Consider the following 55,115-nt stretch of genomic DNA (forward strand, 5'->3'; position numbering starts at 1 on the left):
CGAAACTCACCAGAACGTGGAAAGGTCGCGCACGCGCAACGCGCTTCTCGCCGCCAATCTCGTTGCCATCATCTCGATCCTCTCCGACCAGTTGTCGCATGCGCACGTGCCGGAGGAGAAGGCGGGTCACGTCGGGCTCTATTTGCGCTTCCGCGAGGCGCTCGAGGCGAGCTACGGCAGCCGTCAGAGCATTGCCGACTACGCCGCCAGGCTGTTCGTGACCGAGCAGAGCCTGTACCGGGCCTGCAAGGCCGTCTCGGGCGTTAGCCCCTCCAAGCTGGTGCAGCAGCGGCTGGTCCTGGAAGGTCAGCGATTGCTGCTTTACTCGGATATGACCGTGTCCGAGATCGCCTATGCGCTCGGGTTCACCGAACCTTCCACCTTCAGCCGATTTTTTACCGAGCGAACCGGACAAAGCCCGGTAAAGTTCCGGGCCAAGCGCTTGGGCTGAGCCGGCTTCCGGCAGCGGTACGCGCCAGGACGACAACGGGCGCCGGCGTTGGACTTTCTTATAAGATTCATCTACGATCCATCATATATCCGATGCTGGGGAAATCCGATGTTGTTAGCTGTCGTCCACCGTGCCGCCCGCGTCGGCCTGCAAGGGTTTATCGAGGCGTCGAAAACAAGCCCGGACATTGCCATCTCAACGCGGCGCGTGCGGGTGTCGCTGCGATGCCGCGCCGGAGCCAGGTAGAGCACCATGCGTTTGACGACATTTTCTGACTATGCGCTTCGCGTGCTGATGTATGCGGGCGCCGCCGAGGGCCGCCTGATCACCATTGAGGAGACATCGCGCGTCTACGGCGTCTCGCGGGCGCATCTGATGAAGGTGGTCAACATCCTTACCAAGACCGGATATCTGAAAGGCGTCCGCGGACGCTCCGGCGGCTTCACGCTGGCCAAGCGGCCGGCGGAGATCAATCTGGGGGCGGTGGTGCGGGCGACCGAGCCCGATTTCGCCCTGGTGGAGTGTTTTGCCACCGGCAACCAGTGTGTCATCACGGGGTGTTGCCGCCTGCCCAACGTCCTGAACGAGGCGCTGACCTCTTTCGTCAAGACGCTCGACCGCTACACGCTCGCCGACATCATGCTCGAGGAGCGCGACTTCAGGATGCCGGGCCGTCCGGCCGACGAGACCCGGGGTCCGGACTTCGCGGCTGCGGCCCTGCGCGGCTGACCGGGTGCCTGCCAAATGACGGACGGCTCATCGCCAACCTGCCCGCACGGCCGCATTCCCGCGCCGCCGCTGCTGTTCCGCCGTTTTAACGATCTTTACCGGATGAGGCTTGCCATAAAAGATATATCTAATATATATCTTTTATGCGACAATCCGAACGGAGTTTGGCATGACGTATGTGGTCACCGACAATTGCATCAAGTGCAAGTTCACCGACTGCGTGGAGGTCTGTCCGGTCGACTGCTTCTACGAAGGCGAGAACATGCTCGTCATCCATCCCGACGAATGCATCGATTGCGGCGTGTGCGTGCCCGAATGCCCGGCCGAGGCGATCTTTCCCGACAGCGACCCGGCAGCTGAGCCACAATGGTTGCGGCTGAACCGTGACTATGCCGACCAATGGCCCAATATCACTTGCAAGAAAGAACCGATGCCCGATGCCGATGCGCTCAACGGCCTGCCCGGCAAGCTGGCCGATTTCAGTACCAAGCCCGGCGAGGGGGATTAGGATTCCGCGCCGTCGAGCTGCTCGATGGCGATATCCGCGGCCGGGTCCTGGCGCATCGTCCGGTAGGCATGCCATGTCGCATGGCCGAGAACGGGAAAGACGACGATCAAACCGAGTAGGCCGATCGCAACGCTCAACGTCACCAGCGTGAGCACGATGCCGCCCCATACGACCATCACGGCGAGATTGTTCCACACCAGCGCCATGCTGGTGCCCATCGCCGTCAGCGAATCGGTTCTTTCGTCGAGCAGCATCGGCAGCGAGAACACGCTGATCGCGAACGAGAAGGCGGCAAACAGCCCGCCGACCAGCGTACCCACGATCAAGAGCGCCCAGCCGCTCGGCGTGTGCATCAGCACCGGCAGGATGTCGGCGAAGCCCGAAAACGGCAAAAGCCCGAAAAACAGCGCGTAGAGGATGACAGCCGCGCGCATCCAAAGCAGCATCAACAACATCAGCAGGACGCCGGTGAAGATCACCTGGCCGCCCGAGCGAGGCCTGACCAAGATCATCGCGCTCAACCCCACCGGTTCGCCGCGCTGCAGCCGCCGGCTCTTTTCGTAAAGTCCGAGCGCGATCACCGGCCCGGTAAGCATAAAGCCGGCAAGGGCCGGAAACAGCACATAGTCGAGATCGAGCCGGAACAGCCCGGCCACGATTGCAATCGAGACCAGAAACACCGCCAGCCCGTAGGCGAGGCTGAGGCCTGGACGGTTGCGGAAGTCCGCCCAGCCGGCCGCGAGCCATTTGAACGCCACCGTTACCGGCAGGTTGCGGCTCCAGCCGAAATCGCGGCGCAGCGGCGGTGCTGTCGGGGGGAGAGTAATCATGGACCCTTTGCCTTTCGTATGCCGTTGCCCGTCCGTCAGCAGGCCGACTTCGCCGCACGGTAAGTGCCGGGTGCCGTGCCCGGGGATTTGGCGTGCTCGACGCAGGCCGGCTGCGAACTGACTGCCACATAGACGAGATGGAGGTTGGCCAGCGCCAGTCCCCCTAGCCCGGCCGCGATCGCGACGCCGATAAGAAGGCGCTGACCCGTGCGCCGCGCAGTCGCGAACGCGACAGATCCGTTCGCCGGGCCCGTCATTGTTTCGCTCCGAGGTCGAGCACATAAACGGTCAGCAGCTTTCTCTGCACCGGCGTCAGGCGCGCCTCCCACGCGGGCATTTCGCCCTGCCGGCCGCGATCGACGGAAGCGAAGATCGACGGCCGGTCGCCGCCATAGATCCAGGAGCCGTCGGTCAGGTCCGGCGCGCCGACATCGGTGCTGCCACGTCCGTCCTCGCCATGGCAGGCGGCGCAGTTGTCGGCGAAGATCGTCGCGCCGGCCGCCGCGCCCGTCTTCTCAGCCGGGGCGAGCGGCGCGTCGGACAACGAGCGCACAAAGCTGACCACGTCGGAAATCGCTTGGCGCTCCAAAATGCCGTCACGACCGAAGGCGAGCATCTGCCCGACGCGGCTTTCGGCGTGGTCGGAATTGATCCCGACACGGATCGTCTCGGCGACCGTCTTCGCGTCGCCGCCCCACAGCCACGCACCGTCGACAAGGCTTGGATAGCCCGGTCCGCCGCCGCCGGTGGCGCCGTGGCACACGCCGCAATTGTCGGCGAACAGGGTCCGTCCGCTCTCGCGCGCAAGCCGCATCAACGCCGGGTCGGCGCGGATCGCCTCGACCGGCTTGGCCTCGATCTCCGCCATCCAGTCGGCGCGCCGTGCCGCCGCGACGGCGAGATCGTCGGCCAGGCGCGCGCGCTGGTCGACGCCGAGCAGGCCGCGCGTGTAGGTCGCACCCAGCGGCCAGGCCGGCATCAGCACCCACCACAGGAACGCAAACGCAAACGTGGACAGAAGGAACAGCCAGATTATCTTCGGCACCGGGCGATTGAGTTCGGTGATGCCGTTCCATTCGTGGCCGGTGGTCAGATAGCCCGTATGGGCGTCGCGTTCTTCTACCGCCACGGTCCCTCCTCGTCCTTCAGGACGCTTTTGGCGGCGCGTTCAAACTTCTTGCCGTTGGCGGGCCACAAGGCATAGACGCCGACGGCGATCGACAGCGCGATAAGATAGAACAGGCCGTAGGATTTGGAGATGCCGACCAGCGTATCGTGGCTGATGTCGATCATGGCTTTGCCTCCATTGCCGACGTTTGCGCCGTTGCCGCGTCGGTCAGCTTGCCGAGTATCTGCAGATAGGCAACCAGCGCGTCCATTTCGGTGAGACGACCTGGGTCGCCGTCGAAGGCGCGGATAGTGGTTGCCTCGCCGTAGCGCTCGCCCACGCCCGTGGTGCCGGCACCGTCGGGATTGGCCTGGTTGACGGCGTCGGCCGCCGCGCTGTCGATCATGGCGTCGGTGTAGGGCACGCCGACCCGCCGCAGCGCGCGGAGTTGGTTGCCGAGATCGTCGGTCCTAAGCTCCGTGTCGAGCAGCCACGTATAGGCCGGCATCACCGATTCGGGCACGACCGCGCGCGGATCGTCGAGATGCGCGACATGCCATTGGTCGGAATATTTGCCGCCGACGCGCGCCAGATCCGGGCCGGTGCGTTTCGAGCCCCAGAGCATCGGGTGGTCGTATTGGGACTCGGCGGCCAGCGAGTAGGGGCCGTAGCGGTCGACCTCGTCCTGCAGTGTCCGGATCATCTGCGAATGGCAGGCATAGCAGCCCTCGCGGATATAGACGTTGCGCCCGGCCAGTTCGAGCGGGGTGTAGACGCGCATGTCGGGCGCCGCTTCGACCGTTTCGTCGATGGTGAACAGCGGGGCGATCTCGACCAGCCCGCCGATGCTCGCCACCGCGATGATCGCGAGCGCGAAGCCGATGCTGTTGCGCTCAAGCTTGTAGTGGGTTTTGAACATGGGCCTACTCCGCCGGTTCCGCCGCCGGGGCGCCGGCGACGGGCCGGTCTCCGGTAGGTTCGCGCGCGGCGCTGGCGGTCGACCGGATCGTCATCCAGATATTGTAGCAGCCGGCGACCGCCCCGATCAGGAACAGCAGCCCGCCGAAGGCCCGCGCGACATAATAGGGATGCATGGCCACCAGCGAATCGACGAAGGAATAGGCGAGCGTCCCGCTCTCATTGTAGGTGCGCCACATCAGGCCCTGGATAATGCCCGAATTCCACATCGCGAAGACGTAGATGACGGTTCCGGCGAGCGCGAGCCAGAAATGGAGCTCGACCAGCGCGGGCGAATACATGCGTTCACGTTTCCACAGCATCGGTACCAGCGAATAGATCGCGCCGAAGGTGATCAGCGCCACCCAGCCGAGCGCGCCGGCATGGACGTGGCCGACGGTCCAGTCGGTGTAGTGCGACAGCGCGTTGACCGGGCGGATCGCCATGAACGAGCCCTCGAAGGTCGACAGGCCGTAAAACACCGCCGCCACCATCATGAAGCGCAGCGTGGCGTCGTCGCGCACCTTGTGCCAGGCGCCGTTGAGGGTCAAAAGCGCGTTGCCGGCCGACGACCAGGACGGCACAAGCAGCATGACGGAAAAGGTCATGCCCAGTGTCTGCACCCAGTGGGGTAGGGCGGTGTAATGCAGGTGGTGGGACCCTGCCCACATGTAGAAGAAGGTGATGCCCCAGAAACTGATGATCGACAGCCGGTAGGAAAAGATCGGCCGTCCGGCCCGCGTCGGCAGGTAATAATACATCATCCCCAGGAAACCGGCGGTCAGAAAGAAGGCGACGGCGTTGTGGCCGTACCACCATTGCGTCATTGCGTCCTGGACGCCGGAAAAGACCGGAAAACTCTTGGCGCCGCCGAGCGAGGCCGGGATCGCAAGATTGTTGACGATGTGCAGCACCGCCACGACCAGGATGAAGGCCAGATAATACCAGTTGGCGACATAGATGTGCGGCTCCTGCCGCCGCGCCAGCGTGCGCAGGTAGAGCACCAGATAGGTCACCCACACGATCACCAGCCAGATGTCGGCATACCATTCCGGCTCGGCATATTCCTTCGACTGGGTGATGCCGATCAGATAGCCGCTGACCGCCAGAAGGCAGAACAGATTGTAGCCGACGAGCACGAACCAGGGCGAAAGCTGGCCGGGCATGCGCGCGCGCGACGTGCGCTGCATGACGTGGAAGGAGGTGGCGATCAGCGCGTTGCCGCCGAAGCCGAAGATTACCCCGGTGGTGTGAACGGGCCGCAGCCGTCCGAAACTCGCCCAGGCCTGGTCGAAAGTGAACTCGGGATAGGCAAGCAGCGTGGCCACCCACACGCCGACGAACATGCCGACCACCGCCCAGGCCATGGCGATCAGAAGTCCCGCCTTGATCGGCTCGTCGTAATAGCGCGAAAGCCGCTCGGAATCGGGCTCGGGGCTGTAATAGCCGCGCGCGACCACGGTCGCGCAGCCGAGCCCGTAGACGAGGATCAGGAAGCCATGCACGCCGAGCGGATCGTGCCGTCCGGCCGCCGCCAGCGCCAGGCCGGTGAGTGCGACCAGCGCCGAAAGCAGGAGCGCGACCTGGCGCTCGGTTGTGGTCAATGTCGAAACCATGCCGTTCTTTTCGCTCGCGCTTGCCAGTCCGGGACCAGGCTCTGGTCGAAACGATGCCGCCGGCGCCGTCTCGTTCGCAGTTCAATAATATGCATTTCTCGCATATCTTAAAGGCGAGGACGATGAAAGGGTTCGTTTTGTCGCTGCCTTCCTGCCGGCGCGCCGGCAATTCCAAGTCGAGGCACGCGCTCGGCTTCGAGTGCCGGCCGCAGGCGCGGATCGCCTTGTTGGAGCAGATGGGCCCGGCCTTGAGCCCGCCTCAGTCGATGCCGCGCAGGAAGGTGAGGCTGCGCGCGAACGCCCGTTGAGCGGCGGGCGCGTCATGCGTGGGGCGGCGCCAATTGTTGAAACCGTGCCCGGCGCCCTCGTAGCAAAATAGCTCGGCGCCGGCCGGCAATTGCCGGCCGAGCGCGACGACCGCCTCCGGCGGCGTTGCCGGATCGTCGGCACCGAAATGCAGCAACACCGGGCATTTGACGCCGCCGGCGATGCCGAGCTTCTCGATCCCGACACCGTAATAGCCGACCGCGCCGTCGAAGCCGGGCCGGGTCGCCGTCGCCACGGCGAGCTTGCCGCCGAGGCAATAACCGACCGTGAAGACGCGCCTTGCGCCGTGTGCGCGCAAATAGTCCGCGCAGGCGAGCGCGTCGTCGATCGCCGCCTCCAGATCGAATGCGGCCCGCATGGCGCGCGCCCGGTCGAGATCGGCGCCGTCGTAGCCGAGCTGCAGGCCCGGCGCGCTGCGCCAGAACAGGTCGGGCACGATGACGACGAAACCCGCGTCGGCCCACTGGTCGGCGAGTTCGCGGATATGCAGGTTGGTGCCGAAAATTTCCTGCAGCAGCACGATGCCGGCGTTCACCTCGCCCTCAGGCCGGCTGAGATAGCACCCGAAGCTGCCGTGTGGAGCCTCGAGCGCGATGTCGGTGCCGCGCGGCGGTTTCATCGTGGCGGTCTCCTCTCGTCGGTTGTCCGGCGCCTGCGGGCGCTGCTCAGTCGGTCTCCGTCTTACGCGGCGTCAGGCCTTCAAGATAGGCCGCGACCTCGTCGACCGGGATGACGTCGGCATATTTGCAGTTGAGGTCGAACAGGCTCATCGCGTGACTTGCCTCGAACCGGTCGAAGGCGGTTTCTTCCGGGATGATCGTCTTGAAGTTGAACGAATAGGCGTCGACGGCGGTCGCGCGCAGGCAGCCTGACGAGGTGCAACCGGTCAAGATCAGCGTGTCGACGTCGAGAAAGTTCAGATGGCTCATGAACATCGTGCCGAAAAAGGCCGAGGGCTTGCGCTTGCCGATCAGGATGTCCTGCGGACGCGGTGCCAGCGGCGCCACGGTCTGAGTGGCGTGCGTGCCTTCCATCGAGGTCTTTTCCGTGCCGCGATGGTTCTTGCCGACCTGGACGCCGCTGTCGACCATGTCCGGGCGCCGCTCCGACTGCGTATAGAAGATCGGGATGTTCTTGGCGCGCGCCAGATGCATCAGCCGCTCGGTATGCGGCACGGTCTTCCAGCCGGCCTCGCCGCAATGGGTGCGGTATTTCTTCACGCCATCGGCGTGGCTCTCGCCCGGCGTGTCGCCGCAGAAATTATATTGCACGTCGATGATGAACAGCGCCGGCCGCTTGCCGAAGCCGCCGCGTTTGCCGTAGCCGGCGAGCTGGTAGATTGTCTTGTCGTGCTCGGTCAGAAACCGATCCCAGATACGTTCTGCCATGGTGGGTCCTCTCAGGGCTCGCGGTGGAGGTAACGCCCGCTCGCGCCTCGCGCGCCGGCAAGGACGCCGTCCTCCACGAGAATTTCGCCGCGCCGGATAGTGTGGGTCACACGGCCGCGGAGGCGCATGCCCTCATAGGGCGAATAGTCGGAATGGGACGGATAGTCGGCCGCGCGCACCGTGGTGGTGGCGTCCGGGTCGACGATGGCGAAGTCCGCGTCGTATCCCGGCGCGATCATCCCCTTGCCGGGCAGCGAATAGAGCGTGGCCACATTGCGCGAAACCGCCGCCGCCAGGCGCTCGATCGCAATGCCGCGCTTGTGGTGGCCCTCCTCGATCAGCACCGGCAGGATCTGCGCCAGGCCGGGAAAGCCGGCGCTCGCCGACCAGATGTCAGGCCCCTTTGTGGCGCGCTTGCGCGGAACGTGGTCGGAGCCGATGGTCGCGATCTCGCCGGTGCGCACGCCTTCCCACAACCCGTCGACATCGGCCTGCGGGCGCAGCGGCGGATTGACCTTGCCGATCGGACCTAGCGGGCTGTCGCGCGTCAACGACAGATAATGGATGCAGGTCTCGACATGGATCGGCGGTCGCCCCGGACGGCGCAACCGGCGCACGATCTCCAGGCTCTCGGCCGACGACATATGGACGATGTTGACCGGACAGCCGGCCTTCTCGCCGAAAAAGGCGACGCGAAAGACGTTTTCGGCCTCCAGGAAGCCCGGCGACTGCTCGTCCCACGCCGCCAGGTCGTCGCGCCCCGCCGCTTTCAGCGGTTCGCGGAACAGCGGGATCACCTCGGTGTTTTCGCAATGGACGCCGACGACGCCGCCTTTGATGCGCGCACCCGCCTGCAGCGCTGCATAAAGCAGCGCGTCGTCGACCTCGGTAAAACCCTTGGCCGCGCCGGTGGCGCCCTTGTACATCAGATAGACCTTGACCGAGGTGACGCCGAAGCGCTTGGCAAGCGCCGGCAACTCGGCCACGTGGCGGCGCGAGGTGACGCCGAAATGCAGCCCGAAATCGATCGCCGAGCGCGCCTCGGCGGCCGCCCGCCACGGCCCGGTCGAACTGCCCAGATCGTCGTGTCGCCAGAAGCTCAGCAGCCCCGTGACCCCACCGAGCGCGGCTGTCGCGGTTTCGCTCGACCAGTCGTTTTCCTTGTCGCCGAAGCCGATATGGGTGTGCGGATCGATCACGCCGGGCAGGATCCAGCGACCTTTGCAATCGATCACCCGCCGGCCTTGGGCCTTTTCCGCGGCGTCGAGGATGGCGCAGATCCGCCCGTCGCGTACACCGATGCTGCCGGTGCGGACGCCTTCGCCCGGAAAGACGATCTCACCGCCCTTCAAAACCAGGTCGAATGTCAAGATACGGCCTCTTTCTGCATCGACAAGATCCGTTCCCCGGCATCGTTCCACACCTCCTGGCGCACGATCTTTCCGTCGCGGATGTCGAAACGGTCGATGAAGCGGATGTCCTTGAAGGCGCTTCCGTCGAGCCATTCGCCGTAGAGCGTGCCGGTCACCAGTGCCTGGATGGAGCCGTCCTGTTCCCAGGCGCAGCTTTCGCCGATCGTCTTGCGCACCACGCGATAGCGGCTGCCCGAATTGGCGACGATCTCGTCGATCGAGCCGAACCGGCGGTCGCCCGGAAACACCAATTGCGCGCCGTTTTGGGCGACGAGGCTGCGCGCGGTGTCGAGATCGCGTTCTTCCATCGCGGCAAGATAGGCAAGGGCGAGCTTGCGGCCGTCTTCAGGTGTCATCATGTCCTCCTTGGTCCGACGCGATGCGTCGCGATTCCAGTCCTGCCATCAGTGAGGCGAACAGACCGCCATTTTGCAACAGCGCGCGCTCGTGGCTGCTCGCCACGTCCACCCGTGCCGAAAACCTTGTTTCGCCACCGGCCGTCCGGGCCGTCACAGTGACCGGGCGATCCGTCTCGACTGCGGCCCGCAGACCGTCGAAATCGTAGGTTTCGAAACCCGACAGGCCGAGCGAGGACGCGCTTTCGCCGTCGGCGAAGGTCAGCGGCAGGATGCCCATGCCGATCAGGTTGGCGCGGTGAATACGTTCGAAACTTTCCGCCACGACCGCCCGCACCCCGAGTAGTTTCGGCCCCTTTGCCGCCCAGTCGCGGCTCGATCCCATGCCGTAATCGGTGCCGGCGAGCACGATCAGCGGCACGTTCTGCCGGCGCCAGCTTTCGGCCGCCTCGAAAATGGTCACCGGCTCGGCGTCCGGCGCCGTGCGTGTCATGCCGCCTTCGCGGCCGGGTGCGAGCAGGTTTTTCATGCGCTGGTTGGCAAAGGTGATGCGCGCCATGAAGTCGTGATTGCCGCGTCGCTGGGTAACGGCGTTGAAGTTGTCGGGCTCGACCCCGGCGGCGATCAGGAAGCGTCCGGCCGGGGTGTCGGCCAGGATCTCGCCGCTCGGCGTGATGTGGTCGGTCGTCAGCGAATCGCCCGCCCGTACCAGCACGCGCGCGCCCTCGATCCGGTCCGGCAGCGCCTCGTGCGGCCCGTCGAAGAAGGGCGGCCGCCGGATATAGGTCGAGGCCGGGTCCCAGGCAAAGCGCGGCCCGCTCGCCGTTTCCAGCTCGTGCCAAAGCGCGGCCCCGTCGAACAGCGTTGCGTAGCTGTCGCGGAATCGGCCCGGCTGCTGGCTGGTCGCCACCAGGCGCGCGAGTTCCTCGCCGTCGGGCCAGATGTCGCGCAGATAGACCGGCGCGCCGTCCTTGCCGGTGCCGAGAGGCTCGGTCTCGAAATCGACGTCGACGCGGCCGGCGAGCGCAAAGGCCACCACCAGCGGTGGCGAGGCGAGGTAGCTTGCCCGGCAGGTTTTGTGGATCCGGCCCTCGAAATTGCGGTTGCCCGACAGCACCGCCGCCGCCACCAGGTCGTTGCCCAGCACCGCCTCGGCAATGTCGGCGCGGATCGGTCCGGATTTGCCGGAACAGGTCGTGCAGCCGTAGCCGACAATGTGGAAGCCGAGCGCTTCGAGCGGCGTCATCAGCCCGGCCTCGGTGAGATAATCGCGCACCAGCCGCGAGCCGGGCGCGAGCGAGGTCTTGACCCAGTCGGGCACCTGCAAGCCGCGCGCGACCGCGTTGCGGGCCAGAAGCCCGGCGCCGATCATCACCGACGGGTTGGAGGTGTTGGTGCACGAGGTGATCGCGGCGATGGTGATCGTGCCGTGGCGCAGCGGCGCCTCGAGCCCGTCGATCGTGACGGTATCGTCGAGCCGTTCCGGCGCGAGGCCGAACCCGCCCGCGTCAACCGGCTTGGCGAGGACGTCGCGGAAGGCGGATTTGACTCCCGTCAGCGGCACGCGGTCCTGCGGTCGTTTCGGGCCTGCCACGCTGGGCGCGATCTGGCCGAGATCGATCGTGACGGTCTCGGTGAATTCGATCGCCTGGTCGTGCTCCTCCACGAACAGCCCGGATGCGCGCGCATAGGCCTCCACGCGCCGGACATGGTCAGGCTCGCGGCCCGACCGCGTGAGATAGTCGATCGTCATGGCGTCGATCGGGAAGAAGCCGATGGTCGCGCCATATTCGGGCGCCATGTTGGCCAGGGTGGCGCGCTCGGGCACGGTCAGCGTGGCGACGCCGAGGCCGAAGAATTCGACGAACGCGCCGACCACGCCGACTTTGCGCAGCCGCTCGGTGACCGTCAAAACCAGATCGGTGGTCGTCGCTCCGGCCGGTAGCCGGCCCGTCAGCCTGACGCCGATGACGCGCGGGATGCGCACCACATAGTCCTGACCGAGCACGGCCGCCTCGCCGTCGATGCCGCCCACGCCCCAGGCGAGCAGACCGAGCCCGTTGACCATCGGCGTGTGGCTGTCGCAGCCGAGCACGAATTCCGGTCCGGTGATCCGGCCGACACCGGGCACGTCCTGCTCCTCAACCACACGGGCGAGCTTTTCCAGATGCACCTGGTGGATGATGCCCGCGCCGGGCGGCACGACGCGCAGGCGCTGAAAGGCCCGCTGCGCCCATTTGAAGAAGGCGTAGCGTTCGCGGTTGCGCTGATATTCCTTTTCGATGTTGCGGGCCTCGGCGTCGGGCCGGCCGGCGACATCGACGATCAGCGAATGGTCGACCACCAGCGTGACGGGAACCATAGGTTCGATGACGGCGGGGTCTCCACCGGCCTCGGCAACCGCATCGCGCGCCGCGGCGAGGTCCATCAGCACCGGCAGTCCGCTGGAATCGGGCAGGATCACGCGCGACACCCTGAGCGGAACAGTCAGTTCCGCCGCGCCCGGTGTCCAGTCCAGTATCTTGCCTAGCGGCTCGGCAACGTCCGCGCCCCCGAGCGCCTGGCGCGCCACGTTTTCAAGGACTATGCTCAGGCTTGCCGGCAGGCGTCGCGGCCGATCTCCCGCAAGCGCGTCGAGCGCGACGCATTGCGCGGCCTCGCCGTGTGGTCCTTCGAAGCTTGCAAGTGGTATCTGGCGCACTGTCACGATCCGACCTTCCTGGGAAAAGGAATATGGATCGACCGAAAAAGTGTCAACACTTTTGCCGGAACGCTCTTGAAGAATTCACTAAGCTTAGCTATCCCTTGGATCAATCTGGGTTTCGGACCAAAAGTGTCGACAGGAGGAAGCGTCTTGCCGGAACGCGAACAGTCTACCCTGGTCGACCGGGTCACGAGCAAGATTTTCGAGATGCTTCTGTCTGGCGAGATACCGCTGGGCGGGCCGGTCAACGAGGCCGCGCTCGCCGAGCTTCTGTCGGTCAGTCGCGGCCCGGTGCGCGAGGCGGTCAAGCAGCTCCAGGGGCGCGGCCTGGTCGTCAAGGAACCTTATCTCAAGGCACGCGCGGTCGCGCTAACGATCCCCGACATGGTGGAGATTTTCCAGCTCCGCGAGGCGGTGGAGGGCATGTCCGTGCGCCTGGCCACGCAACGCATGAGCGATGCCGAGCTCGACGATTTGCTGGTGGCGTTCTCCGACGCCAAAAAAAGGAGTGACGGCGTTTCTCTCGACGTGCATGTGCGCATCGCCGAGGGCAGCGGCAATGCCCGCATCCGCGCGCTTTTGTGCGACGAGCTTTATTATTTGCTGCGTCTTTACCGCGCGCGCTCGGGCAACGCGCCGGGCCGGCGCGAGGATGCCTTCGCCGAGCACTGGCAGATATTGCGGGCGATGAAGGCGCGCGACGCGGACCTCGCCGAATCGCTGATGCGCGCGCATATCGGTCGGGCCACCCAATCGCTCCAGGCGCTGCTTGAAACCGAAGCGCCGCCCTCGAGCGGCACCGAAGAGAGGAAAACCGGATGAGCTCTGAGCGACAGCAGCAGGCAACGCACGTGCGTCGGATGCGCGAGTTGATCGCGGCGGACGGGATCATCGTGTCGCCAGGCGTGTTCGACGGCTACAGCGTGCGTGTGGTCGAGAAGATGGGCTTCAAGACCGCCTGTACGACGGGCGCCGGCCTGTCGAATTCGCGGCTCGGCGTGCCCGATGTCGGCATTATGGGGCTGACCGACAATGTCGAGGCTTGCCGGATGATCGCGCGCAGCGTCTCCATTCCCGTCATGGCCGACGCCGACACCGGCTATGGCAATCCGGTCACCGTCTATCACACCATCCAGCGCTTCGAGGAGGCCGGCGTCGCCGGCGTCAATATCGAGGACCAGGTCAGCCCGAAACGCTGCGGCCACATGACCGGCAAGGACGTGATCGACATGCGCGAGATGGCGCGCAAGATCGAGGCGGCCTGCGACGCGCGTAAGGATGATGATTTTGTCGTTCTGGCCAGGACCGATGCGATCGCCGTCGAGGGCATCGAAGGCGCGATCCGTCGCGCCAGGCTCTATGCCAAGGCCGGCGCCGACATGATCTTCGCCGATGCGATCGCCGGCGAGGAGCAGATCAAGCGCCTGGTCGACGCCGTCCCGGTACCGGTCTCGGTTAATATGGGCTTCGGTATCCGCAGCCGTCCGACGACGCCGCTGGTCCCGATCCGTCGGCTGGCCGAGCTCGGCGTTAAGCGCGTGACCCTGCCGCGCATGCTGCCCGCGGCCGCTTTGATGGCGATGGAGAACGCGCTTAATATCCTCAAGGCATCGATCGCCACCGGCGAGGTCGTCGACCGTCCCGACCTGCTGGTCGGTATCGACGACATCTGGGAGCTGATGGAGCAGCCCCGGATCAAGCAGATGGAAAGCCACTACAACGATCTCAGCGGCGTCGTCGTGCCCGAGGAGCGCGCCGCTTCCTGAGGCAATCGCCGTCCGTAGCGTCTTGCCCAGGCGGCCCGCAACCTCGGCAAAGCCCGTTTGCAATGGCGCCTCTCTGCGGCGCCATTGCCGTTTCGGGGGCTGCCGATCGCGCCCTTGCTGCCCGGTTTGCCGCGGCGGATGAAAGCCGGCCGCGCTCCGCCTGCTCGTGACCCGCCGATATCCGGCGCCGGCTTTATTCGGCGCTGGCGCTTTCCTGGCTCTTCTTCGCGGCGGCGCTCTTGCCGAACCGCGCCTTCAGCGACGGCAGCAGCATAGCTACGAACAGGATCGCCGCGGCAGCGAGGAAGGCCGCGCTGATCGGACGGTCGATAAAGGTGGTCAGGTCGCCGCGCGAGAAAAGCAGCGCGCGCCGGAAATGCTGCTCGATCATCGGTCCCAGGATGAAGCCCATCAGGAGCGGCGCAGTCGGGTACTGGAAGGCGTTCATCAGATAACCGACAATGCCGAAGACGATCACCATCAAGACGTCGAACGGGCTGTTGTTGACGCTGTAGACGCCGACGCAGATGAAGAAGGTGACGGCCGGAAACAGGATGCGCTTGGGGATCGTCAGGATGCGCACCCAAATCCCGATCAGCGGGATGTTGAGCACCAGAAGCATCAGATTGCCAACCCAGAAGCTGACGACCAGGCCCCAGAACAGATCGGCGTGCTCGGTGAAGAATTCCGGCCGCGGCTGGATGCCGTGGATCATCATCGCACCCAGCAGCACCGCCATCGCCGCGTCGCCGGGAATGCCGAGCGCCAGCGTGGGAATGAACGCGGCCTGGGTCGAGGCGTTGTTGGCGGCCTCCGGGGCGGAGATGCCTTCGATCGCGCCGCGGCCGAACCGGCTCGGGTCGCGCGCCACCCGCTTTTCCAGCGCGTAGGACAAAAACGCCGCCAGCGTCGGTCCGGCGCCCGGCAGCGTGCCGATGAAGGAGCCGATGCCGGCGCCGCGAATGGCGGGCTTCCAGCATTGGCTGAGATCTTTCCGCGTCGGCACCAGGTCGCGCATTCGAACCTTCTGCAATTGCGAGGCGTCGCGCTCCGGGGTTCCGGCGTTCTTGAGGATCTCGGCCACGCCGAACAGCCCCATCGCCATCGCGACGAGATTGAGCCCATCCTGCAATTCCAGGATGCCGAAAGTGTAGCGAAGCTGTCCGGAGGTCGTGTCCATGCCGACCATGGCCAGCATCAACCCGGCCACGACCGAGGCGACGCCCTTGAGTGGATTGCCGAGCGACATAGTCGCCGCTGCGATCAGGCCCAGTAGCATGATGGAAAAATATTCGGCCGAGGAGAATTTGAGCGCCATTGCGCCGAGCGCCGGGGCGAAGCTCATCAAAAGCACGATCGCAAAGCAGCCGCCGAAGAAAGAGGTGAGCGTCGTGATGAACAGCGCGACGCCCGCGCGTCCCTGCTTGGCCATCGGGTAACCGTCGATCGCGGTGACCGCGGTCGTCGAGGTGCCTGGCAGGTTGAGCAGGATCGACGCAGTCGAGCCGCCATATTGCGCGCCGTAGAAAATGCCGGCGAGCATGATCAGCGCCGCCATCGGTTCCAGGTGGTAGGTGATCGGCAGGATCATTGCTACCGCCGCGAGCGGGCCGATGCCCGGCAACACGCCGATGAACATGCCGATTGTCACGCCGAGGAAGCAGAACAGCAGCGCCTCGGCCGTTATCGCCGTTTCGATGCCGAGCGCCAGTCCGGAAATCAGGTCCATCGTTAGCCTCCCAGCATCGATAGCGGAATCTTGAGACCGACGATAAAGACCAGCCAGCCGAAAACGCACAGCCCCGCGGTGAGCAGAAGCGCGGAGCGCCATGTCGTTTCCCGCTCGACCATCGCGCACAACACAACCAGGATCGCCGTGGCCGGCAGGAAGCCGATCCGGTCGACCATGAGCGCCCAGGCCAAAATGCCGCCCAGGATCATCACGAAGGGCCGCAGCCGCAGTACCACCTCCGTCTTTTCGGCCGTGCGGCTTTGCCAGGCGAGCACCGCGCCGAGCCCGATCAGGAGAACGCTCAGCGCGACCGGGAAGAAGCCGGCGCCCATGCGTACCACCGTGCCCATCGGATAGCCGAGGGCGATGATCAGGCAGCCTATGCCGAGCCCGATCAGGACCAGTGCGGCCTGCAATTCGTTGCGGTTGAAATCAGACATGCGGCCGATCTCCGATGGGCGCGGCGGGGGCGGTGAGGCCGGCGAGTGACAGGCCGCCGCAATGATAAAGGGTTTGTCCGGTGATCGCGCCCGCTTCTTGCGATAGCAGGAAGCAGATCGTCGCCGCGATTTCATCGGGCGCGATCAGGCGGCCGAGCGGGGGCAGGGCGACGGGGGCGGCGGCGCGTGCCTTGTCCTTCAGTTGCGGCGTGTCGGTCGGGCCTGGCGCCACGGCGTTGACGGTGATGCCGCGCGCGACGCAGTCGAGCGCAAGCGCGCGCGCCAGACCTTCGGTTCCCGCCTTGGAGGCCGAATAGAGGCCGCGGCCGCTGCGTCCCTGCGAGGCGCGGCTCGACACCAGCACAATCCGGCCGCGCCGGTCGGGCATGCGCGGCAGCAGCGTTTCGGCCAGCCGTTGCGGCGCCGCCACATGCAGCCGCCACAGCCTCGCCCCGAGATCGCCACGGGTGTCCGGGTCGTCGTCCGCCCTTAGGATGCCGGCTGCGTGCACCAGCCCCTGATAGCGCTCGCCGGCGATCGTGGAAAGGGGCGCATCGAGCCCCGTCGCTGTGGCGAGATCGGCGCGCAAGTGCTGGTATCGGGGATGTGAGAGGGCGATATCGGCGGGCGCGATGTCGATGCCGTCGACGAACCAGCCCCGGTCGAGCAGCCGCAGGGCGACCGCGCGACCGATCCCCGAGGCCGCCCCGGTAACGAGAATGCGGTCGGTTCCCGGTGTCCTTGTAGTGTCGTTGTCGGGCATGATCGCCACATTTTCCAGATCGTTGCGGCGTCCGATCGCCTGCGGTGGCGACAAATTTGCGCGGTGGGCTTGTACTGTCAACAGTCTTGCCGGCCTATCAAATCCGCGCATTGGGTCGGCTCTGACCCAACTCTTGCGCTATCTATTTGTTTATACATTACTTTTATGAGAAGTGAATATGAAGGCACGGATTTTTCGATGAAATCAAAAACCGTTTCGTACCGCGAGGGGGGGCAAAACTGTTGACTTAATCATAGCTGCGCTCAATAGTGTCGACACTTTTACGGGGTGAGACCGATGGCGAACACGCTGACGAAGGCCGTTGTGGTGGCCAGGACGCGTTCGAATCGTCAACGGTCGGCACACGGTCAGTTCCGCGAAGGGAGTGCAATGGCGACCGACGTCGACGCCAGGGTGGATGTGTTGGTGATCGGTGCCGGGGGATGCGGGCTGGTGGCCGCGCTCGCGGCGGATCGGCTTGGCGCCAGCGTCGCCATCGTGGAAAAGGCTCCCGTCTGCCAGGGCAATACCGCGCTGTCGAGTGGCTCGATCCCGGCTGCGGGAACCAGGCTCCAGCGTGCCGCGGGCGTGGTTGACACGGCCGAAACCTTCGCACGCGATCTGGCAATGGTCGCCGGGCCGCATGACGCGTCGCATTTGGTCGGTGTGCTCGCGGCGGTCTCCGCCGAACTGATCGACTTCCTTATCGATGATACCGGTCTCGAGCTGGATCTCGTCACCAAATACAAACATGTCGGCCATGGCACCCATCGCCTGCACGCCCCGCCGTCGCGCCGCGGCGCCGATCTGATAGGCGGCCTCGAACGGGCGGTGGCGCGGCGGGATATCCCGCTGGCCTTCTCGCAACCGGCCACGGCGCTGATCGACGACGGCGCGCGGGTCTGCGGCGCCGTCGTCGGCACCCCCGCCGCGCCGTCGCGCATCGGTGCCGACGCCGTTATCCTCGCCTGCAACGGGTTTGCCGCGCGCGCCGACCTTCTGGCTCATCACTGCCCCGGGGCGACCGGCGCCATCTATGCCGGCTCGCCGCACAGCGCCGGCGAGGCGCTCGAATGGGGGCTCGCGCTTGATGCCGGGACCGGCAATCTCGGCGCCTATCAGGGCCATGCCGCCATCAGTGTTGAAACCGGCGCCTTGATGACCTGGACGCTGGTCGAGCGCGGCGCGATCGTCGTCGACGGTCGCGGTCGCCGCTTCGGCGACGAAACCCTCGGCTATTCGGCTTTCGCTGATCTCGAGCTTGCCGGCACCGGCCCGTTCCATCTGGTCTACGACGCCCGCATCGCCGAGGACGTGGCGGCCGGCCAACCCGACTTTGCCGCCGCCTGCGCCATGGGTGTCGCCCGGAGCGCCGGCTCTCCCGGCGAGATCGAGGTCGCGACGGGATTGCCTGCAGGGGCGCTGGCGCAAACGCTTGCAGCCGCGCGTGCGGCCGCGCGCGGCGAGGCGCCCGACGCGTTCGGGCGCCTCGCGTGGGGTTTTGGGCCGCTCGGTGCCGCACTGCGCTACAGCGCGATCCAACCAGCCTGTTTCCACACCCAGGGCGGTCTGATGGTCAACGGCCATGCCGAAGTGATCCGCAAGGACGGAACCGCCATCCCCGGGCTTTACGCCGGCGGCGGCGCGGCGGTCGGGATCAGCGGGCGCCGTGGCGGCGCCGGCTACGTGTCGGGCAACGGCCTCTTGTCGGCGCTCGGTCTCGGTTTCATCGCCGGGCGCGCAGCCGCTGCCCGCCTGGTGTCGCCGTCCGCCCCGCCGAGGCTGGCCGGCCGGTACGATGTCTCCAACCAATCCATTCACAACGGAGGATGATATGAAGACCATATTCAAGACCCTGTTGGCCGGGGCCGCGCTTGCCCTCGGCCTGGGCGCGGCGAGCGCCCAGAACTTTCCCGAGCGCGCCGTGACGATCGTCGTGCCCTATTCGCCAGGCTCGACCGACACCATGGCCCGCACGTTGGCCGAGGACATGTCGCAGGCGCTCGGCCAGCCGGTGGTGGTCGAGACCCGTCCCGGAGCGGGCGGCACGGTTGGCGCGTCGGAGGTGGTCAAGGCCGATCCGGACGGCTACACGCTGTTGATGGCGGTGAGCTCGGTCCAGACGGTTGCGCCGCACCAGCGCGAACTGCCCTACGGGTTCGGCGATCTGAAGCCGGTGGCCCGCGTCGCCGTCGGTCCAAATGTGATCGCAGCGCGTTCCGGCGCGCCGTTCAAGACGATCGAGGAGTTTATCGCCTATGCGCGCGATAATCCCGGCAAGGTCAGCTACGGCAGCGCCGGCACCGGCGGCGCCACCCATATCGCGGCCGAGGCGATCGCCCGGGCTGCCGACATCAAGCTGTTTCACATTCCCTTCGGCGGCGTGACGCCGGCGATCGCCGCGACGATCGCCGGTGATGTCGACGTCGTGCTCGGCTTCGCCTCGGCGATCCTGCCGCGCGGCGAATCGGGCCAGCTCGTGCCGTTGGCACAGCTCTCCGAAAAGCGCGCCTCGCTGGCGCCGGACCTGCCGACCCTGATGGATGCGGGGGTTGATCTGGCCCTGCCGCCGAATATCGGCCTGTGGGCGCCGGCAGAGACGCCCGACGACGTCGTTGCCGCGCTGGCGGACGCCGCCGAGAAGGCGGCCGGAGGCGAAACCTTTCAGAACTTCGCCAAGAAGGCGCTGGTCGAGATCGATTATGCCGGCCCGGCCGATTTCGGCGCCGTGCTGAAGAAGGAAGACGCCTTCTTCGCCGAATTGCTGCCGACGATCGATTTTTCGCAGCAGTAAAGCCGGCACCGATCTGACGTATCCGGCGGGGTCTCCTTCGGGAGGCCCCGTTTTCGTTCAGGCATCGTTTGCGTCCGCCCGTGCCGCACTGCCGGACGCACACCCGCCGGTTCCCTCGCCGCGGTCTTTTCAATCGTCGTTTCGATCGAGGCCGTCGAGTATCAGGTCGAGGCCGACCGTGAACTCGTCGCCATAGGCGTAGCCCGGCTGCAATACGTGCTCGCGGGTCATCTCCGCAAGGTGCGGATAGGTGTCGGCCGGCAAATGCTGCAGCATGGTCTCGGCCAGTGCCGCCAGGTCGTCGGGCGTATCGAAGGGCAGGTTCAATTCCTGCAGCACGAAGCCGTAAATATAGCTGTCGAGTACGGAATAGGCATGCGCGGTCCGGGCGACCGAAAACCCGTTCGCGCGCAGGCAGCCGATCACCGCGTCGTGGTGGCGCAAGGTCGCCGGGCCCGGATTGCGGCGCGAATCCAGCAGACCAAGCGCCCAGGGGTGGCTGCGTAGCATGGTCCTGGCCGCGATCGCCCGCGTGCGCATGGCGGCCTTCCAGTTCTCGTCCGCGCGCGGCAGGCTGATCTCGCCGAAGGCGAAATCGACCATGGCGTCGAGGATCGCGTCCTTGTTGGCGACATGGTGGTAGAGCGACATCGCCTCGACCCCCAGCCGGTCGGCCAGCTTGCGCATCGACAGCGCCGCGATGCCGTGCGCATCCGCTAGCGCGACCGCTTCCCGCACCACACGTTCCCGTGTGAGCCGGCCCTTTTTTCGATCGGTTTTCGCGCTCGGTGCAGCCATCGCCGGTTTCCAGTCCTTGACAACCTTACACCGTATATATACTTACAGCGTAAGGGAATGGATGAGCCGTCCGCTCAGGCCCTTGCCGGGCGCTTGTGAACAACAAAAGGAAGTCTGACCGTGACAACAGCGACAGCGGGCGCGGCGCCCCGAGTGGCTTCGCCGAAAAGGATCTGCATCGTTGGCGCGTCGGGCAAGCTCGGGCGCTATATGGTCCAGCACGCGCTTGAGCGCGGTTACGAGGTGGTCGGCGTCTGCCGGCCGCAAAGTGTCGACAAGCTAAAAGCCTTCGCGGACCGCGTCACCATCGTTCCCGGCCGTACCGACGACCGCGATGTCATCCGGCGCGCGGTCGCGGGCTGCGATGCCGTCCTCGTCGTGCTCGTGCCCTGGGGCGTGCGCAACTATGCCAGCGGCACCGCCCAGGCCGTACTCGACTTCGCCGCGCCCGATGCACGCCTGGTCTTTTCCTGTGGGTGGCATATCAGTCGCGACGGCCGCGACGTCTATTCGTGGCAATTCCGGACTTTGGTGAAGCTGATCGGCTGGCTGGCCAGGCTCGCCCGCCTGGTCGATATTGACGACCAGGTGGAGGCGTGCCGGCGCGTCTTTGCCAGCGACCGGCGATGGACCGTGGTGCGCGGCAGCGATCTGGAGGAGGGCGACAGCCAGGGCCTGCCGGTATGGAGCCGGCACGTCGGCGATCCGGTCCTGGCCAGCAACCGCACGCGGCGCGTCGATTTTGCCCTGTTCATGGTCGCCGCGATCGACGATGAGGCGCTGGTGCGTGAGGCGCCGGCGATCGTCGGCTGCCGCACGCCGTCCGCGCTCGCCCACACCACGTCCGGCTCTGGCGCGCAGGCCTACTCCGCCGCGGTGCCTGTTCAGCGCGGATGAACGTCAGGCCGCCGAGGCTTTCGCTTTTTCGGGAAACAGCGCCTTCAGGCCGGCCGCCGAGGCCTCGGCGACGCCGCGCTCGGTGATCAGTCCCGTGACCAGCCGGGCCGGCGTGACGTCGAAGGCCGGATTGGCGGCGCCGGTGGCGTCCGGCGAAATCCGCACCTGGCACAGCGTTCCGTCCGGCGCACGGCCCCATACCAGCGACACCTCGTCCCCGTCCCGTTCTTCGATCGGAACGTCGCGCAGCCCGTCGGCAATCGTCCAGTCTATGGTCGGCGAAGGCAGGGCGACGTAAAACGGTACGTGATTGTCGTATGCAGCGAGCGCCTTCAAATAGGTGCCGATCTTGTTGCACACATCGCCATTGGCGGTCGTGCGGTCGGTGCCGACGATCACCATGTCGATGGCGCCGCGCTGCATCAGATGCCCGCCGGCATTGTCGACGATCAGCGTGTGCGGCACGCCGTGGCCGGCCATCTCCCAGGCAGTGAGCTGGGCGCCCTGGTTGCGCGGCCGCGTCTCGTCCACATAAACGTGGACGAAAATGCCTTCCTCCAACGCCAGATAGATCGGCGCGGTCGCGGTGCCGTAATCGACGGTCGCCAGCCAGCCCGCATTGCAGTGAGTCAGGATATTGACCGTCTCGCCGGGCTTCTTGCGTGCAGCGATCGCGCGGATGAGGGCGAGGCCGTTGCGGCCGATGCCGCGATTGAGCTCGACATCCTCGTCGGCGAGTTCGCTGGCGCGCCGATAGGCGGCCGCGGCGCGCTCGGCTTCGGGCAGGGGCCGCAGCAGCGCCCGCATTTCGTCGAGTGCCCATTTCAGGTTGATTGCCGTTGGCCGGGTGGCGTGCAGCGTGTCCCAGACCGCGTCGAGCGCGACATCGGACGGGTCGGTCCGCATCTGGAGCGCCACGCCGTAGGCGGCGGTGACGCCGATCAGCGGCGCGCCGCGCACCCACATGTCGCGGATGGCGGTGGCCGCGTCGTTGGCTGATTTCAGCGTCTCGACGCGCAATTCGTGCGGCAGCCAGCGCTGGTCGATAATATCGACCGACCGACCGTCCTCGTTCAGCCAGATGGTACGGAAGTGGCGATCGCCGACATTCACGAAATCTCTCCTCGGTCCAGCGTTTCGGCCAGGACGCCGATCTCGGCCAGCGACTGGATGCCGTGCCGGTTGACGGCCAGATGTCGGCCGAATTTCAGCGCGCGTGCCTCGCAGGCCGCCCGCATATCGACATCCTCGATCTCCTCGAATTCGGCATTGTGCGCCAGGCCGAGAATGCGGCGATGGATCTCGATGCCGGCGAAGCCGAGCATGTCCGTCCACAAATCGCGCATAAGCCGATGCCGCGCCTGTTCGGCGCCGAGCGCGTCGCCCTGGTCTTCGAACAAGCTTCGTTGATAAAGCATACCGGTGCGTTCGGTGCGCCACAGAAGCGCGAATTCGGTATGGAATGTGTCCCAGCATTTGCTGATCACGATCAGGAGGTAGGCGCGCATGGCGTCGCGCTCGCCGCCGCTTTCGTGACCGCGTTGCGAGAAATAGGCCATCCAGAAATTGGCCAGCAGCATGCCGACGTCGAAGGCCATCGGGCCGTAGAAGGCGAACTCGGGATCGATCACAAATGTGTCGTCGTCCGTCACCATCACCGATCCGGTATGCATGTCGCCATGCACCAGCGTCTCCGCGCCGGTGGCGAAGCGGTGCTTCAGCCTTTGCGCCTCGACCTTCAGATCGCGGTCGGCGCGCAGTTCGGCCACCAGAAGGTCGAGCTGCGGGCTGGTATGGCGGTTCATCGGCGCGTCGAAATAGGGATCGGAAAACACCAGGTTCTCGGTGATCTCGCACAATTCCACATTATCCGCGAACAGCGCCAGGTCGGCCTTGCGCTCCCCGGCCCGCATGCAAAGATCGGAGCCGCGGAAAAGCGTCCTTGCCAGGAACAGGCCGAGGTCGCGGGCCATATGCGGTGGCCGCCGCCCTTCGATCAACGCCTTGCGCAGGATGATGTGCGGCGACAGAAATTCCATCACGATCAGCGCCTGGGTCTCGTCGAAATGAAAGATCTCGGGAACCCGCCCCGGCGCGCGCGCCGCCTGCCGCGTCAACGCGTGATACTCGAAAAACGAACGTTTGAGCGGCAGTGGCCAGGAATCGCCGACCAACCGCACATAAGGCAACGCCTGCTTGACGATGACGGTGCCGCGCGCGCCTTCCACGATGAAGACCAGATTGAGGTTGCCGTCGCCAACCTCGCGCGCGCGCCATCCTGTCGGATCGTCGCCCAATTTGTCGCGCATCGCCGCGACGTCGGCGAGGCGCATGGCCAGCGTATCCACGCTCAGCGCTTCGAACGGACGGTCCTGCATCAAGCCAGCCTCCTCGATCCTTGGGGTCAATCGGCATTGCGGTTTCGGCGCGCTGCGCGGCAATGGGGCCGAAATCGCGGGTTCCAGCGTCGCAAAGCGTCGAAGGGGGACGTCCCGTCCGTGCTCTGCCCCCTGATCCGTTGGATTTCGCCTTGCCCGGCGCCTCCGAGCCCGCGTGTCGACCGGCTCCCATCCTCCCATCTCGACAGCGAGGCTAGGTAACGGCCTGTCAATTGTCAATCGTATTGACATTTGCCTACTCGCTCCGTAGCGTCATCGTCGGGAGGACGCGATGGCCGAGGACGCCGTATTCCGTATTGCGGGCGTGACGAAATCGTTCGGTCCCAACCTGGTGCTCGGTGGGATCGACCTCGCCCTGCGCGCGGGCGAGGTGACCGTGCTGATGGGTGCCAACGGCGCGGGCAAGTCCACCCTGGTCAAAATTCTCAGCGGCGTTTACCGGCTCGACGGCGGCGCGATGACGCTTGCCGGCGCGCCACACGATCCAGCTACCCCCGCCGAGGCGATGCGCGCCGGCGTTGTGACGGTGCACCAAAACATCAACGACGGCGTCGTCGCCGCCCTCGACGTGGCCACCAATTTGACGCTGGACCGGCTCAATGGCGCCGCCGCGCCGCTGTTTTTCAGCCGTCGCAGGGTGCGGCGCGAGGCGCGGGCGATTGCCGGGCGCATGGGGCTGTCGCTCGACCTTTCCGCCGACATCGCCGGACTGAGCCTCGCCGACCGACAGATGGTGGCGATCGCGCGCGCCATGTCGCACGAGCCGAAGGTGATGATCCTCGACGAGCCCACCGCCTCGCTGTCGAATAGCGAGGCTACGCGGCTGTTCCAACTGATCGACCGGCTGCGTGATCGCGGCGTGGCGATCCTCTACATTTCCCACCGCATGTCCGATATCCGCCGGATCGCCGACCGCATTCTGAGCCTGCGCGACGGCGCCATCGTCGGTACTTTCGACGAAGCGCCGCTCGACTATGAGGGCGCGGTCAACGCCATGCTCGGCCAGACGGTGGACAAGCGCGCCATCAAGGCGCGGGCGGCGACGAAAACGGTGTTTTCGGCCGACGATCTGCGCATCGCGCCGGGCGCGCGTCCGTTCTCGTTTTCTCTCGGAGCCGGCGAGGTTGTGGCCGTCACCGGGCTGGTCGGCGTCGGCAAGACGGCGCTGGCCGAAACCCTGTTCGCGATCCGCAAGCCCCTCGGCGGTACGATGAGGCTCGACGCGCGCGCCTACGCGCCTGCCAGTCCCGGCCGCGCGATCGATGCCGGCGTGTTCCTGGTCGCTAAGGACCGCGCCTCGAGCGGCCTCGTGCCGGACTTCAACATCTACGAAAACATCAGCCTGCCCTTCCTTCGGCGCCTGTCGAGGCTCGGCGTGTCGCAACGTCGTGGCGAGCGCCACGTGGCCCGTGCGCAGATCGGCGAACTAAGTATTGTGTGCCGGTCCGAGCGCGACAATCTCGCGACCCTTTCGGGTGGCAATCAGCAAAAGGTGACGGTGGGCCGCTGGCTGTCCCAGCCCTGCCATCTGCTGGTCCTCGACGAACCGTTCCAGGGCGTCGACATCGCCGCTCGGCGCGACATCGCCGCCAAGCTGCGCGCGGGGGCCGGCGGTCGCGCCACCTTGCTGTTCCTGACCGAGCTGGACGAGGCGATGGAGACGGCCGACCGCATCCTGGTCATGTCGGAACACACGCTGATCGGCGAACACCGCAACGAGGATGTCGATATGGACCGGTTGCTGGCCGAGGTCGCGGGACGCGACGTGCGCGGCGCGGCATGACGGATCCGGGAGAACGCACGGCGATGGACGTAAGAACCGACGAAGGCCATCTCGGCAAGATGGCGCCCGAGCCGCCGCGCCGGCGCTCGAGCGTCCGCGAGATCGCGATCCGTTACGGATTCATCGCGCTGCTTCTGGGGCTGGTGATATTTTTCTCCGCCTTCACGCGCGGCTTCGCCTCGCCGCAGGCCGCGGTCTTCATCCTGCAATCGGTCTCCATCACCGGCATCCTGGCGCTCGGCGTGACCGCGACCTTGGTGGTCGGCGGCTTCGACTTGTCGATCGGCTCGATCGCCACCAGCTCGATGATGGCGGCGGCCTATGTGATGGTGGTGCTGGAACAGGATGCCATGACGGCCGTCATCGCCTGTCTCGCCATCGGCGCGCTGGTCGGTTTGGTCAACGGCCTGATCATTTGCTATATGCGCGTGCCCGATCTTCTCGCCACGCTCGGCATGATGTTTCTCTTGATCGGCCTGCAGCGCATCCCGACCGAAGGCCGCTCGATCGCCGTCGGCATGACCCTGCCGGACGGTTCGACCGCCGCCGGCCAGTTCAGCCAGGCTTTTCTCGCGCTCGGCCGGCACCGATTCGACTTCTTTATTTCCAATCTGGTCCCGTCCTCGGTCGTAGTGCTGATCGTGCTGGCGATCCTGATCTGGTTCTTTCTCGAATACACCCGCTTCGGTCGCATGATGTACGCCGTCGGCTCGAATGCGCGCGCGGCCGAGTTCGCCGGCGCGCCGGTCAAGGCCTACAAGATCTGGGCCTATGTCATTTCCGGCGTCTTCGCCTCGATCGGCGGTATTCTCTTGGCCGCGCGGCTCGGCCGCGGCGACATCGCGTCGGGCAACAATCTACTGCTCGATTCGGTGGCGGCCGCGCTGATCGGCTTCGCCGTGCTGGGCGCGGCCAAGCCCAACGCCTTCGGTACCGCGATCGGCGCGCTGTTCGTCGGCGTGCTGTTGCAGGGCCTCACCATGATGAACGTGCCTTATTACACCCAGGATTTCATCAAGGGCGCGGTGCTGGTGATCGCGTTGATGTTCACTTTTGCGCTAGCGGGCCGGGCGGCCCGCTAGTGCCAACCCGAACTAACGCCAAACGGAAAATGTCAGTGGAGGAAAGAGCATGAGAATTACCCGAAGATCATTCGCCCGGCTTGCCGGTGGCCTCGTCGGCGCTGCTTTGGCCGCGCAGGCACCGGCCTTCGCCCAGGACAAGCCCGCCCCGTTCGACAATCCCGGCGAGGTGGAGATCGCGCTGGTGCGTTATCTGTCGACGGGCGACTTCTTCCAGGCCTATCTCTCCGGCGTGGAGGCCCAGGCCAAGGCGCTCGGCGTGCAACTGCGCGTTTTCGACAGCCGCCAGGACGCCGCCCTGCAGGCCGACATGGTCGACCAGGCGATCGCGCTCGGTGTCGACGGTATCGTCATTCAACACGGCCTGACCGAATCGATGAAGGAAGCGGCCCAGCGCGCCGTCGATGCCGGCATCAAGGTGGTCGCCTTCGACGTCAATGTCGACAACGAGGCGATCCCGCAGATCGAGCAGTCCGACCGCGACCTGGCGCGGCTGGCGCTCGAACAGGCGATCAGCGACAATGGCGAGAGCTGGAAGGCGGCCTATGTCTACGTGCCCGGCATCGCTCCGCTCGACCGCCGCGACGAGACCTGGGTCCAGTTCAAGGAAAAATATCCCGGCATCGAGGAACTCGCCCAGTTCGGAACGCTCGACAATCCGATTGCCAATTCGGTCGCCAACCAGGCCCGTTCCGTTCTGTCGGCCAATCCCGACGTGCAGGTCGTGTTCGCGCCCTATGACGAGTTCGCCAAGGGCGTGAAGATCGCCGTCGACGAGGCCGGCATGGCGGACGGCATCAAGATCTACTCGGCCGACATTTCCACCGCCGACATTTCGGCGATGCGCGAGCCCGGCAGCGCTTGGGCGGCGACCGCCGCCACCAATCCGGCTGTCGTCGGCCAGGTCTCCGTGCGCGCGCTCGCCATGCTTATGGCCGGCGAGGATCCCGGCCGCAGCGTCATCGTGCCGCCGACGCTGATCACCCAGAAGCAGCTCAACGACGCCGACATCAAGAACATGGAGGAATTGTCTGAAAAGCTGCCGCAATTCGCTCATGCCGACGTGGCGGTGCCGGCCTGGATGCCGCTGCCCTGAGGGCGGTGGCGGCGACACGGCCAACGTCAACGACAGGGCGGCCCGGGCGGCCGCCCTTTTTTCACTGTGTCACGGTTTGGGCCTCGCCGGGCTGCCGGTACCCGCGTCGATGTGCTCGAGCAGGCGCTCGCCGATCGCCGCGCTCGCCACCAAATGGGTGCAGAAACCGCCGGCGAAGGCAGCGAGCAGCGGCGCGACCTTGGCGTCTTCCTGCACGACCGCCAGCCGTTTGGGAATGGCGCGGATGGAGGTGAGATCGGCGGAGATCACCCGGCGGTTATAGTCGCAGGCAAGCAGCGAGCCGTCGGCGGTGATCATCTGGCCGGCGATCACGCCGCTCGCCCCGTTGCGCTTGAGCGCGCTCAACTCTTCAAGCGTCAGCGCGCCGCATTTGATGACGTGGCTGTCGGCATCGAGCGAGCCGACTGAAAACAGCGCCAGATCGCAAGCCTCGATGCTGTCGAGCTGCTCACGGATCACCGGTTCGGCGCGCAACTCGCGCGCCAGCCGATCCGAGCTCAGCACCAGCGGCGCGTAGAAATTGAGCCCTTTGGCATTGATGCGCCGGGCGATCTCCATCGTGCACTGGTCGGGCCGGTAGGAATAGGGCGCGCCGAGATTGCCGCAAAGCTGGACCACCGTGACGCCCTCGAAATCGGCGTAGTTCATCGCATCGGCCATCGCGTAGACCGTGCGGCCCCATGCCACGCCGACCCGGTCGCCATTGCCGATCATCTCAAGAAAGACATTGGCCGCCAGCGTCGGCACCTCGCCGGCCGGATCGGCCGTCAGGCCCTCGCGCCCGACGATCCACACCGCCTCCAGGCCGAAAGCGTCCTCGATGCGCCGCGCCGTTACGTCCTGGCGGAACAGATGGGTCGAGGTCGAGATGTTGACGATGCCGTTCTCGCGCGCTTTGCGCAGGTAGAGCGCGACCGAAGCGCGCGAAATCTCGAGCCGGCGCGCGACCTCGTCCTGGCGCATGCCGTGCGTGTAGTAGAGCCAGGCGGCCTTGTGTATGATCTGGTCGGTCGAGCGGACGGCCATGCAAGCTCCTCAAATTGGACAATAGTCATCTCATTTGACAATTGTCAATCGCGAGGCAGGCCACCGTCCCGGTCTGTTCTTCCGTTCGCCGATCGCAAGGCAAGCGCGCGGCTGGTCGGGGCCGGTTCAGACCGGCGTGCCGATGAAGCGGCTTGACGGCTCGCGCCCGCCCGACAGGATGGCCGGCGTTGATTCTCGAAACGACGGAACCGATTCCTTGGCGATCATCATTTACGGCATAAAGACCTGCGACACGATGAAGAAGGCGCGCGCCTGGCTCGAAGGCCGGGGCCTGCAACACCGCTTTCACGACTATCGCGTCGACGGTCTCGACGCGGCCATTCTGCGCGGCTGGATCGACCAGGTCGGCTGGCAGGTGCTTTTGAACAAGGCGAGCGCGACTTTTCGCGGTCTCGCCGATGCCGACAAGACCAGCATCGACCAGGCAAAGGCCGAGACATTGATGCTCGTCGAGCCGACGATGATCAAGCGGCCGGTGCTCGATGTAGACGGCAGGCTGGTGGTCGGCTTCAAGCCGGCGGTCTACGAGGAGGTTTTCGCTTCCGCGTGAGGCAAAGCAGCCTGCAGGCCTGCTTGCCCGGCTTCACCGTCGTTTTGAACCTCTTCCAGGATCCAGCGCTTGAAGGCACGAACCTTCGGCGCCTCCGTCTGCGTCGACTCCGTGCACAGCCAATAGCCGAGGCCGCTCGGCGCGCGCGCGTCGAAGGGCGCGACCAGCCGCCCGTCCGCGACCGCCTCGCCGGCCAGCAACTGCCAGGCCAGCATCACGCCGTGGCCGCAGATCGCACCGTCCAGGCACAGCAGCGGATCGCGGAAATGTACGCCTGGCTTGAGCGCCACCGGGGCGGCGCCGGCGGCGGCGAACCAGTCCTCCCAGCCGAACAGCGCCGCCTCGTCGGTGATCTTGGTCGCGTGGGCGAGGTCGGGGATCGTCTTCAGCCTTTCGGCGAGCGCGGGGGCGCAGACCGGAAAGATGTCCTGCGAAAACAGCAATTCGGCGCGCGTGCCCGCCCAGTCGCCATCGCCCAGCCGGATAGCGACGTCGACGTCGGAATGGGCAAGGTCGGCAAGTCTTGTTGTGGTGTCGATGCGCACCAGTATGCCGGGATGGAGCGCGAACATCCGCCCGAGGCGCGGGATCAGCCATTTCGATGCGAAGACCGGCGCCACGGAGACCACCAGCGTGCACTGGTCCTGCCGGCGCACCCACTCCACCGCGCTGGTCAGTTCGGCAAAACCCGCGCCCAGCCGTTCGAAGAAGATGTCGGCCTGACCGCTCGGTTCCATGCCCCGGCCGGTGCGCGCAAACAATGTCTTGCCGAGCTGTTTTTCGGTGCGGTTGACCTGCTGGCTGACGGCGCTCGCCGAAACGCCCAGTTCCTGCGCCGCGGCCTGTAGGCTGCCGGTGCGCGCCACCGCCTCGACCGCCCGCAACCCGCTCAGATGAATGCTGTTCAGCGCTCGCATGAAGTTTTTCTAAACTCTTGTCGTTGAGTTCTTGATCGTATCGCGTGGCAAACAGGCATATTAACACGCCTGTTTCATCGGAGATACAAGTCATGTTGAAGCTGAGCTTAATAGCGAGTCTGTTTCGGCGACCGAGCCGGATCGCGGGCGGGGCCTTCGAGCGGGATCGCGAGCGCTGGCGGCGCGATCCGCTCTCGCATCCCTCGCTGCGCTGTCTGTCGCAGCGCCAACTGGGTGATCTGCCTTTTCCCTGGCGGTAGCGGAGATTTCTTGTCGTGGCGCGGTCGGGCCATCAGGCCGTGGCGTAGAGGTCGTGCAGTCTCACCCAGGCCATCGTGTCGCCCGCGCCGTCTTCCTGGCGGCCGAGCGGCGTCATGTCGAGCAGTGCGTAGGTCGCGTTGAACGGCTCTATCCCGCGGCCATAAGCCGAATAGGTATGATAGACCGTTTCGCCGTCGCGGATGAAGGCGCTCAGGCCGGGCAGTTCCGGCGCCGCAAAGCGTTTCGGCGCATAATTATAGACGCCGTCCTCGTCGTCGGGGTGGAACGAAACCCCGAAATCGAAATTGAACTCCGATTCCCGCGAAGAAGCCCAGGGAAAGGACCAGCCCATGCGTTGGCGGAAGGCGAGCAGGGTGCCAAGTGGCGCCCGCGAAACCGCCGTCAGGCGCGTGTCGCGCTGTCTCAGATGCGCTACGCTGCCATCGAAACTATCGGCCCAGAAGGAGCAGCTCTTGCAGCCGACCTCCCAGTCGGGCGCATACATGAAATGGTAGACGAGCAATTGCGTGCAGCCGTCAAAAAGCTCCGCCAGCGTCCTTGCGCCGTCCTCGGTCTCGAAGCGGTAATCCTTGTCGACGCGCACCCACGGCAGGGCGCGCCGTTGTCTGGAAAGCGCGTCGCGCTCCCTGGTCAGGGCCTTTTCGCGTTCCAGTAGCGCCTTGCGGGCTAAAAGCCAGTCCGTCCGGCTTGCGGTCGTGTGGTCCATGGCGCATTCCCCTGTCGCTGTCGCTGTCGCTGTCGCTGTCGCTGTCGCTGTCGCGGCTCAAGCGAACAGCTTTTCCAGATCGTTGAAGCTCGAACTCCAGCCCAAGCGGTGATTGTCGCGGTTTTCCGCGGTTTCGAAGCGCTGCTGGGAGAGCCGCATTCGCGTCCCCCGCCGTGCCGGGTCGAAGGTCACTTCCACCACAGTCTCGTCTCCGCGCGAGCCGTCGTCCTGGGTCCATGCCCAGGTGAACACAAGCCGTCGCGGGCGGTCGATGGTGCGGTAGACGCCGGAGACGACGCGGTCGCCGCCGGGCGTGCGCATCGTCGTCGACCAGTGGCCACCCTCGTATACTTCGAGCGCAGCTTGCGGCGTGGTGACGCCTTCCGGGCCCCACCAGGTGATCAGGATTGCCGGATCGACCCAGGCGTCGAATACCGCTTCTGGTTCCGCGTCGATCAGGCGTTCGATCTCAAGCACCTGTTCGTCAGTCGTCTTCTGCATCGGGCCGTCCTTTTTCCGCGAAGATCTTTTCCAGCCGGTCGAAGGAATCGTTCCAGAATTCACGGCTCTTTTCCAGCCAGTCCTCCATCTGCGCAAACCCCTCGCGGCGAGCCCTGAACACGCGGAACTGTCGCTCGACGCGCCGCTCGACGACGCCTGCCTCCTCCAGCACTTTCAAATGGCGCGAGATAGCCGGTTTGGAGATGTCGAACGGCGCCGCGATTTCGCCCGCCGTCAGATCGCCCGAACTCAGCAGCCGTTCCACGATGGCGAGGCGGGTCGGGTCGGCCAGTGCCCCGAACACGACATGAATGCCCATCTGTGCTCCTTCTTCATTTAACAAAAACATGAAATAACATCAGCGTCAATCCCCGCGATTTTGGGTCGCAAAATCGGCATGCGGCTGATCCGATGCCACCCGGATAGTCTTTGGACAACTCCGTGACGCCTTTGAAACATCGGTCTTTCTCCGGCTATGGTGGAGTTTCGCCCTTGCGGGGCGGCTGCATCCTTCGGCGCGACCGAAATCGGGGGGTGTCGGCGGTCCGCAAAAAACGATCCCGTGCCCGCCCAGCGGTGATGCGGGACGGACAAGAGGGAGGAACCAATGTCCGACACCGACACGGCCAACGCCGCCACTGAAGACCATGGACTTGAGCCGGGACAGGACAACGTCCTCATTCTCGGGCTCGACGTTCACAATCCGGTCTTCTTCGTGTCCGCCGTCACCATTGTGGCGTTCGTCATCGTGACCCTCATCTTCAAGGAGTCCGCTGGTGCGGTGCTCGGCGGCCTGCGGACATGGCTTACCACCACTTTTGACTGGCTGTTCATGCTCTCGGCGAACATCTTCGTCCTGTTTTGCCTGCTCCTGATCGTCAGTCCGGTCGGTTCGGTGCGCATCGGAGGCGCCGACGCCGTGCCCGATTATTCCTATTCGGGCTGGTTTGCGATGCTGTTTGCCGCCGGCATGGGCATCGGGCTGATGTTCTTCGGCGTGCTCGAGCCGATGTTTCATTTCAACAACCCGCCGCTCGGCATCGCCCCACCTATCGTCAATGGCGAATTCGTTGCCGAAAATGTCGAGGCCGCGCGTCAGGCCGGCATGGCCGCGACCATCTTCCATTGGGGCCTGCATCCCTGGGCAATCTACGCCGTTGTTGCGCTTTCGTTGGCGCTCGCCACATATAACAAGGGCCTACCGCTTTCCATGCGCTCCGCCTTCTACCCGATCTTCGGCGAACGCGTGCGTGGCTGGGTCGGTCACGTCATCGACACCATGGCGGTGTTCGCGACTCTCTTCGGCCTGGCGACGTCGCTCGGCTTCGGCGCTTCGCAGGCTCTGGCGGGGCTCAACGAGCTCTACGGCGTTCCCAACACCGACACCGCCAAGGTGGTGCTGATCATGCTGATCACCGGTGCCGCGTTGCTGTCGGTCGTCGCCGGTCTCGACGCCGGCGTGAAGCGGCTGTCGGAAATCAACATGGTGCTTGCGGTCCTGCTTTTGGCATTCGTCATTGCACTCGGACCGACATTGGCCATCATTTCGGGCTTCTTCTCCAACAGCTGGCTTTACATGAAGAGCCTGCCGGTCCTGTCCAATTGGATCGGGCGCGAGGACGATGCCTTCATGCATGGCTGGACGACCTTCTACTGGGCTTGGTGGATATCCTGGTCACCCTTTGTCGGCATGTTCATCGCCCGCGTGTCGCGCGGCCGCACGGTGCGCGAATTCATCATCTGCGTGCTGATCATCCCCACCCTGGTGTCGATCCTGTGGATGACGACGTTCGGCGGCACCGCGCTCTACCAGCTGCTGGCGGAAGGTTACACCGGCGTGCAGCAGACCGTGGTCGACTATGTGCCCGAATTGTCGCTGTTCCGCATGTTGGCCGAACTGCCGCTGGCCTCGATCACCTCGTTGATCGGCATTGTGCTGGTGATCGTGTTCTTCGTCACCTCGTCGGATTCCGGCTCCCTGGTGATCGACACCATCACAGCCGGCGGCAAGATCGACGCGCCGGTCGCACAGCGCGTCTTCTGGGCGATCTTCGAGGGGCTGGTGGCGATCGTGCTCCTGCTCGGCGGGGGGCTGGCGGCTCTGCAGGCCGGCGCCATCGCGACCGGTTTCCCGTTCGCGCTCCTGCTTCTGCTGATGGTCGTCGCCACCTGGCTGGCCCTGCGCGCGGAGCCGCGAGGCGCCGCCTCGGCAGCCGCCTGACATGAAACGGCGGAGCCGCGCGACCGCGCGGCTCCGCCGGTTTCGCCTTGCCATCCCCCCGTTATACAACCGCGCCTTCGCGCTGTAGGGTGGCGCGATGAAGCGTGAGTCGGTCCAGCCGCTGCGTCTGGCGATCGCCGGCCTGATTGCGATGGCCGCAGCCATGGGCATCGGGCGTTTCGTCTTCACCCCGATCCTGCCCGGCATGATGGAAAGCCTCGGGCTCGACGCGGGCCAGGCCGGGCTGATCGCCTCGGCCAATTATCTAGGCTACCTCGTCGGCGCGCTTCTGGCGGCCGGCGGCTGGGCGCATGGCCACGAGCGAACCGCCATGCTTGTCGGCCTTGGATCGAACGCGGTGCTGCTCGGAGCGATGGCGTTCACGCAATGGTTACCGGCCTTTCTCGCAATCCGCTTTCTCGCCGGCGTGGCGAGCGCGTTCTTGATGGTGTTCCTGAGCGCCATCGTCTTCAGCCGGCTGGCGGCGGCCGGACGCGACGGCTTGCAGGCTTTGCATTTCGGCGGTGTCGGCGTCGGCATCTCCGCGTCCGCCATCCTGACCGGCTGGGTCTTCGTCTCCGGCTATGGCTGGAAGGCGGCCTGGATCGCGGCCGCGCTGCTGTCGGGGCTCGCCTTTCTCGCGGTGTGGCCGATGGCGCGCGGCGGGCCGGCGGCCGCGGCCGGCACCGGGCGCGAACCGGCCTTGCCGAAAAGCGCCGCGCTCACCCGCATCATTTTTGCCTACGGCCTGTTCGGGGCCGGCTACATCGTCACCGCGACCTTTCTGGTGGCGATCGTGCGCCAGCAGGCCGGCGGCCCTTTGTCCGAATCCGCCGTCTGGCTGGCGACCGGCTTGGCCGGCATCCCTTCGGTCTGGCTCTGGGGCAGGATCGCGCGCCGCATGTCGATGGCGGCGGCTTTCGGCCTTGGCTGTGTGGTCGAAGCGGTCGGCATCGCCGTCAGCGTGGCGCTGCCGAGCCCGCTCGGCCCGCTTCTGGGTGGGGTGCTGCTCGGCGGCACCTTCATCGCCGTCACCGCGCTCGGCCTTCAGATCGGCCGTCAACTGGCGGTCGCCGCGCCGCGCCGGGCGCTGGCGCTGATGACGGCGGCCTTCGGCACCGGCCAGATACTCGGGCCGATCGCGGCCGGCTACGCCGCCGACTGGACCGGCAGCTTTCTCGCGCCGTCGCTCGGCGCTGCGCTGATCCTGCTTGCCTGTGCGGTGATCGGCTGGTCGGCTCGGGACCGGACACCGGTCGGAGGATAGTGCCGGCGGCCAAACAGCCGGCCGGCCCGCTTTCGCTCCCGGGCGTGAGACGGCAGGTTCCACTCCGCGCGGAGCGCGAAGACTTGATGGCGGTGTGAGCGGTGGTACGCCAACATGCTTGTTGCCGGCCGCATTGGTTCGTAGCATCGATTCGCTGACGCGAACCGACTCCATGCCTCCGCGTCGGGCCGTTCCGTATCAGGGAGACGTCTTTTCGTGTTCGTATCCTTCTTTCCGAAGCCGAAGCAGCTTTTCCTCTCGGCGGCGCTGTGGACCCTGTTTGGCGTGTTGCTCTGGTATTTTGTTGCCCGGGCCTGGGGCGGGACCCTCAGTCTCGGCGGCCTGTTCGGCTACGGCGTTCCGCCGATGCTACCCGACGGCGCGGACGAGGCCGCGCGCTCGCAGGCGCTCGAGTTCTGGTTCTATCAGTATTTCATCATCCTGATCGCCGCCTTCGTCGGCTTCTGGATGGTGTACTCGCCCCATCCCTGGCAGCGCTGGTCGCTCGCCGGTTCCGCGCTGATCCTGTTCGTCAACTGGTTCCTGGTCCAACTCGACGTGATGATCAACGAATGGTTCGGCACTTTCTACGACATGGTCCAGCAGGCTCTCGGCAATCCGGGAACGGTTGAGGCCTCGGACTATTACTGGCAGATCGCCACCTTCCTGAAGATCGCACTGGTTTACGTCTTCGTCGGTTCGCTGTTCCGCTTCTTCGTCAGCCATTTCATCTTCCGTTGGCGCACGGCGATGAACGAATATTACATGCAGAACTGGCCCCGACTGCGGCATATCGAGGGAGCGGCCCAGCGCGTCCAGGAAGACACTATGCGCTTCGCCACCATCGCCGAGGGGCTCGGGGTCAGCCTGGTGGATTCGATCATGACGCTGATCGCCTTCCTGCCGCTGCTATGGGGCCTGTCGGCGCACGTGAAGGAACTGCCGCTCATCGGCGAGGTCAGCCAGGGTCTGGTCTTCGTGGTGATTTTGTGGTCCGTCATCGGCACCGCGCTGGTGGCGGTCGCCGGCATCCGGCTGCCGGGGCTCGAGTTCCGCAACCAGCGTGTCGAGGCGGCCTACCGCAAGGAGCTGGTCTACGGCGAGGACCATGCCGACCGCGCCCAGCCGCCAACGGTGCGCACGCTGTTTGCCGATGTCAGGCGCAATTACTTCCGGCTCTATTTCAACTATCTCTATTTCAATCTGGTCCGCATCTTCTACCTGCAGATCGGCAATCTGGTGCCTTATATCGCGCTTGCCCCGACCATCGTCAGCGGCGCGATCACGCTTGGCGTGATGCAGCAGATCATCCGTGCCTTCAGCCGGGTCGAGACCTCGTTCCAGTATCTGGTCAATTCCTGGTCGACAATCGTCGAGCTGCTTTCGGTCCACAAGCGCTTGAAGGCGTTCGAGGCGACGCTCAAGGGCGAGGCACTGCCCGAGATCGACCAGGAATATCTTGCGCGCGAGGGCACAGGTGAATGAGGCGATGCGGCAACCAGACCTGTCGCGTGGGGCTCAGCCGCCGACCGGTTCGCCGGTTTTCGCCTCCAGCGTCTCGACCAGGTCACCATAACCGATGCAGCGTACCTCATCCTTTTCGCAGACGGTCTTTGCAAACCGTTCGAGCGCGCGCCAATATGCGCCTCCGTTCATCAAGGTGAAGTGAAATCCGATCTGCAGGGGAGTGCGCGCGCCGTCATATTCGGCATCGAACGCGTTCATCAAGGCGCGATAGCTGCGTTCCTCGAAACGCCCGTCCGCGTCGGGTTGCTCGACGGCGTCGGAGTGACGCACGAACCAATTGTAATCCATGGCTATGACACGTCGTCCGGTGGGCCCTTCCGGAATCAGCGGCAGCGCGAAATGCCAAAGGTCGCCCTTGCGGCGCGGCGCGGCCGGCCCGCGCGAGACCGAACTGGCATCGTAGTTGAGCCCGTCAGCGATAAGCGCCTCCGCAAGGCCGGCATTGACCGACAGATAGGGCGCACGGAAGCCCGAAATGCCGGTTTCGGCGAAGCGGCGCCACCCCTCGGGCTCGCCCTCGATGCCGTTGATCGTGTAGGCATCACGCAAAATGGTGCGGAACTGGGTGAATTCCTTGCCCCACTCGGCCGCACTCCAGCTCTTGCCGTCAAAATGGCCGCAGCCATGGCTGGCGATCTCGTGGCCCTCGCGCCTTGCATTCCCGATCTGATCGAGCCGTTCGGCGACCTCCGCCCGCGACGCGGCAAAGCCGACATTCGACTGGCCGGGTTTCTTGCCGGGTCCCGTATAGGTCGCGCGTGTCTCCTTGGAGAGCAGAAACACGCAAGACAGGAAATAGGTAAAGCGCGCGCCGGTCGCCCGCGCCAGTGCGCGGCTGCGTTTCCATTGTGCCACGTCGTGGGCGCCGTCGAAGGAAATCACCACGATTTGCGGATCGCGCTCCCTCTCGCCGGCAAGCGCCAATGGCGCGGCAAGGCAAAGGGTCAGCAAGAAGGAGAGCGAACGACAAAGAACAGGCATGAAAATTTCTTCTTCTTGAAAACGGCTGCGGGTCGAAGCAGGCACGGGTGGCCGGCGAATGTGGCAGCTCTGCGGTCGCGCCGGTCAAATCGTTTTGCAAGATCCGCGCCGCACGTTAGGGTCCTAGCCGATACCCGCCCGCCTGGGGGCGCTTACGGAGTTTTTTCTGATGCTCGTCCTTATCCTTGGTCTTGCCCTTTTCCTGGGCGTGCATTCGGTGCGTGTCTTCGTGCCGGCATGGCGCGACAAGAAACGCGAAGCGATCGGCCATGGAACGTGGCGTGGCGCCTATTCGCTGGTTTCTCTCATCGGTTTCGTTCTGATCGTGTGGGGTTATGGCCAGGCCTGGGCCGCGGCGCCGGTGCTTTACGAGCCGCCGGTCTGGCTCAAGCACCTGGCCGCCCTTTTGATGCTGTTCGCCTTGGTCGCTATTATGGTATTCGCGCTGCCGGCGGGTCGGCTGAAACCGGCTTTGAAGCACCCCATGCTGCTCGCTGTGAAGCTATGGGCGGTCGCGCATTTGCTCGCCAATGGCGATCTGGCCTCCATCTTGCTGTTTGGCTCGTTTCTGGTCTGGGCGGTTCTCGATCGCATTTCCGTCAAGCGCCGCGGCGAGGCGCCGCCGGCGCCGGGACCCATGCTCAACGATGCGATCGCGGTCGGCGCGGCCGTCGTGCTTTACGTGCTTTTCGTATGGAAGCTGCATCTGTGGCTGTTCGGCGCGCTGCCGATCGCCACAGCCTGAACGGGCGTCAGACGGGCGGTTTGGCGGGCGCCCGGACGGCAAATTTCGTCGCATGCCTTCCATAAGCTGGAATTTTCGCTAAAAGGCGTGCGCAATCGCTCGTCGCGCGTGGCGGGCCGAACAACGGTAAAACATCGATGTCGGACGACAGTTTCATCCGCGAGGTCTCCGAGGAGCTGCGCCAGGATCAGGCCAAGGCGCTGTGGGACCGCTATGGTCCCTTCATTCTGGGCGTCGCCGTGCTTGTGGTGCTGGCCACGGCCGGGGTCGTCGGCTGGAATTATTGGACCCAGACCCAGGCCAGCCGTTCGGGCGATGCTTTTTCCGAGGCGCTGAACTTCGCCTCCGAAGGTCAGGACGACGAGGCTCTGGCCGCGCTCGAAAAGCTCGAACAGGACGGCTATGGCGCCTATCCGGTGCTGGCGCGGCTGCGGGCGGCCACGGTCATGGCCGAAAAGGGCGATTATGACGGTGCCGTCGCGGCCTTCGACGCGGTCGCCGGCGACGGCTCCGTCCCCGGCTCGATCCGCGACATGGCCCGGCTGCGCGCGGCGCTGCTTCTGGTCGATCATGGCGGTTATGACGAGGTCTCCGCGCGCGTGGAGCCGCTGACGGCCGACACGAACGCGCTGCGCCATTCGGCTCGCGAGGCGCTCGGCCTCGCCGCATGGAAGGAGGGCAAGCCGACCGACGCGCTCAAGCTTTTCGACCAGATCGCGGAAGACACCGCCGCGCCGCGCAACGCGCAGGAGCGCGCCAAGCTGTTGGTCGAGCTTATCCGCGGGTCGGGCGACGCGTCCTGACCGCCGCGATGTCGTTCACCATCGCCATTGTCGGCAGGCCCAATGTCGGCAAGTCGACGCTGTTCAACCGGTTGGTCGGGCGCAAGCTCGCCCTGGTCGACGACACGCCGGGCGTAACACGTGACCGGCGCGTTCACGAGGCCAGGCTTTACGATCTGCGGTTCCAGGTCATCGATACGGCCGGTTTCGAGGATGTCAGCGACGAATCGCTCGAGGGTCGCATGCGCCAGCAGACCGAGCGCGCGATCGCGGATTGCGATCTGGTGCTGTTCATGATCGACGCCAAGGCCGGTATCACGCCCAATGACGGCGCTTTCGCCCAGGTGGCGCGGCGCTCGGGCAAGCCGATCGTGCTTGTCGCCAACAAGGCCGAGGCGCGTGGCGCTGAAACCGGCCTGCACGAGGCCTGGGGCCTGGGGCTCGGCGAGCCGGTGCCGTTCTCGGCCGAGCATGGTCAGGGTCTGCCGGACCTGCGCGAGGCGATCATCGCCGCGCTCGGCGAGGACAGGGCGTTCGGCCCGGACGAGGAGGAGGCGGCGGCCGCGGAAGCCGAGATCGCACTGGTCGGCGACGACGTCTCCGACCCCGACGAGGACGAGGTTCCCGCCTACGACGCCACCAAGCCGATGCGGATCGCCATCGTCGGCCGGCCCAATGCCGGCAAGTCGACGCTGATCAACGCGCTGATCGGCGAGGAACGTCTGCTGACCGGGCCCGAGGCCGGCATTACCCGCGATTCGATTTCGGTCGACTGGCAGTGGCGCGGCCGCAAGATGCGGTTGTTCGACACGGCCGGCATGCGCCGCAAGTCGCGCGTACAGGAAAAGCTGGAGAAGCTCTCCGTCGCCGATGGGCTGCGTGCCATCCGTTTCGCCGAGGTGGTGATCGTTGTCTTCGACGCCACGATCCCGTTCGAAAAGCAGGATCTCCAGATTGCCGACCTGATCGCGCGCGAGGGGCGGGCGCCGGTGCTTGCCTTCAACAAATGGGACCTGATCGACGATCCGCAGGAACTGCTTGCCGAGTTGCGCGAAAAGACCGACCGGCTCCTGCCGCAGGTGCGCGGCCTGCGCGCCGTGCCGGTTTCGGCCGAGACCGGCCGCGGGCTCGACAAGCTGATGCAGGCGGTCGCCGACACGCACGAGGTGTGGAACCGACGCATTTCGACCGGCCGCCTCAACCGCTGGCTTGAGGGTGTACTTGCCCACCATCCCCCGCCCGCCGTCGCCGGCCGCCGACTGAAAATCAAATATCTGACCCAGGTCAAGGCCCGTCCGCCCGGTTTCGTCGTGTCGTGTTCGCGGCCCGATGCGATGCCGCAATCCTATGTGCGCTATCTCGTCAACGGTCTTCGCGACAGTTTCGATATGCCGGGCGTGCCGATCCGCGTCATGTTGCGCGCGCCGGAAAATCCCTTCGCCGGCCGGGCGCGCAAGAAGAAGTGACCTGTCGCGCCGCGAGTTCGTCCGCTCTAATTCAGCCCGATTTCTGCCGTTAACGCTCCATCAACGATAAAAACGCAAACTCTTACGCATTCGTGTCGAGTGGCGTTCTGGAGAGTTTCGGTGCTTCGAAAGTCGGTTTCGCGGCTGCCCGCCGCTGTGTTTCGCGGGCCTACCCTGTTTTCATCCCTCATTGTTGCCGCGGGCCTGTTCATCGGTTTTCCGACGCAGACCGCCTATCAGGACATGACGAGCTATGTCGCCGGCATCGGCGCGCGCGATGTGCGCTGGGGCGCGGCTATCGAAAGGTCGGTCGCCGGTTCCGTGCACAAGGCTGAAATGCCCTTCGTCGACGACACCGTGACCGGCACGATTTCGGGCGGCGGCATGCAGACCGACGGCATCGGCGCCGTCGCCTTCCGCGGCGACAGCGGGGTTGCCAACGAAGTTCCCGACGAGGAGCGCGTCAACCGCCGCGAAAAGCGTGGCCGCATCATCAACGTTGCGCCGGTCGCGCCGCCTAAGGCGTTTAACGCCGGTTCGGTCCTGGAACGCACGAGCATGATCGAGGTTCCATCGGCGGAGCCCAAACTCGCAATGGCCTTCGACGAGCCCGCAATCAAGGGCAGGGAGATCGCCATCGCCGCCGCCTTCCACCGCCGCGCCGCCGCGCGATCTTCATCGGGCGTTCCCGCCATGCTGGCGAGCCTCGTCACCAACGAACGCGCCGATATCCTGGCGACCGCCTACGCTCCGCCCGAACCCGACTACGCCAAGAAATCGCCCTTCGCCAGCCTGCTCGGCGAGGAGGAGAAGGAAAAAGGCGGCCGCTTCATTCCGCCGGTCGCCAAGGGTGACCATCCGTGGATGCGCCGGCCGCTGCCGGCGTCCGTGTTTTCGAAGGCGGAGCAGAAATGCCTCGCCGTCGGCATCTATTTCGAGGCGCGCGGCGAGAGCCTGAAGGGCCAGGCCGCCGTCGCTCAGGTGATCTTGAACCGGGTGCGCAATCCTACCTATCCCAATTCGGTCTGCGGCGTCGTCTACCAGAACGACAATTGGCGCAATCGCTGCCAGTTCTCGTTTGCTTGCGACGGCATTCGCGATCGCATCGCCAGCCCGGACCATTGGCGCACCGCCCAGGACATCGCCATGGCCGTCACCGCGGGCAAGATCTTCATTCCAGAAGTGGGCTCCTCGACCCACTATCACGCCACCTATGTGGCGCCGCGCTGGGCCCGTGCGATGAAGAAGATGAAAAAGATCGGGTTGCATGTTTTCTACCGCACCTATGGCGGCGGCTGGAACTGAAAGCCGCGACGGAATCGGTGCGTCGACGCGGCTGGGCGCGGCGGATTCGCTGCTCTGCGGGCCCATGCGGTGATGGACGTAGTGTCGCACCGATATAAGTATTTGAAACAAATCAGCAATTTTGCTTTCGGCAAGCCCGGGACTGCCGCTTGACTGCCGGTATCGCCCTCACTATGGTGCGCCCGACTTTGAAGCGGGCAATCCGGCCGGGATTGCGCGGGCAAGGGTCACGCGCCGGGATGGCCTCGGCGTGACCCGCGTGAAACGGCCCGCGAGGATCCTGGTGAAGATGGCGCGCGAGGACGATCTTGATCGCAGGCGACGGGAACTGGAAGCCGCTCTTTCGGCGCGGCGTCCGGAGACCGACGGTGAGGGAAAATCCGCCAAGTCGGGCAGTCTGGCCGGGGCTGGCAATGCGCTGAAACTATCCAGCGAATTCATTGCCGGTATCGTGGTCGGCGCTGGAATCGGCTGGATGATCGACCGGCTGGCGGGCACTTCGCCCTTCGGCCTCGTGGTTTTTCTTCTGCTCGGCTTTGGCGCTGGCGTTCTTAACGCCTTGCGCTCGACGGGGCAGATCGCGGAATTTGGCTCCCGCTCATCCGGCAAGGATGAGGGCGGAGACGACAGGACCTAAACGGCGCCGTTGGCGCGAGCAGCAAGGCGGGGTAGGCAGGTGGCAAGCGATCCCATCCACCAGTTCAATATCAGCAAACTGGTCCCGATCGAGATCGGCGGCCTCGATTTTTCCTTCACCAATTCTTCTGCCTTCATGGTCGCCACCGTCGTGGCTGCCGGCGCCTTCTTGTTCTTGAGCACGGCCAGCCGCGGGCTGGTGCCGAGCCGCATGCAGTCGATCGCGGAAATGACCTACGAATTCGTGGCCAACATGCTGCGCGACGCGGCCGGCTCGCAGGGGATGAAATTCTTCCCCTTCGTGTTTTCCCTGTTCGTGTTCGTGCTGGTCGCGAATCTTTTGGGAATGTTTCCCTATTTCTTCACGGTCACGAGCCATATCATCGTGACTTTCGCGCTCGCCATCCTGGTGATCGGCACCGTCATCGTTTACGGCTTCTGGAAACACGGGCTCGGCTTCCTGAACCTGTTCGTGCCGAGTGGCGTGCCGGGGGTGCTGTTGCCGCTGGTGATTGCGATTGAGGTGATCTCGTTCCTGTCGCGCCCGATCAGTCTTTCGGTGCGCCTGTTCGCCAACATGCTGGCCGGACATATCACGCTCAAGGTCTTCGCCGGCTTTGTCACCTCGCTCAGCGCGTTCGGTATTGTCGGCATTGGCGGCGCGATCCTGCCGCTCGGCATGACTGTCGCGCTGACCGGTCTCGAGTTCCTCGTCGCGTTCCTGCAGGCTTACGTGTTCGCGGTCCTGACCTGCATGTATCTGAACGACGCGATTCATCCCGGACACTAAAAACACCGGACGCCCGGCGCGGCGTCCTTCATCGACATCAACCTGATCAAGAGCTTCAAAGAAGGAGTACCCCAATGGAAGTAGATGCAGCTAAGGCAATCGGCGCGGGCATTGCGTGTCTCGGCATGGGCGGCGTCGGCATCGGTCTCGGCCACATGTTCGGCAACTTCCTGTCCGGCGCGCTGCGCAACCCCTCGGCCGCCGACGGCCAGTTCGGTCGCCTGATCTTCGGCTTTGCCGTGACCGAGGCGCTCGGCATCTTCTCGCTGCTCGTCGCTCTGCTTCTGCTCTTCACCTAAGAGCCGAAACCATCGCGTAGGGTGACCGGCCGCCTGTGGCGGCCGGCTGAAAAGTGACAGGACATGCCCATGTTTGTGGCACCGGCATTCGCCGCGTCGGACCAACCGGCGGAAAACGGCGAGACTCATTCCGCGACCGAAGCGGGTCACGACGGCGCCGAGGCGGGGTTTCCGCCCTTCGAGACGTCGACCTATCCGTCGCAGATATTGTGGCTGGCGATCACGTTCGGCCTGTTCTACCTGTTCTTGAAGCGGGTGGCGCTGCCGAGGCTGGCCGGAATCATGGAGGTGCGGCGTGACCGCATCGCCCAGGATCTCGACCAGGCGGCCCGGCTGAAGCAGGAATCGGACGAAGCGATTGCCGCCTACGAGCAGGCGCTGGCCGAGGCGCGGTTGAAGGCCAACGAGATTGGCCAAAAGGCGCGTGACGCTGCGAAGGCCCAGGCCGACGAGACCAGGCGCGTCGTCGAGGCGCAGCTGGAAGAAAGACTGACCGGAGCTGAAACGCGGATTTCTGAGATCAAGGCGTCGGCCCTGAGCGATGTCGGAACGATCGCGGAAGACACGGCCGGATCCATCGTGCAAACGCTGGGCGGCGGCTCGGTCACCAAGGCCGAAGTCGCGGCCGCGGTCAAGGCAGCGCGCTAGGAGGCGGTGATGGACGCAACATTTTGGGCAACTGTTGCCCTGTTCATCTTCTTCGCGGTCGTCTTCTACCTGAAGGTGCCGGGGCTGGTGGCGAAGTCGCTCGACGACCGTGCAGAGCGCATTCGCAACGAGCTCGACCAGGCGCGCAAGCTGCGTGAGGAAGCCCAGGAGGTGCTGGCCGAGTATCAGCGCCGCCGCAAGGAAGCCGAGAAGGAAGCCGACGACATCGTCGCCTCGGCCGAGCACGAGGCTGCCCTGATGGTCGAGGAAGCCAAGCAGAAGACCGAGGATTATGTCGCGCGGCGCACCGCGTTGGCTGAGCAGAAGATCGCCCAGGCCGAGCGCGACGCCGTCAACGAGGTCCGCGCCCAGGCGGCCGATATCGCGGTCGAGGCGGCGCGCCGGATTCTGGAATCCAAGGTCGACGCCAAGCTGTCGGGCGATCTGTTCAAGAGTTCGCTCGCCGACGTCAAGGCGAAGCTCAACTGAGGTTTTTCGAACCGGGTGAGCCCGCCTGGACCGGAACGATCGATGCCGCTTCCGGGCGGCATTTTTTTTCGAATGGCCGAAGCGGCAATCTTTCGCCATGGACCGCTGGGCGGCCGCGCGGGCGGACTGAGCTCGTTCTTGGAAAACGGGTTGGGCCGGTGGCCGTAAGCGGCGGCCCTGCGCCGGACATATCAGCCCTTCTGGCAGCGAGAGCCCCAAGTGCGGGGAACCAGGTTCCGATCGCCGGGATGCTACGCTTCGGTGGTCGTGTCGGCCGCGGCGCGCAGCGGCGCGAAGGACAGGCGGTGGATGCGCGCGATCGCGCCGCCGCGTGCGATCGCCTCGCGGTGGATCTGAGTGCCATAACCCATATGGCGGTCGAACCCGTATTCGGTGTGCCGCCGCCCGCACGCCGCCATCATCCGGTCGCGCATGACCTTGGCCACGATCGAGGCCGCCGCGATCGACTGCGCGCGTCTGTCGCCCTTGACCAGCGCCTCGGCGGGACAGGCGAGTGCCGGCGGAACGTCGCGTCCGTCGATCAACGCGAAGCCGGGAACGATCGACAGCGAGGCCACAGCCCTGCGCATCGCCTCTAGGCTCGCGCGCAGAACATTGCTTCGGTCGATCGCCTGCGCGGAGAGGCTCGCCACGCCGACGGCGCGGGCGCGGTCGAGAATGTCTTTGTAAAGGACCGAGCGGGTGGCTGCTGAGAGCCGCTTGGAATCGTCGAGACCGGCGGGAATGGCGTCCGGATCCAAAATCACGGCGGCCGCCACAACCGGTCCGGCAAGCGGACCCCGGCCGGCCTCGTCGACGCCGCAGACGAAAAAAAAACCGCGCCTCATCGCCCGTTCTTCATGGGAAAAATCGGGGCCGTCGGCGGGATCGAAAAGCAGCGGAGAATCGGGAGGGCGAGCCATTTGCGGCGAAACTCGCATCCGCCCCGATTCTCCGCAAGTCCTTCCCTGCCTGAAGGGGCGGCAGGCCGGGAAGGGGCCGTCGGCTAGGGCGGGGGACTTAGCCGGACGGGAAGAGGGGGCGTCAGCCGGGACGACGGCCGCGCGGCGCCCTAAAACAGGCGCAACTGCTCGCCGGCGCGCGGCGGCGGTTCGAAAAGATCGGTACGCAGCGCGAGTTTGGCCCGGTTGAGCCCGATCCGGCGCGCGGCGATCTCGAAACGGCGGCCGATCTGCCAGGCATAGGGGCCGGTGCCGCGCATCCGTTTCCCCCAGCTCGAATCATAATCCTTGCCGTCGCGCATCGAGCGGATCAGCGCCATCACGTGGCGGTAGCGGTCCGGATAGTGGCGCAACAGCCAATCCTTGAAGATCGGGCTGACCTCCAGCGGCAGGCGCAGGATGATGTAGCCGGCCTCGCGTGCGCCGGCCGCGTGGGCCGATTCCAGAATGCGCTCGACCTCGTGGTCGCTCAGGCCCGGGATCAGCGGTGCGGCCATCACCGAGACCGGAATGCCGGCTTGCGACAGCGCCTTCATCGCCTCCAGCCGTCTCGTCGGTGTCGCCGCGCGCGGTTCCATCGTGCGCGCCAGCCGCCGGTCGAGCGTCGTCACCGAAAAGGCCACCTTGGCCAGGCCGCGCTCGGCCATGCGGGCGAGAATGTCGATGTCGCGCATCACCAGCGCCGATTTGGTGACGATACCGACCGGGTGATTGTGAGCGTCGAGCACTTCCAGGATCTCGCGCATAATGCGCCACTGTCTTTCGACCGGCTGATAGGGATCGGTGTTGGTGCCGATCGCGATCGTCTTCGGCTCATAGCCTTCCCTGGCCAGTTCACGCTCCAGCAGCCTGGCCGCATCCGGCTTGGCAAACAGCCGCGCCTCGAAATCGAGGCCGGCCGAAAGCCCCATAAAGGCATGGGTCGGGCGGGCGAAACAGTAGACGCAGCCATGCTCGCAACCGCGATAGGGATTGATCGATCGGTCGAAGGAAATGTCGGGCGACGTGTTGCGGGTAATCACCGAGCGCGGCTTTTCCACCTGCACTTCCGTCTTGAAGGGCGGCAACGCCTCAAGCGTTTCCCAGCCGTCATCGAACACTTCACGACGCAGCGCCTCGAACCGTCCCGACGGATTGATACCCGCCGAGCGCCCGCGCCGGCGCGCTTCGCCGACGCGCAGGCCGCTCTCCTCGATCAGCGCGTTCGCCACCGCTGCGCCGCCACCGTCGAAGGCTGCCATGTCTGCGCGGTCGAACTGCTCCATGATCTGTCTCCGCTGGCGGGTTGAGTGTCGGTCTCGATGAATCTATTCCTATCGACATCATGAGAACAAAGCAAGAACTTTTTCGACCTTGCGTCGTCGTTGGCTTTGTTTGCTGCAATGCGGTATCGAGGGCGCATGCTGACGGTGTTGATTGAGACCCTGAACGACGCGGACGCGCTGGCCGCCACGCTGGGATCGCTGGTGCCGGCGGCCGTTGAAGGCGTCGTGTGCGAGGTTATCGTGCACGATCGCGGCTCGTCGGACGCAACCGTGACGATAAGCGACCAGGCCGGCTGCACGCTGGTTGGGCAGGGCGGCCTCGGCGGTGGGCTGAAGGCGGCGCGCGGTGCGTGGTTGTTGTTCCTGGAGCCCGGCGCGCTGCTGGGCGACGGCTGGATGGAGGCGGTCGTGAGCCATATAGGCGCCCAACGCCGCCCGGCGCGGTTTTCCCCGGCGCGTTCCGGCGCCAGGCAGGCACTGAAGCGGCTTTTCGCTCGCACGGATCCGCTCGCCGACGGCGTTCTGGTTTCGAAGACCGAGGCGTTGTCGCGCTACCGCCCCGATGACGGGCTGGAGACGGTGGCGCGCGGGCTCAAGCGCTGCCGGTTGAATGCTACGATCAGATTCGCGTCATGCTGACTGTAGGCGCGGCCCGCGGTCGCCGCTCCCGTCCGTTCACACCATCTTGCCGCCGCCGCGCTTTAGGTGTTCGTCGAGGCGTGGCATGATCTCCACGAAATTGCACGGCATGTGCCGGTAGTCGAGCTGGCCTTTCAAGATTCCGTCCCAGGCGTCGCGACAGGCGCCGGGCGAACCCGGCAGCACGAACACGAAGGTCTGATTGACCAGCCCGCCGGTGGCGCGCGACTGGATCGTCGAGGTGCCGATCTTGTCGTAGGAAATGCGGTGAAAGACCTCGGAAAAACCGTCCATGCGCTTTTCGAACAGCGGCTCGACCGCTTCGGGCGTGACGTCGCGGCCGGTAAAGCCGGTTCCGCCGGTGGTGATGATCGCGTCGACCCGGTCGTCCTTCGACCAGGCGAGTATCTTTTTCCGGATCGCCTCGACCTCGTCGCGCACGATCGCCCGCTCGACCAGTCGGTGGCCGGCTTCGGCGATGCGTTCGGCCAGCGCCCCGCCGGACTTGTCGTCGGCGAGTGCGCGCGTGTCCGACACGGTCAAAACCGCGATTCCGACTGCGATGAAGGGGCGTTTTTCGTCAAGCCGGCCTGCGCTCATGCGTTCGATCCCGTCGTTTCGCCGGCAGCCACGAACCAGCCCGGCCGTTCTTTGCTGATGGCGGCCTCGGCGTGCCGCGCCGTCTCGATCGTGTCGTAAAGTCCGAAACATGTCGCGCCGGAGCCCGACATGCGCCCCAGCCGCGCGCCACTGGCCGCGACAACGTCGAGCGCCTCGGCGATCTGCGGGGCGAGCGCGATCGCGGCGGGCTGCAAATCGTTGCGGCAATCCGCCAGCCAGTCCACCACCGATTTTTCGTCCCGCCGTGATGGCAGGGCGGGCAAGGGTGCGTTGTCGCGGCGTTCGAGCCGGGCAAACACCGCTTGCGTCGGGACGGCCACCCCGGGATTGACCATCACAAGCGGCAAAGCCGGCCAATCGGCGAGACGATGGATATCCTCGCCGATGCCGCGCGCGATCAGCGGCCGGGCCGCCAGGCACATCGGCAGGTCTGCGCCGAGTTCAACACCGAGTCGCGCCAGCCCGGCCTCGCCGACATCGAGCTCCCACAGCGCCGCGAGCCCGCGCAGCGTCGCTGCCGCGTCGCTGGAGCCGCCGCCGATCCCGGCGGCCACCGGCAGGTTCTTCGTCAGCCGGATGGAACTGCGCCGGTCGCGGGCCTGCGGGAACGCGTCGCGCAGCCGTTCGCGGGCGCGTTCGATCAGATTGTCGCCGCCGTCGGGCAGGGCATCGGCGAACGGCCCGGCAATGGCGAGCGCGTCGGTCGCCGCCGGCGCGAGCTCCAACACATCGCCGGTCTGCGAAAACACCGCCAGCGTTTCGATCAGGTGATAGCCGTCGGCGCGCCGGCCGGTCACGTGCAGGGCGAGATTGATTTTGGCCGGCGCGTGGACCGTGAGCGAGGGGCTACGCATGAAGGACCCGCGCCGTTCAGTCGCGTGCTGGCCGGTATTCGCCCGTCTCCGGGTCCTTGACCAGCGTGCCCGCCGCGCGCGTCTCGGCCTCGCGCTCGGCCCGGCGCATCCGGGACGAAACCCGTTCGGCTTCGCGCAAAAAGGCCCGATAGCCGAAATAGGCGACCGCGCCGACAAGTGCGTAGAAGATGAGCTGTGGCATATTTGGTCAGCCTCCCTCGAAGCCGGACTGGTTTTACTCCGCCGGCAAGCATAGCGCCTCCGTTGGGCGCTTCAAAGGCCGAACCGGCCCCACAGCGCGCGCTCCTCCAGGGCCTCCACCACCCCGCTCGCCAGCGCCCCGGCGATTTTCTCGCTATCGCCGCCGCGCCCCGGGCCGGCGCCGAACAGGTTCAGCCGCCGGCCGAAAAGCCCACGCGGCGCGCTCACCAGCCGCATGCGCGTCTTGTCGCCATAACGCGCTTTGAGAAACGAGCGCATGTCGCCGAGCTGGTCGACGAGCCCCAGTTCGAGCCCCTGCTTGCCGCTCCAGAACAGGCCGGAAAACAAATCGTCATTATCGGCGAGCTTGCCGCCGCGCCGCGCCTTGACCAGATCGATGAAGGTCTCGTGCATGTCGAGTTGCAGCGTCTTCAGGCGCGCGACGTCTTCCTTCTTTTCCGGCGAGAACGGATCGAGCAGCGCCTTGTTCCTGCCGGCGGTGTAGAGCCTGCGTTCCACGCCGATCTTCTTGATCATCTCCTGGAAGCCGAAACTGGCCGACACCACTCCGATCGACCCGACGATGGAGGACGGGTCGGCGATGATCTCGTCACCGGCGACCGCGATCATATAGCCGCCGGACGCGGCTAGGTCCTCGACGAACACATAGACCTTCTTGTTCTTTTCCTCGGCCAGGTCGCGGATGCGCCGGAAGATCAGCCGCGACTGCACAGGCGAGCCGCCGGGCGAATTGATCGCAATGGCGACGGCCGGCGCCTTTTTGAAGGCGAACGCCTTTTCCAGCATGCCGGCCGTGCTCGCCAGCGACATGGTCTGGCGCAGCGCGTTGCCGGCCGGCATGATCGTGCCGCTCAGCCGGACCACCGGGATCACGACGCCGTCGGCGCGCATCGATTTCGGCAGGAAGGGTTGCAAAAACTGTTTCAACAAAGCTCTCCAGAATTCCAATCGCATGTAGGGAGCCGAAACGATTGCGCAATGGTCCCTGCCAGGCGCTCGCGATCCTCAATCGCCGAACAGCGCTTCCTTGCCGCTGTTGATGGCTTCGGCCCGCGCGCTGAAGCCGCCGCCGGAGGTTTCGTGCAGGAAGAGCGAGGGGGCGATCACCGGCATCTTGCGCGCGCCGCGCACCGCGCGCACCACCACCCGGATCGCCACGGCGTCCGCGCGCGGATGGATCGGGCAGATTTCTGCGGCGCCGAAACGGCCCTCGAGCGCGGTCAGGATCGCGCTGATCGATTCCGGGCGCGCGATCAGGGCCAACCCGCCGCGCGGGCGCACGATCGCGGCGGCCGTGCGCAGCCAGCGCTCGATTGTGTCGTCCTGCATGACATGAGCCGCGCGTTTCAGCGCGTGCGGGGTTGCCCGGTCGCGGCCGCGATTGAACGGCGGGTTCATGATCGCGAAATCGAAGCTGTTGTCGCAGAGACCGGCCTCCTGGCGCGCCTCCCCTGAAAGCGTGACGTCTGCGACCAGCACCTGCGCGCGCGCCGCCAGTGCTGCGTTCTGCGTCAGAGCGAGGCTTTTTTCGGCGAACGCCGCCATGTCCGGTTCGCGCTCGACCAGCACGGCCCGCGCCTGCCCGCAGCGAGACAGGACGGCGAGGCCGGCCGCGCCAGCGCCCGCGCCGAGGTCGGCGAGGCGGCCGGCGAAACCGGTCGGCACGGCGGCAGCCAACATCAACGCGTCCATGCCGGCCCGGTGGCTGCTGCAAGCGGGCTGAACCAGAAAAAACCGCCCGCGATGGAAGGCGTCGGTCGTGAAGGGTGCGGATGTCGGCATGCCGATCATGTGCATCGGCCTCGGTCTAGCCGTTGCGAATCTCGCCCGCGATGCCGGCATCGGCAAGCAGCCGTTTGGCGCGGTCGACCGTATCGGAACTCACCAGAACGCGCCGCGGCAGCACGCCGAGTGACCCTTCAACGACGCTCATATTCTGGTCGGCGACGAAAAACTCTATGCCCGCGTCACGCAGCAACGCTTCGATAAAGGAAATCACGACGGGGTCGTTGGTACGCACGAGTTCGATCATGGGTCGCCTGCATGTAAACCCGTATTTTGTATCTCTAAAAGCGCCGCCTGACCATCCAAAGCTGGCTGCCGCGCCAATTCGCCCCTTGCGGGCCGAACATGCCGCGCCCTAGATTGGCGGGCGGGCCGGAAGCGCCCGAACTGGATTCCGGGGAGTTTTCGTGGGCGTCGTCGTATCATTGGATGAGGGCAAGCGGGGCCAGGCCTCGATCAAACCTCTGATCGAACTTACCGCGCACGACATGTCGCGCGTCAACCAGCTCATCCTGTCGAAGGCCGGTTCGGATGTGGAGATGATTCCCGAGGTCGCCAACCACCTGATCTCATCGGGCGGCAAGCGGCTGCGGCCGATGCTTACCCTGGCGACGGCGCGCATGTTCGACTATTCCGGCGACGGTCATGTCAAGCTGGCCACCAGCGTCGAGTTCATGCATACGGCGACGCTGCTGCACGACGACGTCGTCGACGAGAGTGGCCTCAGGCGCGGCAAGAAGACGGCGCGCACCATCTGGGGCAATCAGGCCAGCGTGCTGGTCGGTGACTTCCTGCTCGGCCAGGCGTTCCGGATGATGGTCGAGGTCGGTTCGATCGACGCGCTCGACATCTTGTCGACGGCGGCGTCGGTCATCGCCGAAGGCGAGGTGATGCAGCTTGTCGCCGCCAAGAACCTGGAAACGACCGAGGACGAATATCTCGCGGTGATCCGTGCCAAGACGGCGGCGCTTTTTTCCGCCGCTGCCGAAGTCGGCCCGGTAATCGCCTCGGCGACACGTTCCGAGCGCGCGGCCCTGCGTTCCTACGGCACCAATCTCGGCCTGGCTTTCCAGTTGATCGACGACGCCCTCGACTATGGCGGCAATGCCAGCGATCTCGGCAAGAATGTCGGCGACGATTTCCGCGAGGGCAAGGTGACGCTGCCGGTCATCCTGTGCTATCGCCGCGGCACGGCGCAGGAGCGCCGGTTCTGGAAAAAGAGCATCGAGGACGGCGTCAGCGACGACGGTGCGCTCGAGGAGGCGCGCGGGCTGATGTCGCGCTATGGTGCGATCAGTGATACGATAACCCGCGCGCGGCATTTCGGCGAAATCGCGCGCGACGCGCTTGCGCCCCTGAAGGAGACGCCGCAAAAGAGCGCACTTCTCGAAGTGATCGATTTCTGTATCGACCGCGTATCCTGACTCCCGCCCGGTGTAAAATAGGGTCTCGCAAGATGCTTTGCCGGGCAGGGCGGCTTTTGCCGGGGTCGGTGGGAACCCGTTGAACGATGGCTCTCAAAAATGCCATGGTCGGAGTGAATATGCGGTCGGAAGCGGCCGGCGAGCGGGTTGGCAAGCGGGAAGGAGCGCCATGCATCTGAGCGGCTTGAGACGGTGGAGCGTTGCGGCGCTGGCGTTGCTGTGCGTATCGGCGCCGGCACCGCTTCTTGCGGCGAACGACGAGCCGGTGCGCATCGGATCCCTGTCGGGGGCCTTTCTCGCAGCCCGAGTCGCCGAGATCGACAACGATCTCGACAGCACGATCAAATATTACCGGCGCGCGTTGTCCTTCGACCGCGACAACCAGACGCTCCAGCAAAGTCTCCTGCTGGCGTTGATTTCCCGCGGGGATTTCGAGGCGGCGCTTCCGCTGGCCGAAAAGCTCAAATCAGTGCCGCAGATCGAGCGATTTTCGCGCGTGGCGCTGGCGATCGACGCGATCGGCAAGCAGGACTACGCGGCGGCCGAGAACTATTTGAAGCTGGCGCTGGAATCCGATCTCGACCGGCTGATCACCGGCGTCATGACCGGCTGGGCGCTGCAAGGCGCCGGCAAGGCCGCCGACGGGCTTTCGCTTGTGCGGGGCCTCGACGGCCCGGAATGGTTTGTCGTCTTCAAATCCTATCACGAAGCCTTGATCGCCGAGGCGGCGGGCAATGTCGACGGGGCGCTGGAAGCGTATGGCCGTATCGCCGAAAACGCGACGGCCGGCGGGGCTGCTCCCGACACCTATCTGCGCGCGCTGGAAGCCTATGCGCGCCTGCTCTCCCGTCAGGGGCAGACGCAGGGCGCGCTGGCCGAGCTCGACCGGGCGGAAGCCTTCGCCGCGAACCGCCCCGCTGTTGTCGCCTTGCGACGTGACATCGAGACTGGCGCCGACACTCCGCCCCTGGTCGTCACACCGGGCGACGGCGCGGCCGAAATCCTGCTCAACCTGGGCACCGCGCTCAACCGTGGCGGCGGTGAAGCCTTCGTGCGCATCTATCTGCAACTCGCGCTCGCCCTCAAATCGGATTTCGATGCCGCCCTGGTCCAACTCGGACAGGTGTCGGAGCAGCAGGGCGACGCCGAGGAAGCAATCTCCTTCTATGAGAAGGTGCCGGGGGATTCGCCGCTACATCGTATCGCGGCCCTGCAGCTTGGCCTCAACCTGGCCGATCTCGACAGGCACGAAGCGGCCAAGGTGCATCTGCGCCAACTCCTGCTCGATGATCCCGATGACATGCGTGCCTATATGGCGCTCGGCGGCGTCCTGGCGTCCAAGGAGGAATATGCCGAGGCGGCGATGCTTTACGACGACGCGGTCGAACGCATCGACGAGCCCGAGCGTGCGGACTGGAACATTTTTTACCAGCGCGGCATCGCTTATGAACGGCTGAAGCAATGGCCGAAGGCGGAGCCGAATTTCCGCAAGGCGCTCGAACTCTACCCCGACCAGCCGCAGGTGCTGAACTATCTCGGCTATTCCTGGGTCGACATGAACATCAACCTCGAGGAGGGGTTGGACCTGATCCGGCGCGCGGTCTCGAGCCGGCCGAATGACGGCTACATCGTCGATTCGCTCGGTTGGGCCTATTATCGCCTCGGCCGCTTCGAGGAAGCGGTTGGCGAACTCGAGCGGGCCGTTTCGCTCAAGCCCGACGATCCGATCCTCAACGACCACCTGGGCGATGCCTATTGGCGGGCCGGCCGTCGCCTGGAAGCCACGTTTCAATGGGCGCATGCGCGCGACATGAAGCCAGATCCCGACGTTCTGGTCGAGGTCGAGCGCAAGCTGACCAAGGGCTTGCCGCCGCTCGAAGAGCAAAAGGCAGAAATTCCGCCGATCGTGCTGCCTGATCCGGCGCCGGAAAAAACCGGCGGCGAGGCGGCCGCTGCCGACGAGGAGGGCGCCGCGCGGCCGGCCAGCCATGTCGTGGGACCGGGGCAGTCCTTGTGGTCGATCGCGGCCGAAAAGCTCGGCGACGGTGGACGTTATATCGAAATCCTCGACCTCAACCCGCAGCTTCGTGGCAATCCCGGAAACATCGTTCCCGGTCAGGAACTGATTCTGCCCGGTAACTGATCGCGATCAGCCGCCGAAACCGCGCGGCAGCGTGCAGGCGTTTTGCGGGTCGCGGCGTGGCGGTACGCATTTCAGCCGCAGGCG

Annotated in this window: 59 protein-coding genes (2 of these 59 running past the window's edge); 27 read left to right on the plus strand and 32 right to left on the minus strand. The window is 65.5% G+C overall.

Annotation, left to right across the window (positions count from 1 at the left end):
• The 3 genes from GN330_RS15730 to fdxA form a co-directional block, all read left to right on the plus strand.
• On the plus strand, positions 1-451 hold the 3' portion of the coding sequence (locus GN330_RS15730) for a helix-turn-helix domain-containing protein (RefSeq protein ID WP_343040783.1). The gene continues 338 nt to the left of window position 1, outside the view; 451 of the gene's 789 nt are visible here — the last part of the coding sequence; its start codon lies beyond the left edge, outside the window; the stop codon is at positions 449-451.
• A 252-nt stretch (positions 452-703) separates the two neighbouring features.
• On the plus strand, positions 704-1,180 hold the full coding sequence (locus GN330_RS15735; protein ID WP_156713606.1) for an RrF2 family transcriptional regulator: 477 nt from the start codon (positions 704-706) through the stop codon (positions 1,178-1,180).
• A 169-nt stretch (positions 1,181-1,349) separates the two neighbouring features.
• The gene (gene fdxA / locus GN330_RS15740; protein ID WP_156713607.1) at positions 1,350-1,688 is read left to right on the plus strand and encodes a ferredoxin FdxA; all 339 of its coding nucleotides are present in this window, start codon (positions 1,350-1,352) and stop codon (positions 1,686-1,688) included.
• Here the strand turns inward: fdxA and GN330_RS15745 are convergent.
• The 11 genes from GN330_RS15745 to acnA all read right to left on the minus strand — a co-directional run bounded on the left by GN330_RS15745 (position 1,685) and on the right by acnA (position 12,389).
• The gene (locus GN330_RS15745) at positions 1,685-2,518 is read right to left on the minus strand and encodes a DUF2189 domain-containing protein (protein ID WP_156713608.1); all 834 of its coding nucleotides are present in this window, start codon (positions 2,516-2,518) and stop codon (positions 1,685-1,687) included. The two genes, fdxA and GN330_RS15745, sit on opposite strands and share 4 nt — an antisense overlap.
• A 35-nt stretch (positions 2,519-2,553) precedes the next feature.
• A complete protein-coding gene (locus GN330_RS15750; RefSeq protein ID WP_156713609.1) occupies positions 2,554-2,775 on the minus strand; it encodes a hypothetical protein in 222 nt (73 codons plus the stop codon).
• Positions 2,772-3,647, minus strand: a complete 876-nt coding sequence (ccoP, locus tag GN330_RS15755; protein ID WP_343040735.1) for a cytochrome-c oxidase, cbb3-type subunit III — start codon at positions 3,645-3,647, stop codon at positions 2,772-2,774. The genes GN330_RS15750 and ccoP overlap by 4 nt, the downstream gene beginning before the upstream one ends.
• Positions 3,638-3,811 (minus strand): cbb3-type cytochrome c oxidase subunit 3, encoded by a 174-nt coding sequence (locus tag GN330_RS15760; protein ID WP_156713610.1) that lies wholly within the window; start codon positions 3,809-3,811, stop codon positions 3,638-3,640. The genes ccoP and GN330_RS15760 overlap by 10 nt, the downstream gene beginning before the upstream one ends.
• Positions 3,808-4,545, minus strand: a complete 738-nt coding sequence (gene ccoO / locus GN330_RS15765; protein ID WP_156713611.1) for a cytochrome-c oxidase, cbb3-type subunit II — start codon at positions 4,543-4,545, stop codon at positions 3,808-3,810. The genes GN330_RS15760 and ccoO overlap by 4 nt, the downstream gene beginning before the upstream one ends.
• A gap of 4 nt (positions 4,546-4,549) precedes the next feature.
• Entirely contained in the window at positions 4,550-6,199 is a 1,650-nt protein-coding gene (ccoN, locus tag GN330_RS15770) for a cytochrome-c oxidase, cbb3-type subunit I (RefSeq protein WP_156713612.1), read from the minus strand.
• A gap of 259 nt (positions 6,200-6,458) precedes the next feature.
• Positions 6,459-7,145, minus strand: coding sequence for a dienelactone hydrolase family protein (locus GN330_RS15775; protein WP_156713613.1), 687 nt, complete (start codon positions 7,143-7,145; stop codon positions 6,459-6,461).
• 46 nt (positions 7,146-7,191) lie between these two features.
• Positions 7,192-7,914, minus strand: coding sequence for an isochorismatase family protein (locus tag GN330_RS15780; protein WP_156713614.1), 723 nt, complete (start codon positions 7,912-7,914; stop codon positions 7,192-7,194).
• An 11-nt stretch (positions 7,915-7,925) separates the two neighbouring features.
• Complete coding sequence (locus GN330_RS15785; RefSeq protein ID WP_197435193.1) at positions 7,926-9,284, minus strand: dihydroorotase; 1,359 nt, start codon at positions 9,282-9,284, stop codon at positions 7,926-7,928.
• Entirely contained in the window at positions 9,281-9,682 is a 402-nt protein-coding gene (locus tag GN330_RS23510; protein ID WP_210252324.1) for a nuclear transport factor 2 family protein, read from the minus strand. Before GN330_RS23510 ends, GN330_RS15785 begins: the two co-directional genes overlap by 4 nt.
• Positions 9,672-12,389 (minus strand): aconitate hydratase AcnA, encoded by a 2,718-nt coding sequence (gene acnA, locus GN330_RS15790; RefSeq protein ID WP_156713616.1) that lies wholly within the window; start codon positions 12,387-12,389, stop codon positions 9,672-9,674. Before acnA ends, GN330_RS23510 begins: the two co-directional genes overlap by 11 nt.
• Before the next feature lie 147 nt (positions 12,390-12,536).
• Here acnA and GN330_RS15795 point away from each other — a divergent pair, with 147 nt between their 5' ends.
• Together GN330_RS15795 and GN330_RS15800 are read left to right on the plus strand one after the other, a co-directional pair.
• Positions 12,537-13,208, plus strand: a complete 672-nt coding sequence (locus tag GN330_RS15795; RefSeq protein ID WP_156713617.1) for a GntR family transcriptional regulator — start codon at positions 12,537-12,539, stop codon at positions 13,206-13,208.
• Positions 13,205-14,152 carry an isocitrate lyase/PEP mutase family protein gene (locus tag GN330_RS15800; protein WP_156713618.1) on the plus strand — a complete coding sequence of 316 codons (948 nt, stop codon included), beginning with the start codon at positions 13,205-13,207 and terminating at the stop codon, positions 14,150-14,152. The genes GN330_RS15795 and GN330_RS15800 overlap by 4 nt, the downstream gene beginning before the upstream one ends.
• 193 nt (positions 14,153-14,345) lie before the next feature.
• On the opposite strand, the gene GN330_RS15805 is transcribed toward GN330_RS15800, so the two are convergent.
• The 3 genes from GN330_RS15805 to GN330_RS15815 are packed head-to-tail and all read right to left on the minus strand — an operon-like array spanning position 14,346 to position 17,168.
• On the minus strand, positions 14,346-15,881 hold the full coding sequence (locus tag GN330_RS15805) for a tripartite tricarboxylate transporter permease (RefSeq protein WP_156713619.1): 1,536 nt from the start codon (positions 15,879-15,881) through the stop codon (positions 14,346-14,348).
• Positions 15,882-15,883: 2 nt separating this feature from the next.
• On the minus strand, positions 15,884-16,324 hold the full coding sequence (locus GN330_RS15810; protein WP_197435195.1) for a tripartite tricarboxylate transporter TctB family protein: 441 nt from the start codon (positions 16,322-16,324) through the stop codon (positions 15,884-15,886).
• The gene (locus GN330_RS15815) at positions 16,317-17,168 is read right to left on the minus strand and encodes an SDR family NAD(P)-dependent oxidoreductase (protein WP_246188697.1); all 852 of its coding nucleotides are present in this window, start codon (positions 17,166-17,168) and stop codon (positions 16,317-16,319) included. Before GN330_RS15815 ends, GN330_RS15810 begins: the two co-directional genes overlap by 8 nt.
• A gap of 309 nt (positions 17,169-17,477) precedes the next feature.
• Here GN330_RS15815 and GN330_RS15820 point away from each other — a divergent pair, with 309 nt between their 5' ends.
• Together GN330_RS15820 and GN330_RS15825 are read left to right on the plus strand one after the other, a co-directional pair.
• The gene (locus tag GN330_RS15820; protein ID WP_156713621.1) at positions 17,478-18,920 is read left to right on the plus strand and encodes an FAD-dependent oxidoreductase; all 1,443 of its coding nucleotides are present in this window, start codon (positions 17,478-17,480) and stop codon (positions 18,918-18,920) included.
• Position 18,921: 1 nt separating this feature from the next.
• The gene (locus GN330_RS15825; RefSeq protein WP_197435196.1) at positions 18,922-19,881 is read left to right on the plus strand and encodes a tripartite tricarboxylate transporter substrate binding protein; all 960 of its coding nucleotides are present in this window, start codon (positions 18,922-18,924) and stop codon (positions 19,879-19,881) included.
• A 129-nt stretch (positions 19,882-20,010) separates the two neighbouring features.
• On the opposite strand, the gene GN330_RS15830 is transcribed toward GN330_RS15825, so the two are convergent.
• Positions 20,011-20,679 carry a TetR/AcrR family transcriptional regulator gene (locus GN330_RS15830; RefSeq protein ID WP_156713623.1) on the minus strand — a complete coding sequence of 223 codons (669 nt, stop codon included), beginning with the start codon at positions 20,677-20,679 and terminating at the stop codon, positions 20,011-20,013.
• A 120-nt stretch (positions 20,680-20,799) separates the two neighbouring features.
• Between GN330_RS15830 and GN330_RS15835 the strand changes: the two genes are divergently transcribed.
• On the plus strand, positions 20,800-21,576 hold the full coding sequence (locus GN330_RS15835; RefSeq protein ID WP_197435197.1) for an NAD(P)H-binding protein: 777 nt from the start codon (positions 20,800-20,802) through the stop codon (positions 21,574-21,576).
• A gap of 3 nt (positions 21,577-21,579) precedes the next feature.
• Here GN330_RS15835 and mtnA read toward each other — a convergent pair whose 3' ends face one another.
• Positions 21,580-22,689 carry an S-methyl-5-thioribose-1-phosphate isomerase gene (gene mtnA, locus GN330_RS15840; RefSeq protein WP_343040740.1) on the minus strand — a complete coding sequence of 370 codons (1,110 nt, stop codon included), beginning with the start codon at positions 22,687-22,689 and terminating at the stop codon, positions 21,580-21,582.
• Positions 22,686-23,954, minus strand: coding sequence for an S-methyl-5-thioribose kinase (gene mtnK, locus GN330_RS15845; protein ID WP_156713624.1), 1,269 nt, complete (start codon positions 23,952-23,954; stop codon positions 22,686-22,688). Before mtnK ends, mtnA begins: the two co-directional genes overlap by 4 nt.
• Before the next feature lie 292 nt (positions 23,955-24,246).
• Here mtnK and GN330_RS15850 point away from each other — a divergent pair, with 292 nt between their 5' ends.
• The 3 genes from GN330_RS15850 to GN330_RS15860 are packed head-to-tail and all read left to right on the plus strand — an operon-like array spanning position 24,247 to position 27,936.
• Complete coding sequence (locus tag GN330_RS15850; RefSeq protein WP_156713625.1) at positions 24,247-25,758, plus strand: sugar ABC transporter ATP-binding protein; 1,512 nt, start codon at positions 24,247-24,249, stop codon at positions 25,756-25,758.
• Positions 25,759-25,817: 59 nt separating this feature from the next.
• Positions 25,818-26,840, plus strand: coding sequence for an ABC transporter permease (locus tag GN330_RS15855; protein ID WP_156713798.1), 1,023 nt, complete (start codon positions 25,818-25,820; stop codon positions 26,838-26,840).
• Between the two features lie 49 nt (positions 26,841-26,889).
• On the plus strand, positions 26,890-27,936 hold the full coding sequence (locus tag GN330_RS15860; RefSeq protein ID WP_156713626.1) for a substrate-binding domain-containing protein: 1,047 nt from the start codon (positions 26,890-26,892) through the stop codon (positions 27,934-27,936).
• Between the two features lie 69 nt (positions 27,937-28,005).
• On the opposite strand, the gene GN330_RS15865 is transcribed toward GN330_RS15860, so the two are convergent.
• Positions 28,006-28,983, minus strand: a complete 978-nt coding sequence (locus tag GN330_RS15865) for a sugar-binding transcriptional regulator (protein WP_156713627.1) — start codon at positions 28,981-28,983, stop codon at positions 28,006-28,008.
• Positions 28,984-29,200: 217 nt separating this feature from the next.
• Here GN330_RS15865 and GN330_RS15870 point away from each other — a divergent pair, with 217 nt between their 5' ends.
• Positions 29,201-29,554: an ArsC family reductase gene (locus tag GN330_RS15870; RefSeq protein ID WP_156713628.1), complete on the plus strand. Its 354-nt coding sequence runs from the start codon at positions 29,201-29,203 to the stop codon at positions 29,552-29,554.
• On the opposite strand, the gene GN330_RS15875 is transcribed toward GN330_RS15870, so the two are convergent.
• The 4 genes from GN330_RS15875 to GN330_RS15890 form a co-directional block, all read right to left on the minus strand.
• Entirely contained in the window at positions 29,527-30,471 is a 945-nt protein-coding gene (locus GN330_RS15875; protein WP_156713629.1) for a LysR substrate-binding domain-containing protein, read from the minus strand. The two genes, GN330_RS15870 and GN330_RS15875, sit on opposite strands and share 28 nt — an antisense overlap.
• A gap of 292 nt (positions 30,472-30,763) precedes the next feature.
• Positions 30,764-31,459, minus strand: coding sequence for a DUF899 domain-containing protein (locus GN330_RS15880; protein WP_156713630.1), 696 nt, complete (start codon positions 31,457-31,459; stop codon positions 30,764-30,766).
• Between the two features lie 57 nt (positions 31,460-31,516).
• Entirely contained in the window at positions 31,517-31,960 is a 444-nt protein-coding gene (locus tag GN330_RS15885; protein WP_156713631.1) for an SRPBCC family protein, read from the minus strand.
• The gene (locus tag GN330_RS15890) at positions 31,944-32,279 is read right to left on the minus strand and encodes an ArsR/SmtB family transcription factor (protein ID WP_156713632.1); all 336 of its coding nucleotides are present in this window, start codon (positions 32,277-32,279) and stop codon (positions 31,944-31,946) included. Before GN330_RS15890 ends, GN330_RS15885 begins: the two co-directional genes overlap by 17 nt.
• Before the next feature lie 288 nt (positions 32,280-32,567).
• Here GN330_RS15890 and GN330_RS15895 point away from each other — a divergent pair, with 288 nt between their 5' ends.
• From GN330_RS15895 to sbmA, 3 genes are all read left to right on the plus strand, one after another.
• Positions 32,568-34,181 (plus strand): BCCT family transporter, encoded by a 1,614-nt coding sequence (locus tag GN330_RS15895; RefSeq protein ID WP_156713633.1) that lies wholly within the window; start codon positions 32,568-32,570, stop codon positions 34,179-34,181.
• A gap of 97 nt (positions 34,182-34,278) precedes the next feature.
• Entirely contained in the window at positions 34,279-35,448 is a 1,170-nt protein-coding gene (locus tag GN330_RS15900; RefSeq protein ID WP_156713634.1) for a YbfB/YjiJ family MFS transporter, read from the plus strand.
• Positions 35,449-35,664: 216 nt separating this feature from the next.
• Positions 35,665-36,933 carry a peptide antibiotic transporter SbmA gene (gene sbmA, locus GN330_RS15905; protein WP_343040742.1) on the plus strand — a complete coding sequence of 423 codons (1,269 nt, stop codon included), beginning with the start codon at positions 35,665-35,667 and terminating at the stop codon, positions 36,931-36,933.
• A 33-nt stretch (positions 36,934-36,966) separates the two neighbouring features.
• Here sbmA and GN330_RS15910 read toward each other — a convergent pair whose 3' ends face one another.
• A complete protein-coding gene (locus GN330_RS15910; protein ID WP_156713635.1) occupies positions 36,967-37,956 on the minus strand; it encodes a polysaccharide deacetylase family protein in 990 nt (329 codons plus the stop codon).
• 169 nt (positions 37,957-38,125) lie between these two features.
• On the opposite strand from GN330_RS15910, the gene GN330_RS15915 reads away from it, so the two are divergent.
• From GN330_RS15915 to GN330_RS15955, 9 genes are all read left to right on the plus strand, one after another.
• On the plus strand, positions 38,126-38,701 hold the full coding sequence (locus GN330_RS15915) for an NnrU family protein (protein WP_156713636.1): 576 nt from the start codon (positions 38,126-38,128) through the stop codon (positions 38,699-38,701).
• Positions 38,702-38,838: 137 nt separating this feature from the next.
• On the plus strand, positions 38,839-39,504 hold the full coding sequence (locus tag GN330_RS15920) for a tetratricopeptide repeat protein (protein ID WP_156713637.1): 666 nt from the start codon (positions 38,839-38,841) through the stop codon (positions 39,502-39,504).
• An 8-nt stretch (positions 39,505-39,512) separates the two neighbouring features.
• A complete protein-coding gene (der, locus tag GN330_RS15925; RefSeq protein WP_156713638.1) occupies positions 39,513-40,949 on the plus strand; it encodes a ribosome biogenesis GTPase Der in 1,437 nt (478 codons plus the stop codon).
• A 120-nt stretch (positions 40,950-41,069) separates the two neighbouring features.
• On the plus strand, positions 41,070-42,254 hold the full coding sequence (locus GN330_RS15930; RefSeq protein WP_425487171.1) for a cell wall hydrolase: 1,185 nt from the start codon (positions 41,070-41,072) through the stop codon (positions 42,252-42,254).
• A gap of 289 nt (positions 42,255-42,543) precedes the next feature.
• Positions 42,544-42,891 carry an AtpZ/AtpI family protein gene (locus GN330_RS15935; RefSeq protein ID WP_156713639.1) on the plus strand — a complete coding sequence of 116 codons (348 nt, stop codon included), beginning with the start codon at positions 42,544-42,546 and terminating at the stop codon, positions 42,889-42,891.
• A 39-nt stretch (positions 42,892-42,930) separates the two neighbouring features.
• Positions 42,931-43,680: a F0F1 ATP synthase subunit A gene (locus tag GN330_RS15940; RefSeq protein ID WP_343040745.1), complete on the plus strand. Its 750-nt coding sequence runs from the start codon at positions 42,931-42,933 to the stop codon at positions 43,678-43,680.
• A 74-nt stretch (positions 43,681-43,754) separates the two neighbouring features.
• Positions 43,755-43,979, plus strand: coding sequence for a F0F1 ATP synthase subunit C (locus GN330_RS15945; protein ID WP_146299099.1), 225 nt, complete (start codon positions 43,755-43,757; stop codon positions 43,977-43,979).
• Between the two features lie 69 nt (positions 43,980-44,048).
• Positions 44,049-44,627, plus strand: a complete 579-nt coding sequence (locus GN330_RS15950) for a F0F1 ATP synthase subunit B (RefSeq protein WP_156713641.1) — start codon at positions 44,049-44,051, stop codon at positions 44,625-44,627.
• Positions 44,628-44,636: 9 nt separating this feature from the next.
• Positions 44,637-45,116, plus strand: a complete 480-nt coding sequence (locus tag GN330_RS15955; RefSeq protein ID WP_156713642.1) for a F0F1 ATP synthase subunit B — start codon at positions 44,637-44,639, stop codon at positions 45,114-45,116.
• 251 nt (positions 45,117-45,367) lie between these two features.
• On the opposite strand, the gene GN330_RS15960 is transcribed toward GN330_RS15955, so the two are convergent.
• Together GN330_RS15960 and GN330_RS15965 are read right to left on the minus strand one after the other, a co-directional pair.
• Positions 45,368-46,039 carry a ribonuclease HII gene (locus GN330_RS15960; RefSeq protein WP_156713643.1) on the minus strand — a complete coding sequence of 224 codons (672 nt, stop codon included), beginning with the start codon at positions 46,037-46,039 and terminating at the stop codon, positions 45,368-45,370.
• Between the two features lie 149 nt (positions 46,040-46,188).
• A complete protein-coding gene (locus tag GN330_RS15965; protein ID WP_156713644.1) occupies positions 46,189-47,343 on the minus strand; it encodes a PA0069 family radical SAM protein in 1,155 nt (384 codons plus the stop codon).
• 135 nt (positions 47,344-47,478) lie between these two features.
• Here GN330_RS15965 and GN330_RS15970 point away from each other — a divergent pair, with 135 nt between their 5' ends.
• Entirely contained in the window at positions 47,479-47,982 is a 504-nt protein-coding gene (locus GN330_RS15970; protein WP_156713645.1) for a glycosyltransferase family protein, read from the plus strand.
• A gap of 36 nt (positions 47,983-48,018) precedes the next feature.
• Here GN330_RS15970 and moaB read toward each other — a convergent pair whose 3' ends face one another.
• The 6 genes from moaB to GN330_RS16000 form a co-directional block, all read right to left on the minus strand.
• Entirely contained in the window at positions 48,019-48,582 is a 564-nt protein-coding gene (moaB, locus tag GN330_RS15975) for a molybdenum cofactor biosynthesis protein B (RefSeq protein ID WP_156713646.1), read from the minus strand.
• A complete protein-coding gene (locus GN330_RS15980) occupies positions 48,579-49,457 on the minus strand; it encodes a 4-(cytidine 5'-diphospho)-2-C-methyl-D-erythritol kinase (RefSeq protein WP_156713647.1) in 879 nt (292 codons plus the stop codon). The genes moaB and GN330_RS15980 overlap by 4 nt, the downstream gene beginning before the upstream one ends.
• Positions 49,458-49,473: 16 nt before the next feature.
• Complete coding sequence (locus GN330_RS15985) at positions 49,474-49,659, minus strand: hypothetical protein (protein ID WP_156713648.1); 186 nt, start codon at positions 49,657-49,659, stop codon at positions 49,474-49,476.
• Between the two features lie 71 nt (positions 49,660-49,730).
• A complete protein-coding gene (locus tag GN330_RS15990; RefSeq protein ID WP_425487174.1) occupies positions 49,731-50,570 on the minus strand; it encodes a S49 family peptidase in 840 nt (279 codons plus the stop codon).
• A gap of 114 nt (positions 50,571-50,684) precedes the next feature.
• Positions 50,685-51,470, minus strand: coding sequence for a methyltransferase (locus tag GN330_RS15995; RefSeq protein ID WP_156713650.1), 786 nt, complete (start codon positions 51,468-51,470; stop codon positions 50,685-50,687).
• 16 nt (positions 51,471-51,486) lie between these two features.
• A complete protein-coding gene (locus GN330_RS16000) occupies positions 51,487-51,711 on the minus strand; it encodes a putative signal transducing protein (protein ID WP_156713651.1) in 225 nt (74 codons plus the stop codon).
• 160 nt (positions 51,712-51,871) lie between these two features.
• Between GN330_RS16000 and GN330_RS16005 the strand changes: the two genes are divergently transcribed.
• Positions 51,872-52,888, plus strand: coding sequence for a polyprenyl synthetase family protein (locus tag GN330_RS16005; protein ID WP_343040749.1), 1,017 nt, complete (start codon positions 51,872-51,874; stop codon positions 52,886-52,888).
• A 169-nt stretch (positions 52,889-53,057) separates the two neighbouring features.
• Positions 53,058-55,031, plus strand: coding sequence for a tetratricopeptide repeat protein (locus GN330_RS16010; protein ID WP_156713652.1), 1,974 nt, complete (start codon positions 53,058-53,060; stop codon positions 55,029-55,031).
• Positions 55,032-55,037: 6 nt separating this feature from the next.
• Here GN330_RS16010 and GN330_RS16015 read toward each other — a convergent pair whose 3' ends face one another.
• A protein-coding gene (locus GN330_RS16015; RefSeq protein WP_156713653.1) for a hypothetical protein crosses the window boundary here: on the minus strand, positions 55,038-55,115 show its final stretch. 228 nt of this gene lie beyond the right edge of the window; 78 of the gene's 306 nt are visible here — the last part of the coding sequence; its start codon lies beyond the right edge, outside the window — the gene reads right to left on this strand; the stop codon is at positions 55,038-55,040.

This window comes from Nitratireductor arenosus (assembly GCF_009742725.1).
GTDB lineage: Bacteria > Pseudomonadota > Alphaproteobacteria > Rhizobiales > Rhizobiaceae > Mangrovimarina > Mangrovimarina arenosa.

Coding starts and splice junctions, on each gene's coding strand:
- GN330_RS15735 (WP_156713606.1), top strand. CDS start 704: ATGCGTTTGACGACATTTTCTGACTATGCGCTTCGCGTGCTGATGTAT.
- fdxA (WP_156713607.1), top strand. CDS start 1,350: ATGACGTATGTGGTCACCGACAATTGCATCAAGTGCAAGTTCACCGAC.
- GN330_RS15745 (WP_156713608.1), bottom strand. CDS start 2,518: ATGATTACTCTCCCCCCGACAGCACCGCCGCTGCGCCGCGATTTCGGC.
- GN330_RS15750 (WP_156713609.1), bottom strand. CDS start 2,775: ATGACGGGCCCGGCGAACGGATCTGTCGCGTTCGCGACTGCGCGGCGC.
- GN330_RS15760 (WP_156713610.1), bottom strand. CDS start 3,811: ATGATCGACATCAGCCACGATACGCTGGTCGGCATCTCCAAATCCTAC.
- ccoO (WP_156713611.1), bottom strand. CDS start 4,545: ATGTTCAAAACCCACTACAAGCTTGAGCGCAACAGCATCGGCTTCGCG.
- ccoN (WP_156713612.1), bottom strand. CDS start 6,199: ATGGTTTCGACATTGACCACAACCGAGCGCCAGGTCGCGCTCCTGCTT.
- GN330_RS15775 (WP_156713613.1), bottom strand. CDS start 7,145: ATGAAACCGCCGCGCGGCACCGACATCGCGCTCGAGGCTCCACACGGC.
- GN330_RS15780 (WP_156713614.1), bottom strand. CDS start 7,914: ATGGCAGAACGTATCTGGGATCGGTTTCTGACCGAGCACGACAAGACA.
- GN330_RS23510 (WP_210252324.1), bottom strand. CDS start 9,682: ATGACACCTGAAGACGGCCGCAAGCTCGCCCTTGCCTATCTTGCCGCG.
- GN330_RS15800 (WP_156713618.1), top strand. CDS start 13,205: ATGAGCTCTGAGCGACAGCAGCAGGCAACGCACGTGCGTCGGATGCGC.
- GN330_RS15805 (WP_156713619.1), bottom strand. CDS start 15,881: ATGGACCTGATTTCCGGACTGGCGCTCGGCATCGAAACGGCGATAACG.
- GN330_RS15810 (WP_197435195.1), bottom strand. CDS start 16,324: ATGTCTGATTTCAACCGCAACGAATTGCAGGCCGCACTGGTCCTGATC.
- GN330_RS15820 (WP_156713621.1), top strand. CDS start 17,478: ATGGCGACCGACGTCGACGCCAGGGTGGATGTGTTGGTGATCGGTGCC.
- GN330_RS15825 (WP_197435196.1), top strand. CDS start 18,922: ATGAAGACCATATTCAAGACCCTGTTGGCCGGGGCCGCGCTTGCCCTC.
- GN330_RS15830 (WP_156713623.1), bottom strand. CDS start 20,679: ATGGCTGCACCGAGCGCGAAAACCGATCGAAAAAAGGGCCGGCTCACA.
- mtnK (WP_156713624.1), bottom strand. CDS start 23,954: ATGCAGGACCGTCCGTTCGAAGCGCTGAGCGTGGATACGCTGGCCATG.
- GN330_RS15850 (WP_156713625.1), top strand. CDS start 24,247: ATGGCCGAGGACGCCGTATTCCGTATTGCGGGCGTGACGAAATCGTTC.
- GN330_RS15855 (WP_156713798.1), top strand. CDS start 25,818: ATGGCGCCCGAGCCGCCGCGCCGGCGCTCGAGCGTCCGCGAGATCGCG.
- GN330_RS15860 (WP_156713626.1), top strand. CDS start 26,890: ATGAGAATTACCCGAAGATCATTCGCCCGGCTTGCCGGTGGCCTCGTC.
- GN330_RS15865 (WP_156713627.1), bottom strand. CDS start 28,983: ATGGCCGTCCGCTCGACCGACCAGATCATACACAAGGCCGCCTGGCTC.
- GN330_RS15875 (WP_156713629.1), bottom strand. CDS start 30,471: ATGCGAGCGCTGAACAGCATTCATCTGAGCGGGTTGCGGGCGGTCGAG.
- GN330_RS15880 (WP_156713630.1), bottom strand. CDS start 31,459: ATGGACCACACGACCGCAAGCCGGACGGACTGGCTTTTAGCCCGCAAG.
- GN330_RS15885 (WP_156713631.1), bottom strand. CDS start 31,960: ATGCAGAAGACGACTGACGAACAGGTGCTTGAGATCGAACGCCTGATC.
- GN330_RS15890 (WP_156713632.1), bottom strand. CDS start 32,279: ATGGGCATTCATGTCGTGTTCGGGGCACTGGCCGACCCGACCCGCCTC.
- GN330_RS15895 (WP_156713633.1), top strand. CDS start 32,568: ATGTCCGACACCGACACGGCCAACGCCGCCACTGAAGACCATGGACTT.
- GN330_RS15900 (WP_156713634.1), top strand. CDS start 34,279: ATGAAGCGTGAGTCGGTCCAGCCGCTGCGTCTGGCGATCGCCGGCCTG.
- GN330_RS15910 (WP_156713635.1), bottom strand. CDS start 37,956: ATGCCTGTTCTTTGTCGTTCGCTCTCCTTCTTGCTGACCCTTTGCCTT.
- GN330_RS15915 (WP_156713636.1), top strand. CDS start 38,126: ATGCTCGTCCTTATCCTTGGTCTTGCCCTTTTCCTGGGCGTGCATTCG.
- GN330_RS15920 (WP_156713637.1), top strand. CDS start 38,839: ATGTCGGACGACAGTTTCATCCGCGAGGTCTCCGAGGAGCTGCGCCAG.
- der (WP_156713638.1), top strand. CDS start 39,513: ATGTCGTTCACCATCGCCATTGTCGGCAGGCCCAATGTCGGCAAGTCG.
- GN330_RS15935 (WP_156713639.1), top strand. CDS start 42,544: ATGGCGCGCGAGGACGATCTTGATCGCAGGCGACGGGAACTGGAAGCC.
- GN330_RS15945 (WP_146299099.1), top strand. CDS start 43,755: ATGGAAGTAGATGCAGCTAAGGCAATCGGCGCGGGCATTGCGTGTCTC.
- GN330_RS15950 (WP_156713641.1), top strand. CDS start 44,049: ATGTTTGTGGCACCGGCATTCGCCGCGTCGGACCAACCGGCGGAAAAC.
- GN330_RS15955 (WP_156713642.1), top strand. CDS start 44,637: ATGGACGCAACATTTTGGGCAACTGTTGCCCTGTTCATCTTCTTCGCG.
- GN330_RS15960 (WP_156713643.1), bottom strand. CDS start 46,039: ATGGCTCGCCCTCCCGATTCTCCGCTGCTTTTCGATCCCGCCGACGGC.
- GN330_RS15965 (WP_156713644.1), bottom strand. CDS start 47,343: ATGGAGCAGTTCGACCGCGCAGACATGGCAGCCTTCGACGGTGGCGGC.
- GN330_RS15970 (WP_156713645.1), top strand. CDS start 47,479: ATGCTGACGGTGTTGATTGAGACCCTGAACGACGCGGACGCGCTGGCC.
- moaB (WP_156713646.1), bottom strand. CDS start 48,582: ATGAGCGCAGGCCGGCTTGACGAAAAACGCCCCTTCATCGCAGTCGGA.
- GN330_RS15980 (WP_156713647.1), bottom strand. CDS start 49,457: ATGCGTAGCCCCTCGCTCACGGTCCACGCGCCGGCCAAAATCAATCTC.
- GN330_RS15985 (WP_156713648.1), bottom strand. CDS start 49,659: ATGCCACAGCTCATCTTCTACGCACTTGTCGGCGCGGTCGCCTATTTC.
- GN330_RS15990 (WP_425487174.1), bottom strand. CDS start 50,570: ATGCGCGCCGACGGCGTCGTGATCCCGGTGGTCCGGCTGAGCGGCACG.
- GN330_RS15995 (WP_156713650.1), bottom strand. CDS start 51,470: ATGATCGGCATGCCGACATCCGCACCCTTCACGACCGACGCCTTCCAT.
- GN330_RS16000 (WP_156713651.1), bottom strand. CDS start 51,711: ATGATCGAACTCGTGCGTACCAACGACCCCGTCGTGATTTCCTTTATC.
- GN330_RS16010 (WP_156713652.1), top strand. CDS start 53,058: ATGCATCTGAGCGGCTTGAGACGGTGGAGCGTTGCGGCGCTGGCGTTG.